Origin of the sequence: Mesorhizobium sp. M0060, assembly GCF_040323155.1 — a bacterium.
GTDB lineage: Bacteria > Pseudomonadota > Alphaproteobacteria > Rhizobiales > Rhizobiaceae > Mesorhizobium.
On sequence record NZ_JAMYUP010000022.1, the window covers coordinates 1 to 56290 of the forward strand.

General features: G+C 60.3%; 54 protein-coding genes and 8 pseudogenes (1 of these 62 cut by a window edge). 35 read left to right on the forward strand and 27 right to left on the reverse strand.

The genetic code is table 11. The features are described 5' to 3' along the window. A partial coding sequence (gene tnpB / locus NKJ94_RS20880) for an IS66 family insertion sequence element accessory protein TnpB (RefSeq protein ID WP_352527399.1) occupies positions 1-197 on the reverse strand: 197 nt, incomplete at its 3' end. Continuing rightward, positions 194-607: an IS66-like element accessory protein TnpA gene (gene tnpA, locus NKJ94_RS20885; RefSeq protein WP_352527400.1), complete on the reverse strand. Its 414-nt coding sequence runs from the start codon at positions 605-607 to the stop codon at positions 194-196. The genes tnpB and tnpA, both read right to left, overlap by 4 nt. A 319-nt stretch (positions 608-926) precedes the next feature. Between tnpA and NKJ94_RS20890 the strand changes: the two genes are divergently transcribed. The 4 genes from NKJ94_RS20890 to NKJ94_RS20905 all read left to right on the forward strand — a co-directional run bounded on the left by NKJ94_RS20890 (position 927) and on the right by NKJ94_RS20905 (position 3600). Beyond that, positions 927-1967 (forward strand): GSU2403 family nucleotidyltransferase fold protein, encoded by a 1041-nt coding sequence (locus tag NKJ94_RS20890; protein WP_352527401.1) that lies wholly within the window; start codon positions 927-929, stop codon positions 1965-1967. A gap of 360 nt (positions 1968-2327) precedes the next feature. Further along, positions 2328-2600 carry a hypothetical protein gene (locus NKJ94_RS37590; protein ID WP_502904210.1) on the forward strand — a complete coding sequence of 91 codons (273 nt, stop codon included), beginning with the start codon at positions 2328-2330 and terminating at the stop codon, positions 2598-2600. A gap of 124 nt (positions 2601-2724) precedes the next feature. Next, positions 2725-3180 (forward strand): CopG family transcriptional regulator, encoded by a 456-nt coding sequence (locus NKJ94_RS20900; RefSeq protein ID WP_502904211.1) that lies wholly within the window; start codon positions 2725-2727, stop codon positions 3178-3180. Between the two features lie 243 nt (positions 3181-3423). Further along, positions 3424-3600: a hypothetical protein gene (locus NKJ94_RS20905; RefSeq protein ID WP_156937418.1), complete on the forward strand. Its 177-nt coding sequence runs from the start codon at positions 3424-3426 to the stop codon at positions 3598-3600. Between the two features lie 377 nt (positions 3601-3977). Here NKJ94_RS20905 and NKJ94_RS20910 read toward each other — a convergent pair whose 3' ends face one another. Both NKJ94_RS20910 and NKJ94_RS20915 read right to left on the reverse strand, forming a co-directional pair. Then, positions 3978-5183, reverse strand: coding sequence for a Fic family protein (locus tag NKJ94_RS20910; RefSeq protein ID WP_352527402.1), 1206 nt, complete (start codon positions 5181-5183; stop codon positions 3978-3980). A gap of 397 nt (positions 5184-5580) precedes the next feature. After that, a complete protein-coding gene (locus tag NKJ94_RS20915; RefSeq protein ID WP_352527403.1) occupies positions 5581-7665 on the reverse strand; it encodes a N,N-dimethylformamidase beta subunit family domain-containing protein in 2085 nt (694 codons plus the stop codon). Between the two features lie 306 nt (positions 7666-7971). On the opposite strand from NKJ94_RS20915, the gene NKJ94_RS20920 reads away from it, so the two are divergent. From NKJ94_RS20920 to NKJ94_RS20955, 8 genes are all read left to right on the forward strand, one after another. Further along, the gene (locus NKJ94_RS20920; protein WP_352527404.1) at positions 7972-8745 is read left to right on the forward strand and encodes an SDR family NAD(P)-dependent oxidoreductase; all 774 of its coding nucleotides are present in this window, start codon (positions 7972-7974) and stop codon (positions 8743-8745) included. Positions 8746-8871: 126 nt separating this feature from the next. Next, a complete protein-coding gene (gene hisD, locus NKJ94_RS20925) occupies positions 8872-10194 on the forward strand; it encodes a histidinol dehydrogenase (protein ID WP_352527405.1) in 1323 nt (440 codons plus the stop codon). 15 nt (positions 10195-10209) lie between these two features. Continuing rightward, positions 10210-11235, forward strand: coding sequence for a zinc-dependent alcohol dehydrogenase (locus tag NKJ94_RS20930; RefSeq protein ID WP_352527406.1), 1026 nt, complete (start codon positions 10210-10212; stop codon positions 11233-11235). 30 nt (positions 11236-11265) lie between these two features. Continuing rightward, the gene (gene hutC / locus NKJ94_RS20935) at positions 11266-11997 is read left to right on the forward strand and encodes a histidine utilization transcriptional repressor HutC (protein ID WP_352527527.1); all 732 of its coding nucleotides are present in this window, start codon (positions 11266-11268) and stop codon (positions 11995-11997) included. A 273-nt stretch (positions 11998-12270) separates the two neighbouring features. Continuing rightward, on the forward strand, positions 12271-13281 hold the full coding sequence (locus NKJ94_RS20940; RefSeq protein WP_502896204.1) for an ABC transporter substrate-binding protein: 1011 nt from the start codon (positions 12271-12273) through the stop codon (positions 13279-13281). A 97-nt stretch (positions 13282-13378) separates the two neighbouring features. Further along, positions 13379-14176, forward strand: coding sequence for an ABC transporter permease (locus NKJ94_RS20945; RefSeq protein WP_352527407.1), 798 nt, complete (start codon positions 13379-13381; stop codon positions 14174-14176). Between the two features lie 10 nt (positions 14177-14186). Then, the gene (locus NKJ94_RS20950) at positions 14187-14969 is read left to right on the forward strand and encodes an ABC transporter ATP-binding protein (protein ID WP_352527408.1); all 783 of its coding nucleotides are present in this window, start codon (positions 14187-14189) and stop codon (positions 14967-14969) included. Between the two features lie 68 nt (positions 14970-15037). After that, positions 15038-15268, forward strand: coding sequence for a peptidoglycan-binding domain-containing protein (locus tag NKJ94_RS20955; protein WP_352527409.1), 231 nt, complete (start codon positions 15038-15040; stop codon positions 15266-15268). 540 nt (positions 15269-15808) lie between these two features. Here NKJ94_RS20955 and NKJ94_RS20960 read toward each other — a convergent pair. Then, positions 15809-16120, reverse strand: coding sequence for a hypothetical protein (locus NKJ94_RS20960; RefSeq protein ID WP_352527410.1), 312 nt, complete (start codon positions 16118-16120; stop codon positions 15809-15811). Positions 16121-16416: 296 nt separating this feature from the next. On the opposite strand from NKJ94_RS20960, the gene panB reads away from it, so the two are divergent. Together panB and panC are read left to right on the forward strand one after the other, a co-directional pair. Beyond that, on the forward strand, positions 16417-17262 hold the full coding sequence (gene panB / locus NKJ94_RS20965; RefSeq protein ID WP_352527411.1) for a 3-methyl-2-oxobutanoate hydroxymethyltransferase: 846 nt from the start codon (positions 16417-16419) through the stop codon (positions 17260-17262). Continuing rightward, positions 17259-18197, forward strand: a complete 939-nt coding sequence (gene panC / locus NKJ94_RS20970) for a pantoate--beta-alanine ligase (RefSeq protein ID WP_352527412.1) — start codon at positions 17259-17261, stop codon at positions 18195-18197. The genes panB and panC overlap by 4 nt, the downstream gene beginning before the upstream one ends. A gap of 199 nt (positions 18198-18396) precedes the next feature. On the opposite strand, the gene NKJ94_RS20975 is transcribed toward panC, so the two are convergent. Beyond that, positions 18397-19077, reverse strand: coding sequence for a GntR family transcriptional regulator (locus NKJ94_RS20975; RefSeq protein WP_352527413.1), 681 nt, complete (start codon positions 19075-19077; stop codon positions 18397-18399). Positions 19078-19306: 229 nt separating this feature from the next. On the opposite strand from NKJ94_RS20975, the gene NKJ94_RS20980 reads away from it, so the two are divergent. The 7 genes from NKJ94_RS20980 (at position 19307) to NKJ94_RS21010 (ending at position 27771) form a co-directional block, all read left to right on the forward strand. After that, positions 19307-20434 (forward strand): sugar ABC transporter substrate-binding protein, encoded by a 1128-nt coding sequence (locus NKJ94_RS20980; protein WP_352527414.1) that lies wholly within the window; start codon positions 19307-19309, stop codon positions 20432-20434. A gap of 74 nt (positions 20435-20508) precedes the next feature. Continuing rightward, the gene (locus tag NKJ94_RS20985; RefSeq protein ID WP_352527415.1) at positions 20509-22041 is read left to right on the forward strand and encodes a sugar ABC transporter ATP-binding protein; all 1533 of its coding nucleotides are present in this window, start codon (positions 20509-20511) and stop codon (positions 22039-22041) included. Next, on the forward strand, positions 22038-24119 hold the full coding sequence (locus NKJ94_RS20990) for an ABC transporter permease (protein ID WP_352527416.1): 2082 nt from the start codon (positions 22038-22040) through the stop codon (positions 24117-24119). Before NKJ94_RS20985 ends, NKJ94_RS20990 begins: the two co-directional genes overlap by 4 nt. A 13-nt stretch (positions 24120-24132) precedes the next feature. Then, on the forward strand, positions 24133-24939 hold the full coding sequence (locus NKJ94_RS20995; protein ID WP_352527417.1) for an SDR family oxidoreductase: 807 nt from the start codon (positions 24133-24135) through the stop codon (positions 24937-24939). Between the two features lie 10 nt (positions 24940-24949). Next, on the forward strand, positions 24950-25897 hold the full coding sequence (locus tag NKJ94_RS21000; protein ID WP_352527418.1) for a 3-hydroxyacyl-CoA dehydrogenase: 948 nt from the start codon (positions 24950-24952) through the stop codon (positions 25895-25897). Beyond that, positions 25894-26856, forward strand: coding sequence for a 3,5-dioxohexanoate:acetyl-CoA acetone transferase (gene kce / locus NKJ94_RS21005; protein WP_352527419.1), 963 nt, complete (start codon positions 25894-25896; stop codon positions 26854-26856). The genes NKJ94_RS21000 and kce overlap by 4 nt, the downstream gene beginning before the upstream one ends. Before the next feature lie 36 nt (positions 26857-26892). Then, on the forward strand, positions 26893-27771 hold the full coding sequence (locus NKJ94_RS21010) for an SMP-30/gluconolactonase/LRE family protein (protein ID WP_352527420.1): 879 nt from the start codon (positions 26893-26895) through the stop codon (positions 27769-27771). 431 nt (positions 27772-28202) lie between these two features. Here the strand turns inward: NKJ94_RS21010 and NKJ94_RS21015 are convergent. Both NKJ94_RS21015 and NKJ94_RS21020 read right to left on the reverse strand, forming a co-directional pair. Further along, positions 28203-28439 (reverse strand): annotated as a pseudogene (locus NKJ94_RS21015) (ATPase domain-containing protein); the annotation flags it as partial. Between the two features lie 10 nt (positions 28440-28449). Continuing rightward, a protein-coding gene (locus NKJ94_RS21020) for an IS5 family transposase (protein ID WP_352527421.1) occupies positions 28450-29216 on the reverse strand; the annotation gives its coding sequence in 2 pieces (ribosomal slippage) (positions 28450-28892 and positions 28892-29216; 768 coding nt in all). A gap of 165 nt (positions 29217-29381) precedes the next feature. On the opposite strand from NKJ94_RS21020, the gene NKJ94_RS21025 reads away from it, so the two are divergent. Continuing rightward, complete coding sequence (locus NKJ94_RS21025; RefSeq protein WP_352527531.1) at positions 29382-29807, forward strand: SUKH-3 domain-containing protein; 426 nt, start codon at positions 29382-29384, stop codon at positions 29805-29807. Between the two features lie 57 nt (positions 29808-29864). Here NKJ94_RS21025 and NKJ94_RS21030 read toward each other — a convergent pair. Further along, positions 29865-30049: pseudogene (locus NKJ94_RS21030) on the reverse strand (ATPase domain-containing protein); the annotation flags it as partial. Between the two features lie 214 nt (positions 30050-30263). Here NKJ94_RS21030 and NKJ94_RS21035 point away from each other — a divergent pair. Beyond that, positions 30264-30524, forward strand: a complete 261-nt coding sequence (locus NKJ94_RS21035) for a hypothetical protein (RefSeq protein WP_352527422.1) — start codon at positions 30264-30266, stop codon at positions 30522-30524. 160 nt (positions 30525-30684) lie between these two features. Here NKJ94_RS21035 and NKJ94_RS21040 read toward each other — a convergent pair whose 3' ends face one another. Then, positions 30685-31233 carry a hypothetical protein gene (locus NKJ94_RS21040; RefSeq protein ID WP_352527423.1) on the reverse strand — a complete coding sequence of 183 codons (549 nt, stop codon included), beginning with the start codon at positions 31231-31233 and terminating at the stop codon, positions 30685-30687. A gap of 1528 nt (positions 31234-32761) precedes the next feature. On the opposite strand from NKJ94_RS21040, the gene NKJ94_RS21045 reads away from it, so the two are divergent. From NKJ94_RS21045 to NKJ94_RS21060, 5 genes and pseudogenes are all read left to right on the forward strand, one after another. Then, positions 32762-33286 carry a YciE/YciF ferroxidase family protein gene (locus tag NKJ94_RS21045; RefSeq protein ID WP_352527424.1) on the forward strand — a complete coding sequence of 175 codons (525 nt, stop codon included), beginning with the start codon at positions 32762-32764 and terminating at the stop codon, positions 33284-33286. 131 nt (positions 33287-33417) lie between these two features. After that, positions 33418-33594, forward strand: a pseudogene (locus NKJ94_RS21050) (septum site-determining protein MinD); the annotation flags it as partial. Further along, positions 33591-33748: pseudogene (gene minE, locus NKJ94_RS37595) on the forward strand (cell division topological specificity factor MinE); the annotation flags it as partial. The pseudogenes NKJ94_RS21050 and minE, both read left to right, overlap by 4 nt. Then, entirely contained in the window at positions 33722-33862 is a 141-nt protein-coding gene (locus NKJ94_RS37600; protein WP_502896249.1) for a hypothetical protein, read from the forward strand. The pseudogene minE and the gene NKJ94_RS37600, both read left to right, overlap by 27 nt. Beyond that, on the forward strand, positions 33859-35025 hold the full coding sequence (locus tag NKJ94_RS21060) for a beta-glucosidase (protein ID WP_352527425.1): 1167 nt from the start codon (positions 33859-33861) through the stop codon (positions 35023-35025). The genes NKJ94_RS37600 and NKJ94_RS21060 overlap by 4 nt, the downstream gene beginning before the upstream one ends. 49 nt (positions 35026-35074) lie before the next feature. On the opposite strand, the gene NKJ94_RS21065 is transcribed toward NKJ94_RS21060, so the two are convergent. From NKJ94_RS21065 to NKJ94_RS21075, 3 genes are read right to left on the reverse strand one after another with little or no spacing between them, the layout of a single operon-like run. Further along, positions 35075-35236, reverse strand: a complete 162-nt coding sequence (locus NKJ94_RS21065; RefSeq protein WP_352527426.1) for a DUF982 domain-containing protein — start codon at positions 35234-35236, stop codon at positions 35075-35077. Further along, positions 35233-36375, reverse strand: coding sequence for a UDP-galactopyranose mutase (glf, locus tag NKJ94_RS21070; RefSeq protein WP_352527427.1), 1143 nt, complete (start codon positions 36373-36375; stop codon positions 35233-35235). The genes NKJ94_RS21065 and glf overlap by 4 nt, the downstream gene beginning before the upstream one ends. A 2-nt stretch (positions 36376-36377) precedes the next feature. After that, complete coding sequence (locus NKJ94_RS21075) at positions 36378-37325, reverse strand: glycosyltransferase (RefSeq protein WP_352527428.1); 948 nt, start codon at positions 37323-37325, stop codon at positions 36378-36380. A 645-nt stretch (positions 37326-37970) separates the two neighbouring features. Here NKJ94_RS21075 and NKJ94_RS21080 point away from each other — a divergent pair. Further along, positions 37971-38894 (forward strand): glycoside hydrolase family protein, encoded by a 924-nt coding sequence (locus NKJ94_RS21080; protein ID WP_352527430.1) that lies wholly within the window; start codon positions 37971-37973, stop codon positions 38892-38894. Between the two features lie 105 nt (positions 38895-38999). On the opposite strand, the gene NKJ94_RS21085 is transcribed toward NKJ94_RS21080, so the two are convergent. The 4 genes from NKJ94_RS21085 to NKJ94_RS37605 all read right to left on the reverse strand — a co-directional run bounded on the left by NKJ94_RS21085 (position 39000) and on the right by NKJ94_RS37605 (position 41124). Next, positions 39000-39299 carry a hypothetical protein gene (locus NKJ94_RS21085; RefSeq protein WP_352527432.1) on the reverse strand — a complete coding sequence of 100 codons (300 nt, stop codon included), beginning with the start codon at positions 39297-39299 and terminating at the stop codon, positions 39000-39002. Positions 39300-39325: 26 nt separating this feature from the next. After that, entirely contained in the window at positions 39326-40252 is a 927-nt protein-coding gene (locus NKJ94_RS21090) for an ArsR/SmtB family transcription factor (protein ID WP_352527434.1), read from the reverse strand. Positions 40253-40376: 124 nt separating this feature from the next. After that, the gene (locus NKJ94_RS21095; RefSeq protein WP_352527436.1) at positions 40377-40562 is read right to left on the reverse strand and encodes a DUF982 domain-containing protein; all 186 of its coding nucleotides are present in this window, start codon (positions 40560-40562) and stop codon (positions 40377-40379) included. A gap of 256 nt (positions 40563-40818) precedes the next feature. Further along, positions 40819-41124, reverse strand: coding sequence for a hypothetical protein (locus tag NKJ94_RS37605; protein WP_502896242.1), 306 nt, complete (start codon positions 41122-41124; stop codon positions 40819-40821). A 17-nt stretch (positions 41125-41141) separates the two neighbouring features. Here NKJ94_RS37605 and NKJ94_RS21105 point away from each other — a divergent pair, with 17 nt between their 5' ends. From NKJ94_RS21105 to NKJ94_RS21115, 3 genes and pseudogenes are all read left to right on the forward strand, one after another. After that, entirely contained in the window at positions 41142-41399 is a 258-nt protein-coding gene (locus tag NKJ94_RS21105) for a hypothetical protein (protein ID WP_352527438.1), read from the forward strand. A gap of 799 nt (positions 41400-42198) precedes the next feature. Next, positions 42199-42305 (forward strand): annotated as a pseudogene (locus NKJ94_RS21110) (manganese catalase family protein); the annotation flags it as partial. Positions 42306-42312: 7 nt separating this feature from the next. After that, a pseudogene (locus tag NKJ94_RS21115) lies at positions 42313-42931 on the forward strand (DUF6088 family protein). A 233-nt stretch (positions 42932-43164) separates the two neighbouring features. Here NKJ94_RS21115 and NKJ94_RS21120 read toward each other — a convergent pair. The 7 genes from NKJ94_RS21120 to NKJ94_RS21150 all read right to left on the reverse strand — a co-directional run bounded on the left by NKJ94_RS21120 (position 43165) and on the right by NKJ94_RS21150 (position 51098). Beyond that, positions 43165-43848 carry an RES family NAD+ phosphorylase gene (locus NKJ94_RS21120; RefSeq protein ID WP_352527440.1) on the reverse strand — a complete coding sequence of 228 codons (684 nt, stop codon included), beginning with the start codon at positions 43846-43848 and terminating at the stop codon, positions 43165-43167. Then, the gene (locus NKJ94_RS21125; protein WP_352527442.1) at positions 43841-44521 is read right to left on the reverse strand and encodes a hypothetical protein; all 681 of its coding nucleotides are present in this window, start codon (positions 44519-44521) and stop codon (positions 43841-43843) included. The genes NKJ94_RS21120 and NKJ94_RS21125 overlap by 8 nt, the downstream gene beginning before the upstream one ends. Positions 44522-44747: 226 nt before the next feature. After that, entirely contained in the window at positions 44748-44939 is a 192-nt protein-coding gene (locus tag NKJ94_RS21130) for a hypothetical protein (protein WP_352527444.1), read from the reverse strand. Positions 44940-45277: 338 nt separating this feature from the next. Next, the gene (locus tag NKJ94_RS21135) at positions 45278-47308 is read right to left on the reverse strand and encodes a CHASE2 domain-containing protein (RefSeq protein WP_352527446.1); all 2031 of its coding nucleotides are present in this window, start codon (positions 47306-47308) and stop codon (positions 45278-45280) included. Positions 47309-47323: 15 nt separating this feature from the next. After that, positions 47324-48136, reverse strand: coding sequence for a FecR family protein (locus tag NKJ94_RS21140; protein WP_352527448.1), 813 nt, complete (start codon positions 48134-48136; stop codon positions 47324-47326). Between the two features lie 11 nt (positions 48137-48147). Next, complete coding sequence (locus tag NKJ94_RS21145) at positions 48148-49422, reverse strand: tetratricopeptide repeat protein (protein ID WP_352527450.1); 1275 nt, start codon at positions 49420-49422, stop codon at positions 48148-48150. A gap of 488 nt (positions 49423-49910) precedes the next feature. Further along, positions 49911-51098 carry a magnesium transporter gene (locus NKJ94_RS21150; protein ID WP_352527452.1) on the reverse strand — a complete coding sequence of 396 codons (1188 nt, stop codon included), beginning with the start codon at positions 51096-51098 and terminating at the stop codon, positions 49911-49913. A gap of 250 nt (positions 51099-51348) precedes the next feature. Here NKJ94_RS21150 and NKJ94_RS21155 point away from each other — a divergent pair. Then, positions 51349-52259, forward strand: a pseudogene (locus tag NKJ94_RS21155) (TIM barrel protein). A gap of 264 nt (positions 52260-52523) precedes the next feature. Here NKJ94_RS21155 and NKJ94_RS21160 read toward each other — a convergent pair. Continuing rightward, positions 52524-52688: a hypothetical protein gene (locus NKJ94_RS21160; RefSeq protein WP_352527454.1), complete on the reverse strand. Its 165-nt coding sequence runs from the start codon at positions 52686-52688 to the stop codon at positions 52524-52526. A gap of 145 nt (positions 52689-52833) precedes the next feature. Here NKJ94_RS21160 and NKJ94_RS21165 point away from each other — a divergent pair, with 145 nt between their 5' ends. Continuing rightward, complete coding sequence (locus tag NKJ94_RS21165; RefSeq protein ID WP_352527456.1) at positions 52834-53541, forward strand: hypothetical protein; 708 nt, start codon at positions 52834-52836, stop codon at positions 53539-53541. Further along, positions 53507-53629, forward strand: a pseudogene (locus tag NKJ94_RS37610) (DUF2274 domain-containing protein); the annotation flags it as partial. The gene NKJ94_RS21165 and the pseudogene NKJ94_RS37610, both read left to right, overlap by 35 nt. A gap of 134 nt (positions 53630-53763) precedes the next feature. On the opposite strand, the gene NKJ94_RS21175 reads toward NKJ94_RS37610, so the two are convergent. Both NKJ94_RS21175 and NKJ94_RS21180 read right to left on the reverse strand, forming a co-directional pair. After that, the gene (locus tag NKJ94_RS21175) at positions 53764-54651 is read right to left on the reverse strand and encodes a LysR family transcriptional regulator (RefSeq protein ID WP_352527458.1); all 888 of its coding nucleotides are present in this window, start codon (positions 54649-54651) and stop codon (positions 53764-53766) included. A gap of 556 nt (positions 54652-55207) precedes the next feature. Continuing rightward, positions 55208-56290, reverse strand: partial view of a calcium-binding protein gene (locus tag NKJ94_RS21180; protein ID WP_352527460.1) — the 3' portion only. 906 nt of this gene lie beyond the right edge of the window; the window shows 1083 of its 1989 coding nt (coding positions 907-1989); its start codon lies beyond the right edge, outside the window — the gene reads right to left on this strand; it ends in the stop codon at positions 55208-55210.

A 56290-nucleotide genomic window follows, 5' to 3' on the forward strand; every position in this document is an offset into this window, starting at 1 on the left:
AGCACAAGGCCGGTGCGATCCCACACCAAAATCTTGATCCTGTCAGCCCTTTTGGCCCGGAACACGAAGGCTGCCCCACAGAACGGGTCGAGGCCTAGCATCTCCTGCACAGCCAATGCCAATCCGTCCATGCCGCGCCGGAAGTCAACCGGCCGGGTCGCCACGTAGATCTTCAGATCGTTGCCCGGTGCAATCATCGCGAGGCCCGAACCGCTCGGATCACCTGCGACAGCTGTTCGAGGTCAACCGCCGTTCGGATCACCATGTCGTCGATCACGATCTCCACCTTCGCCGGCGTCGATTTCGATGGCCTCATCCTCCGCTGAGGCACCGATGAGTCGTCCACCATCAACTGCGCGAACATCGGCGCCATGCTTTCCGGCAGTGCCAGTTGCCCCTGACGAAGGCGACGCCGCCAATCGTAGACCTGCCAGCGGGTCGCACCATGCTTGCGTGCGACCGCCGCCACCTGCACCCCCGGCATCAGGCTCTCGGCCGCAATCCGGGCTCTCTCGGCCTCCGAGCGAACCCGCCGTCCCGTCGGACCGTCCAGAACCTCGAGCCGGCCTGCGTAGCCAGCTGTTGGGACGTCCAAATCGACGTCCATTTTGCCGTCTGCTCCCACGTAGGCCCTCCGTCTCTCGCGATCGGGAGGATTCTTCGCACATTCACCTCATGCCCCGCACGAGGGGAGCGGCGTGGCGCTTACGCCCGGTCTGCGGATCGAAGAGAACCAGCGAAGGCCGCCTTCGAGCGGCGCTTTTGCTTCGACTGCGCTGTCGTAGAAAAGCTGTCGTCATATTTTTCAGTTGATACAGCCACTTCAACAGTCGCAATGGAATCGCGTGAGAGCTGTTGCAATCGGCCGCTCCGCCGCCTATTGTGTCATGCAACAGATCCGAGTTAAACACAGGGTAACTGTTGAATTGACTGATTTTGTTGAATTAAATAACGATCAGCGTCGGGAAAAAGTCAATTCCGACCAACGTTTCATTGCGCTCAAAGAGGCCCAAAGGAAGGCGAAGAGCTTTCGGGGATCCCTCGTCTGGCACACCGTGAACGGCATCGACCATTTGATGCGAAGCTACTACGACGCCGCTGGCGTACGACACCAAAAGGCAGAGGGTCGGCGCTCGCCGGCGAGCGAAGCTGTCAAGGCGGATTGGGAAGCCGCTCGCGCGTCCGCCCAAGAAACGCTCTCTGCGCGACAGGAGCTGATGGAGCGCCAATCTGCTGTCAATCGCGCGCTCCGGCTTGGGCGTGTTCCCCTGATCGCCGCAAGAATTGTCAGAGCAATCGATAACGCCGGTCTTCTCGGGGAAGGCATTCGTATTGCAGGCACGAATGCGATCTACGCCTATGAGGCGTCGGCGGGAGTGTTCGTGGATCCCGGAATCACATCGACGCAAGATATCGATCTCCTCATGGACTCGCGCCAGTCCCTCAGGATCATGTCTGGCGCCAACGTCGAAGATGGAGCGCTCATCAACCTTTTGCGCAAGGTCGATCGGTCTTTCGAGCGTTCATCCGCTACGTTCCGCGCGGTGAACCGCGACGGATACCTCGTCGATCTGATCAAGCCGCTCGCAAACCCGGCGTGGAAGCCGAGCCGGGAAACTATCGGGAAGGCCGACGACGAATTGGTGGCCGCCGAGATCGCCGGCCTGGCATGGTTGGAAAATGCCCCTGCTTTCGAAGCAATCGCCATCGATGAAAAAGGCGGACCGTTACGGCTCGTGGTTCCCGATCCGCGTATTTTTGCCGCTCACAAATTTTGGGTCTCAAAACGAGCTGACCGCGAGCCAATCAAGCGCCGTCGCGACCTGGCCCAAGCGCAAGTGGTTGCCCGGCTGACGACGCAGTATCTCGAGCATCTCCCCTACGAAGCAAGCGACCTTCGGGTCCTCCCAAGGGCCGTTTTCGACGAGGCCCATCATTTATTCGCGCGACCAGCGTCGCGGCCGTGAATGTGTGAGCTACATGTTGGCCGCCTGGATTGGCCCTCAACTTCCAACCGATCGAAGACGCGGCCCAGCAGCGCCAGATCGGAGGGACAATGACGCCAGCTTGCTCTGCTTTGGGGATCAAGTGGCAGCACACCTCTTGATGCAGGCCAGCGACAGAATCGAAACTAATTGGGCGCTATCAAAGGGTTCAAGCTGGAGACAAGCGCGTCTCAGACTCTCTGGGGACCGCGACCGAGTTGCGCGCCATGAAGAACTATGCGGGGCACAGACTGTCGCCCTGGCTCGGGCATCTGATGGTGTCGTGGCAGGAAACGGCGCGCGCTCTGATGACTCCGGGCGAGGCCCACCGACGCAATCGTCATGATCTCGGGCCAGTTCCCAATCCGAGCGAAGAAGGCACGCTACTTCGCCGATCAGCGGCTTACCGAGCGTGTCCTGCCGCCACCGAAAGACGGCGAGAGCTTGAAAACTGAACGCTCTGACGACTGGACCGGCACGACGGGTCTCACGAAGCAGGAGGGCATTTCTCAAGAAGCGAGGTCCGCCACCGATCAGCAGGACGACGATCCGGCCAACGGCGGCATCCGCCGTCAACCCGAGCTTCCCGAACACGAGGACATCGCAGCGGAGTGAACAACGCAGCGCGACGACGAGTTCGACCTCGACAGGGACGAGCCCGACGATGACGCCGTACGTCGTCGCAGTGTCGATCAAGCCATGAGACGCGCAGCACGTCAGGCCGCTCTTGACCCCAGTGATGGCATTGAGCTTTGAGCCCATGAAGAACGCCAAGAAAAAACATCTCTCTGCCTATCTTGATCCTGACGTGATGAACGCACAGGCTGATTACGCTGGGCTGCGCGAGGTCTCGCTGTCACTGGTCGCCGAGGCTGCACTCGCATCGTTTCTGTCGCCGGATGCCGAAGAGCGGAAGCAAGCGGCGATAACTCGCCGCCTCGACCAGATCGATCGACGCGTGCAGCGTGTCGAGCGTGACGTCGGAATTGCTATTGAGACGCTAGCATTGTTCGTCCGGTTTTGGCTCAACTCGACCCCAGACTTGCCGGAATCCGCTCAGGCCGAAGCCTGCGCGAAGGGTTTGCAGCGTTATGACAATTTCGTCGATGCGCTCGGTCGCCGGCTCAGCAAAGGACCAAGGCTCAGGCAAGAAATAGCCGACGATGTCCCGCCAGCGCCGCCAGCGACTGAATGAGCTGCCGGGCAAGACAGGCGCTTCAACAGCCCAACCCCGGTGCCCGATTTCGGAGCTATTTGCGCAGCTGATGCCCATCAGATCACCTTTCATCGGAGCGGCGGGCCTCGGCAAGATTATTGTCAGCGAAACCGACATAGGGCCACGATCGATGCCCAGGGCTTCTTCTTAGGCGCAGTAACTTTGAAACAAATCCTGCCGGCAGGCGTTCCAGCATGGCGGGCCGCGTTGCCGGAGGACCCAATGCCCGACGAATACAATGACATCGTCATCCCCCAAGACCACGATGCATCGCCACTTCGGGAGGAGGAGTATTTCGTCGTCTGCCCGGCGTGCGGTCAGGCGTTCGACATCAGGTGTATGGCAGAGGCGCTTCATCACAACGAACTGGGCCACGAGCCCTACGACCTTGACTCGTAGTAGGCAGTTACCGACGAACGTCGAGCCTGGTCGAGACCCGCACCGAGGGTAAGTTCTCGCGCGTCTGATCGGCTTACAACGAATCCCCGTCGCAAGGGTGGAGCTTCGCCGGCACGCTATGTCGTGACAGATACCTTGCGGCCTTCAGCGACGAGCCTCAGGTTGGGGGAAGCTTTGGCCCGACGAAGATGCGTCGAGCGTAAGAGGTCGTTGTAGGGGCGAAACGGTCGGTCAATCCTCATGCGATCGGCATGTCGGGCGGGATATGTCGTCGACAGCGACATGTCGTCAAATTATGTCGATAGAATCGCAATCTATTGACATAATTGGGGTGCCGCAAGCGGCCCTCCCGATGCTCCAACTTGCTACAATTCCACTCACCTGAAAGACAGTGAGGGCGGTTTGGGGACATTGACTTCGGCATCGGTGAAGAGATTCGGAAACAGCCGTTCCCTGAAATCGAGAGGAAAAGCGATCCGCACCGGTGTCTTCGGAGTGTCAGACTTCAGGAAACCGCGGTCGACGAGATCCGACAACGTGTTCCGTGCCGTGCGCTCGGATGTCTTCAGCACGAAATTGGCCTCGCCACGGGGCAGCCTACCGTGCCGCAATACTGCCGCCACCAGATCAGGTGCGCGTTTGTCGTCGACGATTTCCTTCACCAGGGCGCGGTAGCGAGCCTCGAGCCGTCCGAGGTTGAACATCGTGGTCGAGAACCGCACCTGGTCGAGCGCGACTGTCAGGAACCATTCGACGAAATCCTTGAGTGCTGATTCCGAAAGATTTCCTCGGCTGTCGGCGTGATCCATCATGCGCTTGTATTCGCCCCGATCTTTCAGCCCACGAGCGAGACCACGAGATATCGACCACAGGCCATTGCCGCCGATCCCGGCCTTGAGCGCCATGGCGTGAGACATCAGCCGACTGACGCGGCCGTTGCCGTCTGGGAACGGGTGGATGTAATTGAGGCGATGATGAGCTGACGCAATCGCAATGATCCGCAGGCTGGCCTGCCTTTCGGCCATCGCAAACCGTTTCTGGAAATACTCCATAAAGACCACCATCCTGTCAGACGATGGCGGCTGATGGCGCCCGACAACGACATCATGATCTGCGGACAACCGAAACTCGCCGGGCACGATCTCGGCCTTGGTGCCGTCAGGATTGTCGATGAACCGGAATTCCTCTGGCATCTCGTTGTAGAAGGCGCGATGAACCCACCGGATGAAATCGATCGAAGTCGGGCTCGGCAGTTCCCCACGCAAACCGAGACCATCAATCATCCTCTGAACTTCGACATGGGCCTTGGCCTCCAAGGCGAGAGGACGGCGTTCGGGATCAATCTCGGCTCCGGCCAATGCACTCTCGATATCTCGAGGTCGGGTGTTGTGGCCTTCGATCAAATTCGAATAGTAAGAATTCATGACGCGCACGAGATCGGCCAGTTCGGCGGCCGATTCCGGATGCAGGCCTCGGCCGAGTTCATCGGCGGCCTTCTGCAGCTCGATCGCGAGATCTGCCAGGACGGTCGGAACCGCGTCGTCAAAAAACAGTGGCTCGATGCGGGCAGGGGTTTCAACCATTCTTTGCCGATCTCTATAGTTTCTCAATTGCCGGCAATGTAAGGCATTCGAGACCATAAGTCAGCATAATTGCCGATATTGATTGCCGATCTCTCTTGCCGATGCCGGCCGCCGATCAGGAGGCGAACCCGAAATGCCTCAAAGGTCGGCGGGGCAGGGCGCGACTGGAATCACCGATGGCGCCATTGCCATTGGGGCTGAGTTGGTCGGGAGCAAAATGAGTTGCAAACGGTGCGGCAAGAACGAGTGAAGCAGGGCTTTATCGATCCGCTTGCGAGGTCTGGTCGAATTGCTCAGTCGTGCGGCCAGCTTGCCGCGTCGGGTGATGTCGATTGAATCGCCAACTCGGTCGATGGGCTCGCTCAGATGTGCTCCGACGTCAGCCAGATCGATCGCGTCATTGTGCGAACCTTAGCTTGGAAGAGGCAAATGTCCTTGCTTTGTCATGCGGAGCCGCGAGATAGTTTAGTAGATTGAGCGTGATCGTCCCCACATCGTTCATGGCGCCTGCAACTGGGAGCGCCCCGCACCAAGCGACCGAGCTTGCCGAAAAGATCAGCCCGCCTGTTGCCAGGTGTCGTAACGTCATTTCAGCGCACCGACGGCGGGCACGTTCCGGATCCCCGCCTTCGTACCAGCGCGTCGGATCCTGAAAAAAACTATCGGGAAAACCTGTCGCACGCGCGACTACGACAGTGTCAGGGGAGGTGCCGAGCGCAGGATCTGTCGCATCCACTTCGTAGCCCGCAGCCGCGCCCAGCACGATGCCCTCCGACCCGAAGGTCTGATTTTCAACACCCTCGAACAGCCATGCGCATTCCTCTTCGTAGCTCTCTTCTGTACGCGTGAAGGGCCGCGCGCCTTCAAAGCCCATCAGCGAGATTGCGCCACCGATCAGTGAGAATTCGCCTCGGCCGCGGGATCGGAGATAGCCTCCTGGTTCGTTGGTGATCGAAAGCGACTGTTCAGCGACTGGGCCGTCCCATGTGCGGCCGGCCTCCAGCGGCGAGCGCCGCAGCTCCATCAAATCGTCCTTGAAAGCCACAGTTCCGGCAAAGCCGTTTCCGCCGAGATAGGCGATGCTGCCGCCTTCGGACGCAAACTGCCGCAGCGCCTGCTCCATCTCGACCGACATATATTCCGGATGACTGCCCGTTATGACTGCTTGATATCCTCGCAGACCGTCTATGCCGCATTCGTGCAAATCGTGATCGGTTACGACGTCAAACGCGATTCCATGTTCGTGGCAGAATCTGAGGAAGTGCAGATCGACCGGCAAGTTGTGCGGGCAGCCGCAGAGTGGATAATTGTAATCGTCCCGGACGGTGACCTTCGGCTTTTTGTAAGAGCAGATGGACACGCCGCTGAGATCGGAGTGGTAGTCGTAAAGCGATTTTAGGTTGTTGGCGATCGCGAAGCGATGCCCCCGATCGTCGCATTTCCAAGGATAGAGATGGGTCGGAAGGTATTCGTCCGCATAGGCGAGATAGGTGGCCGTCGGCACGAGGTACAGGAGCCGTGCCAGTGCGCGTGAAGAGGTAACGAAAAACACCACCCGTTCAAAGCCACCGTCCCATTCGATTTGAAACGCATAGACGCCCGGGCGAGCGTTGTCAGGGACCGTTACCCGATGGGAGACCGGCCATCGAAGCGGACCGATGTCGTCGTCGTGGCAATGGATAGCATCGTAGTGCGACGGCACGAGCCGAGGGTCAAAGCTCGATCCATCCCAGCGCGTCGAAGTCATGCAAAAAGTTGGTTGATTGATCACGTCGAGGACCAGCGGATCAGTTCCGCCTGACGACCACATAGGCTCCGTTGACAGGAGCGGTGGGAAATTCCACGCGATGGTGCCCTGCGGCGTGTCGAGTCGGATTGCCGCAAACTTCGCGTTGAGCGTCGGCTCGTTTCGGGACGCGCATACGCCGAAATAGATTCCGTCCCCTTGCAGATCCCGCACAGGGCTGCCGAGACGTTCATGGATTTCGTACGGCGCAAGCAGATCGAGTGATCTGATGCACAAGCACAACCGCTCGTGCCGCAGGTCAAGTTCAACGGCTAGCCAAACACCGCTTGGCACTTTCTCGTCCGTAGACGAGATCTGATCGGCGATTTTCAGGACAAACACGCCGTCGCGCACGCATAGTCTGAGGATGCCCGCTTCCACGATCGTGCGTTCCCCGCAGTTGCGGGTGAGGAACAGTTCAAAATGAATGCCGTGGACCGATTGCACTTTGGCGAGTTCGCCGGCCGGCACGCGCAGGAACGAGCCATGATCGAACAGCCGATGCTGTGGTTCACCTGCCGCTTGGATCGGCCAGTCGAGGAATTCGGTGGCTGGTTTGTCAATCTGGCAGATCCGCGTGCTCTTTATCGGCCGATCGCAAGACAGGCTGAGGCTGACCTGCTGGCCCGCTTTGGCGCTCCAGGGGGTGGTATAACCAACCGCACTCATCGCGTCGTGGTTTACTGCGCGCTCCATCAACCGTTCCCGATGGCACTCTTACACTGGAGCGACCGCAGCCGGCCCGGTGGCGTCCCAATACGCCCTAGCGCTCTCCCGAACAAGGTCAGCTGGGCGCCTGCCGGGGAGGCCGTCCTATTTGAAGGACATTGGCCAAAAATGCCATGCAGGGATTGTCTCCAACGGCGAGTCAAGGCTGGGGCGCACGTCGGCTAACCCTGCTGCCGCAACGGGTTTTGAAAACAATGATGTATATGCTTGTATAGGTAAGTCTGGTTCGGATAGGCTCGGTGAAAGGCGAGCCGCAACACGACGGAGGATAGCATGCGCAACGCTTCTCTCTTCGACCTGTCGGGCAGGAAAGCGCTTGTAACCGGCGCAAGCCGCGGTATTGGGCGCAGCATCGCAGAAGCCCTGAGTGCGGCTGGCGCCGACGTCGCAGTTGCGGCCCGCAAGCTGAGCTCCCTTGAGGAGACTACCGCGGCCGTCAGCGCAGCCGGCGGCGCCGCATATGCCATCCGCTTGGACGTCACAGACGTGGAGCAGTGCGAGGCGGCAATAGCCGAGGCGAGCAGACTGCTCGGTGGCCTCGATATTCTTGTCAACAATGCCGGGACTGAAGAGGTTCGGCCTTCGCTTGATGTCGACGAGGCGCTTTGGGACAGGATCGTCGACACGAATCTCAAAGGAGCGTTCTTCTGCGCCAAGGCCGCTGCGCGACAAATGAGAGACGCCGGACGTTCCGGCGCAATCATCAATCTGTGCTCGCTGACATCTGAGGTCGGCGTTCCCACAGCGGTGCCGTATGGCTCGTCAAAGTCAGGCCTCCTCGGCATGACCCGTGCTCTCGCAGCTGAGTGGGCGGATCTTGGAATCCGGGTCAACGCCATCGCCCCCGGCTACTTCAGGACGGCAATGACAGACGTGTTCTACAGCGACCAAACATGGCAGCAATCCATGCTCGCCAAAATCCCGCAGCGCCGTTTTGGCAACCTCTCGGACCTACATGGAATCGCGGTGTTCCTCGCTTCCGATGCGTCCGCCTACATCACCGGCCAGTCCATCCCGGTCGATGGAGGCTTCCTCGCGTCGATCTGAGTCCATGGGCTGCTTCGCCTGGGAGGGTGATACAAACTTTCCGATCAAAACTGTCTGTGCCAACGCATTCCAGAGTGGTGACCGACCAGCGCTAGCAATCGTTTCGTTCTAACAGAAGGAGCAGCCATGTCCGACGTCAGCTTCCACGACCTGTCATCCATCAGTGCCGATCAGCGGGCCAGTTTGCTCAAACGCGCCGAAGCAGATCTGTCATCCTTCATCGAGAAGGCCCGTCCAATCATCCAAGCCGTCAAGGATGAAGGTGACGCAGCTTTGATCCGGTTCGCGCGGGAGTTCGACAAAGCCAATGTGGCTGACGGTGAGCTGAAGGTTACGGAGGCAGAGTTCAAGGCGGCATTTGCTAAGGTTGAAAAAGACGTCGTTGCGAGCATCGCGTTCGGCATCGAGAATATCCGGCGGTTCCATGAGGAGCAGCGGCCGGAGGCGATGTGGCTCAAGGAGGTGCGGCCGGGCGCTTATGCGGGCGACAGGTACACCCCGATCGCCTCGGTTGCGCTTTACGTTCCGCGCGGCAAGGGTGCCTTCCCCTCGGTCACGATGATGACGTCGGTGCCGGCGGTGATTGCCGGCGTGCCTCAGATCGCGATCGTGACACCTGCGACATCCGACGGTTCGGTAGACGAAGCCACCTTGGTCGCGGCTCGCCTCGCCGGCGTCGAGACCGTGTACAAATGTGGCGGCGCCCAGGCAGTCGCCGCGGTCGCCTATGGCACGGAGACGGTCAAGCCAGCCGTCAAGATCGTCGGCCCCGGCAGCCCATGGGTGGTGGCGGCAAAGAGCCTCTTGGCTCCGATCATCAACACGGGTCTTCCGGCCGGCCCATCCGAAGCGATCATCTTTGCAGATGACAGCGTGGATGGCGGCCTTGCCGCTCTTGACCTATTGATCGAAGCCGAGCACGGGCCGGATTCGTCAGCCTATCTTGTGACGCACAGCCGCAAGGTTGCCGAAGCCGCAATTGCTGCTATCCCGCAACATTGGTCCCGGATGACAGAGCAGCGCGTAGAGTTCTCGCGCGCGGTGCTGACCGGAAAACGCGGCGGCATTGTGCTCACCGCATCGTTGGAAGACAGCTACCGCTTCATCAATGACTATGCGCCCGAGCATCTCGAGATCCTGTCAAGGGAGCCATTTGCGCATCTTGGACGCATCACCGAAGCCGCCGAAATCCTCATGGGCCCGCATACCCCAGTGACGCTGGCCAATTTTGTCCTTGGACCCAATGCGGTGCTTCCGACCAGCCGGTGGGCGCGAACCTTCGGACCGCTTTCCGTGACGGATTTCGTCAAGCGATCCTCGGTGGGCTACGTCACCTCGGCCGCCTATCCGGAACTCGCCCTCCACGCGCGCAGGCTCGCCCGCTACGAAGGGTTCAGCTCCCACGAAAATGCCGTCTCGGAGATCCGCGATCGCTATCTCGCCGACTGACGGGGGACGACCACAATGAAGGCCGCACGACTTTATGGACCAGGTGACTTGCGCGTGGAAGATGTCGCCCCACCAGGAGATCCGGATCCAGGTTGGGTGAAGCTGAGCATCGATGCTGCAGGCATTTGCGGCTCTGATCTGCACAATTTCCGGACGGGCCAATGGATAAGCCGATCGCCTTCGACGGCGGGCCACGAACTGACAGGAACCGTGATCGCCATCGGGGCCGGCGTGGACTCCGTCGCCATTGGCGACAGGGTGGTCGCCGACTCGCGTTTCTGGTGCGCAGAATGCGCCCAGTGTCGTGGTGGGAGACGGCATCTTTGCGCTTCTCTGGGGTTTGTCGGCGAAATATGTGACGGCGGATTTGCCGAACAGGCCGTTTTGCCTGCACGCCTGTTGCACATCGTTGATGCCGCGCTCGACGCACGGGTCGCGGCTATGGCCGAGCCGCTGGCGGTCGCGCTGCACGCGGTGCGGCGTCTGCCGATAAAGGCCAGCTCCGTTCTAGTCGTCGGCTGCGGCACGATCGGCAGTCTTGCCGCACTGCTGCTTTCTCGAACGTTCCCGGGTACCGTGCTCGTCACGGATCGCAACCAGGGCCGATGCGCCCGGGTGGCGCAGGTAACCGGTGCCAAGATTGTCGATTTGAACCGGGCTGCCATTGCTGCGGCTACCGCCAATGCCCCCTTGCTCGCTGCCATCGAGGCGACCGGCAGCATTGCGGCATTCAGCCAGATAATTAGCGTGCTCGATCCCGGCGGTACGGTTGCGATGGTTGGCATATTCCATGGGCGCCTCGATATTGATCCCAACATTCTGGTTGAACGCGAAATCTCATTGCTGGGATGTCACGCCTTTGCAGATGAGCTTCCCGAGGCCGTCAGGATGCTCGGCGAATTGACCGGGCCCATGATCGAACTGATCGACCGCGAGATAGGCCTGGATGAAATTCCCGAAGCCTATGACCGGCTCTTGGCCGGGCAGAGCGATGGCTTGAAGACGATTGTCCGGATACGGCAACCTGCCGAGCAAGCATGATTTATGATCGTTGCGCGAGAGACTTTTGAAATGATCACTTTGCCCGATACGGCCAGCCCTCTCTACGAGAAGGTCAAGGACTACATCTTGACGAACATCGGAAACGGCCGATGGAGCAAGGACCGAAAGCTGCCGTCTGAAAACGAATTTGTGGCCACGCTGGGCGTGTCGCGGATGACCGTCCACCGTGCCTTGCGAGAGCTGACGTCAGCGGGATTTCTGATCCGGCTCCAGGGCGTTGGGACGTTCATCGCGCCACCTCGGCCACAATCGGCCCTGATCGAGATCAACAACATCGCAGCCGAGATTGTCGAGCGGGGCAATAGGCACAGGTCGGACGTTCTCGTCCTCGAAACGATGATGCCGACAAAAGACCTCGCGCTTTCGTTCGAGTTCACAAAGCGCGTGCCGATCTACCATTCCATTGTCATCAACTTCGAAAACGACCTGCCTGTGCAACTGGAAGAGCGTTTCGTCAATCCGAGCCTGATACCGGATTATGACAAGCAGGACTTCTCCAAGACGACGACCTTTGACTATCTCATGCAGAAAACGCCCGTGACCGAGGTCGAGCACATCATTTCCGCAATTCCGGCCGACTCCCAGACGGCACAGCATCTGAGGATCGATCTCGGCAGTTGTTGCCTTCTTCTGCATCGACGGACGTGGACGGGCGCGGTGGTGGCTACGGTCAGCAAGCTCACTTACGCAGGAAGCCGTTATTCGCTGGGCAGCCGGTACTCCCCTTCGAGACACATGTGACCGTCGGAGAGCCAACGGCAGCTAAAAGCGGCCTGCAAGAGAGCTCGCGCACGGCAACGCCAAGATATTTCGCAGCCATGAAATCAGGTCATGGAGCTTGTATATGCATGTATGTATTTGCACCTTGACATCCGCGGCCGCTGACGTTGAAATATCCTTGCACTTCCAACGAAGTGGCAGGCAGGGTGCAGTCCCGTAAGGGCACAAACCTGCATCTTCACAGACCGAATGCCTGGTTCAAAAAACGCGGTCTGATCATCAAGGGGAACAAAGATGATGCGTAACCTAACAGGAAAACTTCGCGCGCTGGCGATGGCTGTAGCCATCGGGTTCACCACGAGCTCGGCAGCCTTTGCAGCCGATGCAACCATTCCCACGACGCCCGAAGCAGGAACCTTCAAGATGGGCATCGAGCCCTGGCTTGGATATGGCCAGTGGCATATTGCCGAGGCCAAGGGCCTGTTTAAGACAAACGGGCTGTCGGACGTTCAGATTGTGAACTTCGCGGAAGACAAGGACATCAATGCCGCCCTGGCGAGCGGCCAGCTCGATGCCGCCAACATCGCCACCCACACGGCCATGGGCATGGTCGCGGCCGGCCTGCCTGTGAAGATTGTGCTCCTGCTCGATGTCAGCATGACCGCCGACGCTATGATCGCCGGCAAGGACATAACCTCGGTCAAGGATCTCAAGGGCAAGCAGGTCGCCTTCGAGGAAGGGACGACCAGCGATATTTTGCTCAAATATGCGCTCGCCAAGAACGGCATGTCCATCGCCGATGTTCAACCGGTTCCGATGCCGGCGGCGAATGCCGGCAGCGCATTGATTGCCGGCCAGGTTCCGGTTGCGGTGACCTACGAACCTTACCTCACCGCAGCCATGGCCCAGAACAAGGACGTTAAACTCCTTTTCACCGCAGGCGAAGATCCCGGGCTGATCAGCGACGTATTGGTGGTAAGCGATGAAGCGATCAAGTCACGGCCTGGTCAGGTGCTCGCCATGATCAAGACCTGGGATGCTGCCCTTAAGGCTTACAAGGCCGACACGCCCGACGGCCGCGCCATCATCTCCAAGGCGGTCGGCTCGAGCGTCGAAGACCTCAACACCGCCTTTGATGGCGTGCGCTACTATTCTTTAGCCGAGAACAAGGATGCGCTGACGGGCGAATTCTCCACCAAGACATTCGTCGACGTCGAAGCTGCCGCCAAGAACGCCGGCCTGCTTCAGGCCGATGTAACGCCCGAGCAGATGATCGACCCGTCATTCGTCAAGGCCGCCGAATGACGATGGCCGGGTCGCGGTGGTAACGCAAATGTCCAAGCCGCGTGCCACCAAAGCGGCCCAGTCTGGCTCAGCAGCGAAGCCGCCCGTCAGACAGCCGATGCACCGTCGCCGATCTTCCGGGATCGGCGCGCCCATCGCGCGTTCGCGTTTTCTGATCATAGCCGTGGCCGTCTTTGCCGGCCTCGGCCTGGCCTGGTGGGCGGCAACGGGCTTGGGCCTGGTGAAACCAATCTTTCTGCCGTCACCGGCTAGCGTGGTCAGTCAGCTTGGCAAGCTTTCGAGTGACGGCACGCTATGGCTGGATCTCAGGGCCTCGATCTATCGTATTTCCATTGGCTTTCTCATCGCCTCGGCACTGGCAATTCCCATTGGCGTGCTGATCGGCAGTTTCAGGACCTGGGAAGCGGCCGTCGAGCCGCTCGTGGATTTCATCCGTTACATGCCGGTGGTCGCTTTCGTGCCCCTCTCCATTCTGTGGTCGGGGACAGGCGATGCCCAGAAATTCCTGATCATCTTCATCGGCACTTTCTTCCAGCAGGTGTTGATGATCATGGACAATGTGAAACGGGTTCCCCCGGATTTCATTGGCCTTGGCAGGACGCTCGGCTTGCCGGATCGCAAGATCCTGACGCGCATCGTGGTTCCCAGCGCCTTGCCAGGCATCTGGGATACGATGCGCATCAGCCTCGGCTGGGCATGGACCTGGCTTGTGCTGGCCGAACTTGTCGCGGCGACATCCGGCCTCGGCTACCGCATCACCGTGTCCCAGCGCTATTTCCAGACAAACACCATCATCGGCTACATCCTGCTGCTGGGCGTGCTTGGTCTCATCACCGACCAGGTTATGAAGGCGCTGGGAAAAGTGCTGTTCCGGCAGGAAGGCCACGCGCAATGAGGCACCGCCGATGAGTTTGCCCAAACTGCGGATTGAAGGTCTCCACAAGAGCTTCGGCACGGGCGCACGACGCACAGAAGTGCTGCAGGATATCAATCTCGATCTTGCCGACAACGAGTTCGTCTCCCTGGTGGGTACATCGGGTTGCGGCAAGAGCACGCTGCTGTCGATCGTGGCCGGGCTGCAGGATTTCGACGCGGGCGATCTCACCATCGATGGGGCGCCGATTCTGCAGCCTGGCCTCGACCGTGGTGTCGTCTTCCAATCCTACACATTGCTTCCCTGGCTGACGGCGCAGCAGAACATCGAGTTTGCCCTCAAGGCGGCGGGTCATGATCGCGCGACCTGCCGCAGAATCGCGCGCGAGCATCTCGATCTGGTCAAGCTCCCGCACAGCGCCAATCGCTATCCGTCTGAGCTTTCGGGCGGCATGAAGCAACGGGTGGCCATAGCGCGTGCGCTTTCTTATCGACCCAAAATGCTTCTGATGGACGAGCCCTTTGGCGCGCTCGATGCCTTGACCAGGCATCAGATGCAGGAACTGCTGACTCAGATTTGGGAGGAGCACAGGCTCACAGTCCTCTTCGTCACCCATGATGTGGAGGAGGCTGTGTACCTATCGGACCGTATCATCGTGATGGGGATCGGCCCCGGACGCATCATGCAAACCTTCAATGTCGATATTCAGCGCCCGCGCCGGGAGGAGGTCATGGAGAGTGCGGCGTTCATGGACCTGCAGCGCAACGTCCATAAGGCCATACGCACGGCTTCCAAGTCCCCCGAAATGGCATAAACCAAGTCCCATGGATTGCATTGTCCCCCGGTCTGACCGGGTGCGAAAGAACCGCTAGGTGCACATCGATGCTTCTGAAGGCGCAGATCCTTCTGGATCGCGCCCGCTTCTTGCAGGGCCTGATCGACGGTCGCCATTCCCAGAACTTCGCCAAGGCCGTCGCCGCCTTTCAGCCGGCAAACGGACTCCCGGCCATGGCCGAATGGGTCAAGCCCGACCTTGTCGGTCGGGTGAAATTTTCTGCTCAATTTCCGCGACGAGACCTGACTGCCTTCAGCAGTTCGCGTTCGTCAGTGTGAGCATTTCGAAAAGTCGTCACAACCGTTTCCGCCAGGATTTCGCCCCGTTGGGTTAAAGGGTCGAGGTCTTTGTCTGCGCAAATCCGATAAAACGCGCTGGCAAATAGCCAAATCGTGAGGACTAAGGCAGGTGCGCGGTACGCTGGCGCTGCGGCATAATGCGAACCCTCAGGCCCGCTGCCCGTGCAGAGCAGCGGGCCTTTACAGCCAGACCCGAAGGAGAGAGGAGAGTTCGGTCTTCGCGCAAAAAACGTTTGATGTGGAGTGCTTGTTCCCGGCTAACGAAGTTGGTAATTTTCGTACAGTGCGTCACCTGGCGGCGATTGCCTTCCCGCAAGCAGTTAGCCGTTCAACTGTTTCAATGATAGCCTTGGCAAGCGCCTTACCCTCATGCATGGGCTCTTGGCCATAGAGAGCAAGACAGCCTCCTCGCTCGGCAGCGCGCCGGCCGGGCAGGTCCCTCGATGCCATGCGTACCAGGGCAGGGGCGGCCAGGCGTTGCGGATTTGTCCTCCGCATCCATGCTTTGATCTGCGTTCGCTAATCCGCCTCATCTCTGAGCGCCATGTTTTTGCGGCGAACAGGCGTCCAGTCAGTGATCGTATCGGCATCCACGGTGATTAGCCCGCCAGCTTTCACAGTCACCTTTCGATTTTCCTCGTCGACCCGCGTGACCGAGCCAGTGAGCTGTAGCTCGTCACCGGGTTTGGAGTTTTTAGGAGCAGGGATCGAATGCGGAAAACCATAGGAGGGGATGCTGACGCTAGCTCTTCCGTCGTCCAGCAGCTTCAGCACCGTCACGGTGATCGCCACTTCATCGCCGATATTGATGTCCGCAATTTCCCAAGCCATGCCCCATGATTCTGGAGCGGCTTTGACGGTAGTCAAGGGATCGCTAATATGCGGAAAATGCCAACACCGCTGCGATCACCCACGATGCCGCCAGGCAGTACGCCCGCAATCGATCAGCAACACGGTTCTGGCGCAGGATCACCGAAGCAGAGGAACGCTGGCCCTTTGTCTTTGCTTTGCGGAGAGCTGCTTTGCGATGCACAAACTTTTCTGATGCAGTGCGGTTTTGGCCTTCGCACCTGCACAGAACTATGCAAAACCGTCACCGCTGGAACTTGACCCAAGGGAATGTGCCGATGAGTGTGGCGGTCGAAACAAAGGCGCTGACGCCGACGGACATTGCGGCCCGAAAGCACAAGAAGCCAATTGTCTGCTTAACAGCTTATACAACGCCCGTTGCGCGCCTCGCCGATGGGCATTGCGACGTGGTCCTGGTCGGCGACAGCGTCGGCATGGTGCTTCACGGCCTGACGTCAACCCTAGGGGTTACGCTGGAGATGATGATCATGCATGGGAAGGCCGTGCGCCGCGGCCTTGAACGGGCGCTGATGGTCGTCGACATGCCGTTCGGCTCCTATGAGGAGGGCCGCGAACAGGCCTTTCGCAACGCCGCGCAGCTGATGGCGGAAACCGGATGCGCCGCCGTCAAGCTGGAGGGCGGTGAGACAATGGCCGAAACGATCCGGTTTTTGACCAGCCGTGGCATCCCCGTCATGGCCCATGTCGGGCTGACACCGCAATCGGTCAATGTGTTTGGCGGCTACAAGGTCCAGGGCAGGGGCGAAGACGGCGACAGGATTTTGCGCGACGCCGTTGCTGTTGCCGAATCCGGTTCATTCTCCGTTGTGCTGGAAAAGATGCCCGAGCCGCTCGCACGAAGAATAACCGAGGAGGTTACGATTCCCACCATCGGGATCGGCGCCTCCGCCGCCTGCGACGGCCAGGTTCTGGTAGTCGACGATATTCTGGGCATGTTCACCGGTTTTCGTCCGAAATTTGTCAAGCGCTATGCCGAACTTGGTTCGGAGGCGGATGCCGCGATTGCCGCCTATGCGGCCGACGTGCGGGAAGGGCGCTTTCCGGCGGCCGAGCATGTCTTCCACGATAGGCCAAAAGCCATTGCCGGAGGAGAAACCGCATGAGCGTGCCAATCGTGCGCACCGTTGCCGAGCTTCGCGCCGTTGTTGCACGTTGGCGCCGCGCGGGCGCGAGCATCGCTGTGGTGCCGACCATGGGCGCCCTGCATGAAGGGCACTTGAGCCTCGTCCGCTCGGCGCTCCAGACGGCGGATCGTGTGATCGTGACGCTATTCGTCAATCCGAAGCAGTTCAACCGTGCCGGCGACCTCGCCGCCTATCCCCGCACCGAAAGCGAAGATGCGGCAAAGCTCGCTCCGCTCGGCGCGCATCTGCTCTATGTTCCGGATGCGGCGGAGATGTATCCGGCAGGCTTCGCCACGACCGTGTCGGTGTCCGGCGTCAGCGAGGGCCTGTGCGGCGCGTTCCGGCCGGGGCATTTCGATGGAGTGGCGATCGTTGTCGCCAAGCTCTTCCTGCAGACCAGCGCTGATTTCGCTTTTTTCGGGGAAAAGGATTTCCAGCAGCTTCAGCTTATCTGGCGGCTGGTCCAGGATCTGGACATTCCGATCGCCATTGTCCCTTGTCCGACAGTTCGCGATGCCGATGGTCTCGCTCTATCATCGCGCAATGTCCGGCTCTCGCCAGCGGAGCGCGCGATCGCCCCGAAACTCGCATCGGTCCTGCTCAAGACGGCGGAGCGGCTTGTGAACGGCTCTCCCGTGCTGCCAACGCTTGCCGACGCACGCGCAGCAATCCTGTCTGCAGGCTATAGTGAGGTCGAATACCTGGAACTTCGCGGGGAGACAGACCTGCAACCGATAACAAGCCTGGATCGGCCGGCACGCCTGTTTGCAGCGGCTTGGCTCGGCCAAACGCGGCTCATTGACAACGTCAGAACACTGCCGTCTCCCGTTCTCGTTGACAAGCCGCCGTCATCAATCGCGCATGCCTTGACCCGTGCCGACGGTCACACCGCAATGCCAGCGATTAAAGGATGAGCTTGTAGGCTCTAGCAAGCGTTACCCTGACCAACTCCGCCTGTGAGCGCTGGACCGTCCCGCGCTAAGCAAGGTGGGTCAAAACATTATAATCTGGATGAATCACCGCAGCAGGGCCCCGGAAATGCCCGCTGATGCTCGGCGGTTCGGTTGGTGGTGAGCATCACCGTCCTGCCATGTCGGGCTTGGCGACCTGACCCTATTTCAGCAGTTTGATCAGGACAGTGAAAGCTGCGTCGATGTCAGCGCGAACCGCAGCCCGGACCGCCTCCGCGTTGCCGTCTCGCAGCGCTGCAAACATCTCCTGATGGTGCTGATTGGCGGTCGAATAGTTTCCGGAATCGTGCAGCATGTTGAAATAGGGACTGATCTGCAGCCACAGGTTCTCGATGATGTTGAGCATGTTTTCCGAGCCCGCGGCCCGATAGATGGAGAAGTGAAAGGCGTAATTGGCCCTGAGATAGGATTTGACGTCGCCGGCGGCATTGGCCTGCTCGAGTGCTTCCAGATGCTGGCGCAGCAGCATCACGCCTTGATGGTCCATGCGTTCGGCGGCCCATGCGGCGGCGATCGCCTCAATTTCGAACCTGACGTTCCTGAGATCGATAAGCCGCGCACGACTTAATGCAGGGATACCGATCGAACGGCCCGAAACCACCATCAAGGCGTTAGCGGCGCTCAGACGCCGCAGTGCCTCCCGAACCGGCATCGGGCTGACGCCGAAAGCGTCGGCGAGGCTCTGCACTGTCACCATTTCACCTGGAACGATGCTGCCGTCGAGGATCAACTCGGTAACGTGCCGGTAAACCCTGTCCTGCAGGGTTTCCCTGGACAGCGGCGTGATCTCGACGCCCGGCTTTCTGAATGCCGCCCCAGCCATCTCTGCCTAACCTTCCCCCATATGGGCGACGCTCTTGTCATACCCGGCGCCTGTGCCCGGAATGCAGGGTTCGGATTGCCGCGTCAAGCGCCGACCTATCCTGCTCTTACCTCGCCATTTCATCATTGATCTTTGATCAAAGCATGATACGGTCGCCAACATCGAATGACAAGGGTTACGTTTCGTGCCCTTGGGAGGCATTCGGTCATTCGGATTGGGAGGAGTTCACATGGGTATCGGATCGAAAGTCCGGCGGCTCGCGCTGCTGGCCGGCATGGCTGCCTGCGCCTTTGGCCCGTCCGCCGCCGAGGCGGGCGAAAAGCACAAAATCTTTCTCAGCATGAGCTTCATCGGCAACGACTGGCAAGCTGAGGCCGCCAACATGGTCAAGGCGATGGCCTCGCACAAGAGCATGGCCGACAAGGTCGATCTGCAGGTTCAGGTGGCTGGGCCGAATGCACAGCGCCAGATCCAGCAGATCAACGCGATGGTGCAGGCAGGTGCTGAAGCCATCGTGATCTTTCCGATCTCGCCGACCGCGCTCAACCAGGTGGTCAAGAATGCCTGCGACAAGGGCGTGAAGGTCTTCGCCTACGACGCCGAGATCACCGAGCCCTGCGCATACAACGTTCACATCGACCAAGAGGAGGCAGGACGGGTGACGGCCGAATGGCTGGTCAAGAGGCTCAACGGTAAGGGCAACATCATTGCGGTGACCGGCGTTCCCGGCACCTCGGTCGACGATCTGCGCACCAAGGCCGCCAAGGAGGTCTTCGCCAAATACCCTGATATCAAGATCGTCGGCGAGGCGGTCGGCATGTGGAGCCAGGCGGTGGCCCGCACCGAGCTCTCGAAGATTTTGGCGACGCGCAGCTGGGACGACATCAACGGGCTGTGGATGCAGGTCGGCTGCTTCACCGCCAATGCCATGCAGCTCGAGGCCGGCAAGAAGAGCAGCGAACTCTTGCCTTGCGCCGGCGAGGGCTCCAATGGCGGGCGCATCCAGATGCTGCCTGAGGGCACCGAGGTCGAGGGCGCGGCATCTCCCTATGCGGCGCTCGGCGCGCCGCGCATTTCCTATGCCTCGCCACCCTATTCCGGCGCGCTCGCCTTGAAGCTCGCGGTCGAGGCGATCGAAGGCAAGGACGTGCCGAAGAAGACGATATTACCGCTGCCGATCGTCACCAACGAGACGATCAAGCTTTGCGATGAAGGCACCTGGGCGGAAATGAAGGCCGGCTGCAACGCTTTCAAGCCGTCGCTGGTCTCCAATCCCGGCTGGTTCGCCTCGATCTTCTCGGATCAGACACCCGAGATCGGCCTCGCCGCTGCCCTCGTCGGCCAGCCCGAGGAATAAGTCTCCCAAGGCAATCCCGACGATGCACGGATATCTTGTCCGTGCATCGTCGATCCGCGCGACGATCAAGGACGATGACAGCACATTACGAGCTTCCCGCCGTTGAGATCGACGGCATCAGCAAGGCTTTCGGCCCGACCGTGGCGCTGGACGACGTGTCGTTCCGTATCGCGCCCGGCAGCGTCCATGCACTGCTCGGTGAAAACGGAGCCGGCAAGTCGACGCTGGTGAAACTTCTGTCCGGGCTGGTTAGGCCGAGCCAGGGGCATATCCGTGTCTTCGGCAAGGAGATCGGCTACGGCGCACCGCGCGCAGCACATGCGCTGGGCGTGCAGACAGCGTTCCAGGAGATGACGCTGGTGCGCGATCTCTCCGTTCTCGACAACATGCTGCTGCCTTACGCTCCCGTCGGCGTCTCCGGCTTGATCCGGCGCGCTGCTGCGCGCAAGGCGGTCCGCCGCCACATCGACGATCTCGGTTTTTCCGTCGATCTCGATGCCGAGGTGAGCGAGCTCGAGCTTTCGGTGCGCCAGAAGATCGAAATCGCGCGCGCCGTCTACCGCAAGCCGCGCATCCTGCTGCTCGACGAGCCGACCTCGACGCTCGCCGGCCGCGACGTCGACTGGCTGGGCGACATCATTGCCAGGCTGAAGGCGGCGGGCACGACCATCGTCTTCATCACCCACCGCATGCGCGAGGTCCGCGCCTTCTGCGAGACGCTGACGATTCTCCGGAACGGCCGCCACATCGTGACCGCGCCAGTTGCCGATGTCTCGGACGCGGACGTCATCAAGAAGATCATCGGCCGCAGCATCGAGCAGACCTTTCCGCCCAAGCCCGACAGCGCCCAGGTGTTCGGGCCGCCCGTCCTGGGCGTGCGCGACCTCAAAGTCGGGCGCAAGCTCGATGGCGCCGGTTTCGACCTGCGCCGGGGCGAGATTCTCGGCGTTGCCGGACTGCAAGGCATGGGCCAGCAGGATTTGTTCCTGGCCTGCTTCGGCATGGCCGAGATAGAGCGCGGCGATATACTGGTCGACGGCCGCAAGGTCTGGCTGGGCTCACCCGCCGATGCCTTGCTGCCCAACATGGCCATTGGCCTGGTGCCGGAGGACCGCAAATCCGAAGGCCTGTTCCTGAAGCTGTCGGGCAGCCAGAATGCCACCCTGCCTGTGGTGTCGCGGTTCACGCGCTTCGGTCTGGTCGACGCCGAGGCCGAGACGCGCTCGGTCGAGGAGGCGTTTGCCACTGTCGAGGTCGACCGCCGCGCGTTGTGGACGCGGGCAGGCGCGTTTTCCGGTGGCAATCAGCAGAAGATCGCCATCGCCAAATGGCTGGTGGCGCAGAGCCGCATCCTGCTCTTATTCGATCCGACCCGCGGCATCGACGTCGGCACCAAGCACGAGCTTTATGTGATGATGCGAAACTACGTGGCAGCCGGCGGCTCGATCCTGCTGCACTCGACCGAGATCCCCGAACTCGTCCACCAATGCGACCGGGTCCTGGTCCTTTATGACGGGCGCATTGCAGCCGAGCTCGAAGGCGACGCCATCACCGAACCCGCCATTATGCGCCCGGCGCTCGGGCATGCCGGGGAAGCCGCCGCATGAGCAGCGCAGCAGTTTCATCCGCTGTTTCCGGCGGCTTCTGGCTGCGCCGCGCGCTGATGCGAAATCGCGGCGCGCTGATCGCGGCGATCGTGCTTGCGATCCTGCTTTTCATCGTCGATTGGGTCAGCGCTGGTCCGCTCACATATTTCGACGTGTCGTTCCTGTCGAGTGGCGGCGCGACCTCGGCGCTCGCGGCGATCGGCCAGACCATCGTGATCTTGTCGGGTGGCTTCGACCTGTCCGCGGGCGCGGTGATATCGCTGGTCAATGTCGTGCTGGCATCGAGTATGGACCCGATGGCGCCAGGCGCCAGCGTCATGCTGTGGACGACAGTCGGCATCGGCGTCGGCATGGCCGTGGGTGCCTTCAACGGCTTCTTCATCGCGGTGCTGCGTATGCAGCCCATCGTGGTGACGCTGTCCACGATGTTCATCCTGCAAGGCGTGACGCTGCTGGTGATGGACAAGCCCGGTGGCTTCGTGTCGCCCGACCTCGGCACCTTTTACCTCGGCGACGCGATCACCGGCTGGCTGCCGATGCCGCTGGTGGTGATCGGTGTCGTCCTGCTCGCCTGGTTCTGGCTGAAGCGAACTCGTTTCGGCACGGCGCTCTATGCCGTTGGCAGCGACACGGATTCGGCCGCAGCAGTCGGCATCAGTGTCGTGCTGGTGCGCTTTGCCGTCTACGTGATCGCTGGCGGCTGCTATGGCCTTGCCGGCGTGTTCATCAGCGCGCAGACCGGCAGCGGCGATCCGCTGGTCGGCAATCCGCTGCTGCTGTCGATGTTCGCTGCGGTTGTCGTCGGTGGCACACGTCTCGGGGGCGGGCAGGGTGGCCCGGTGGGCACTGTCTTCGGCGCCTATATCCTGATGATCGTGGTGAATATCCTGCTGGTGCTCAATGTGTCGGCCTATTATTCGACCATCGCCGAAGGCACCATTCTGGTGCTGGCGGCTCTTGCCGGCTCCATCTCGCACGCATCGGTGCTTGCGGTGCAGCTGCGCGCCGCGCGCGCTCGGCTGGCGGCTTGGCGCGCCGGTATATTGCCCTCGCAGCTCGAGCGCGCGGACCGACGTCTCAAGATCGCCGGATCCTCACACGGCCCGCGCGGCCCGGCATCGCCGCGTCCCGCCTTCCATCTGCGCAACGCCGAGACGCTACGCTATGCGCTGCCCGCCTATGTCTGCCTGCTGGTGATCATCATCGTCACGCAGGTCTGGCTCGGCCGCGCCATCCTCAATCCGGGTTACTGGAATTCGCTGCTCGTGCTGTCGTCCTTCCTCGCCGTGCTGGCGCTTGGGCAGGGAACCGTCATCCTGACCGGCGGCCTTGACCTCTCCGTGCCGTGGACGATCGGCATTTCCGGCATCATCCTGGCCGGTATGGTCAACGGCTCCGATGCGGCTCTTGTCTACGCCTTGCCGGTCGTGTTGCTGATGGCTTGCGCCATCGGCTTCGCCAATGGTTTCGGCATCGTCTATCTCGGCATCTCGCCGATCGTCATGACGCTTGCGACCAACGGCATTCTGCAAGGTTTTGCGCTGCTCTATTCGCAGGGAACGCCGGCCGGCTTTTCCTCACCGCTGCTGCGTTGGTTCATGACCGGCAAGCTCGGTCTGCTGACGCCTGTGGTCCTGCTGATGGTCGTCTTCGTGGTGGCGGCGGTGCTGCTGCTCGGGCGCACGCCGTTCGGACGCAGGGTCTACGGCATCGGCAACGGGCTGCGCGCGGCGCGATTGTCGGGCATCGGCGTCGAGCGCACGCTGATCCTGGTCTACATGCTGTCGGCCGTCTGCGCAGCTGTTGTCGGCATCATGCTGACCGGCTTTTCCGGCCAGGCGAGCCTCGGCATGGGCGACGATTATCTCTTGCCATCAATCGCGGTGGTGGTGGTCGGCGGTGCGCTGATCACCGGCGGGCGCGGCCACTATCTCGGCATGCTGGGCGGCGTATTGTTACTCACGGCGCTGCAGATGCTGCTGGCCGGCACCACGCTTCCCTACGCCACACGGGCAATTCTTTACGGGCTGGTCGTTCTCGGCGCCGTCATGGCGCTGCGCGAACGGCGGCTGCAATGAGAAGGACAGGACGATGAGCACAAAAGCACCGGCATCGGCGGACGAATTTCTGGCCGGGTTGAAAGGACAGCGCGTGCTGGTGACAGCGGGCGCCGGCGGCATCGGCTTTGCCATTGCCGACACCCTGTCGCGGCTCGGCGCGCGTGTCGTCGTCTGCGATGTTTCCGATCAGGCGCTGGCCGCTGCTCCGGACAAGATAGCGCTTGTCGCCGCGATCAAGGCCGACGTCTCGCGGGAAGAGGACGTCGACCGGCTGTTCGAGGCTGTCGGGGAAAAACTTGGCGGACTCGACGCCCTGATCAACAATGCCGGCATCGCCGGGCCGACCGGCGGCGTCGACGAGATCGACCCGGCCGACTGGCGACGCTGCATCGACATCTGCCTGACCGGCCAGTTCCTGTGCGCCCGGCGCGCCGTGCCGCTGATCAAGGCGGCGGGCGGCGGCTCGATCGTATCGATGTCGTCGGCGGCTGGCCGCCATGGCTATGCGTTCCGCACGCCCTATTCGGCGGCCAAGTTCGGCGTCATCGGCTTCACGCAGAGCCTCGCCAAGGAGCTCGGGCCGCATGGCATAAGGGTCAACGCTATTCTGCCTGGCATCATCGAGGGACCACGCATCGAAGGTGTCATCTCGGCACGCGCCAAGCAGATTGGTATCAGCCACGAAGAGATGACGGATCGCTATCTCCAGAACATCTCGCTGCGCCGCATGACCAGCCCCTATGATGTCGCGGCGATGGTCGCCTTCTTGCTCTCCGACGCGGGCGTCAACATTTCCGGCCAGTCGCTCGGCGTCGACGGCAACGTCGAAACACTGTGAGGGACTGACAATGGCCGATGTCGCAATCATTGGAAGCGGTTTCATCGGGCGGGCATGGGCGATCAGCTTCGCCCGCGCCGGTCATGATGTGCGGATGTGGGACCAATCACCTGCCGCGACCAGCAGTGCGCGCGACTACATCGCCGGCGTACTCGGCGACCTCGCTGCCAACGATTTGCTGCGGGGACAGGCGGTGGATGCCGTGCTCGGCCGCATTGCCATTGTGGCGGAGCTTGGCGACGCCTTGGCCGATGCCGTCCACGTCCAGGAGAACACGCCCGAAAATCTCGAGGTGAAGCGTGACGTGTTTTCCCGGATCGACGCCCTTGCCGGTCCGCAGGCGGTGATCGCCAGTTCCACTTCGGCGCTGTTGCCGTCGAAATTCACCGATCATCTGCAGGGGCGGCACCGCTGCCTGGTCGTGCACCCAATCAATCCGCCCTATCTCATCCCGGCAGCCGAAGTGGTGCCGGCGCCATGGACTTCTGCCGACACGGTGGAAAGGACCCGCGCATTTCTTGTCGAAGCTGGCCATGCGCCGCTGGTAATGAAGCGCGAGCTCGACGGCTTCATCATGAACCGCCTGCAAGGGGCGCTGCTGGAGGAGGCGTTCCGGCTTGTCGCCGACGGCTATGCCAGCGTCGAGGACGTCGACACCGGCCTGCGCGACGGGCTGGCGCTGCGCTGGTCGTTCATGGGTCCGTTCGAGACGATCGATCTTAATGCGCCGGGTGGTGTGCGCGACTATGTCGAGCGCTATCAGACGATCTATTCCAACATCTTCCCGCAGATGCTGCGCCGCGTCGACTGGGCCGGCGAGGTCATGGAGACCGTCGAGGCCGAGCGCCGCAAGCGCCTGCCGCGGGAAGGACTCGGCCAACGACAGGTCTGGCGCGACCGCCGGCTGATGGCGCTGGCGGCGCACAAGAAAAAATCGGATCAGGAGTTTGGACGATGACGCAAACAAGCCGCAAGCCCGGCGCCCAGCAACCCAACGGCAAGGTCATCATCACCTGCGCGGTGACGGGGGCGATCCACACGCCGACCATGTCACCCTATCTGCCGATCACGCCGGACCAGATCGCCTCCGAGGCGATCGCGGCGGCGGAGGCGGGTGCGGCGATCCTGCATCTGCATGCCCGCGACCCCGAGACCGGCAAGCCCGACCAGACGCCTGAGGCGTTCGCGCGTTTCCTGCCGCGCGTCAAGCAAGGTACCAATGCCGCCATCAACATCACCACCGGCGGCAGTCCCTACATGAAGGTCGAGGAGCGTGTGCGTCCCGCCGCCCAATTCAAGCCGGAGGTCGCCTCGCTCAATATGGGCTCGATCAATTTCGGGCTCTATCACCTCGCCAACAAATACGAGACGTTCAAATTCGACTGGGAAAAGCCGCATCTGGAAGCCACGCGCGATCTGGTCTTCCGTAACTCGTTCAAGGACATCGAATACATACTGGCGACCTGCTACGACAATGGCACGCGCTTCGAGTTCGAGTGCTACGACATCGCCCATCTTTATAACCTCTCCCATTTCGCCGATCGCGGGCTGGTGAAGCCGCCGTTCTTCGTGCAGTCGGTGTTCGGCCTGCTCGGCGGCATCGGCACCCATCCGGAAGACGTCGCCCATATGAAGCGCACCGCCGACCGGCTGTTCGGCGACCAGTTCCGCTGGTCGGTACTGGGTGCGGGCGCCAGCCAGTTGCGCATTGCGGCGCAATCGGCAGCGCTTGGCGGCAACATCCGCGTCGGGCTTGAAGACAGTCTTTGGGCCGGCAAGGGCAAGCTTGCCAAGTCGAACGCTGAGCAGGTGGTGTTCGCCCGCAAGATCATCGAAGGCCTCGGCATGGAAGTGGCGACGCCCGACGAGGCACGCGAAATCCTGTCATTGAAAGGCGGCGACAAGGTCGCGTTCTGACCTTTGCCGCAGAGCGTCGGAACAGAGGAGGACGGCATGAAGATCGAAGTCGTGGTGGACGTGAAGACCACGCTGGGCGAGGGACCGCTGTGGGACGTCGAGCAGGAGCGCCTCTATTGGATCGATAGTTTCGACGGGCGCGTGTTTCGGGCGACCGCCGACGGCCGCGAGATCCGCTGCTGGGACGTGCCGATGAAGATCGGTTCGATGGCATTGCGCAAGGACGGTAACGGCGCGGTGGTGTCGCTGCAGCGCGGTTTCCATCTGCTCGATTTTGCCACCGGCGAGGTGACGCTGATCCACGATCCGGAGCCGGACAGGCCGATGAACCGGCTCAACGACGGCAAGGTTGACCGGCGCGGCCGCTTCTTCGCCGGCTCCATGGATACGATGGAGGAGGGGCCTTCCGGCGGCCTCTACCGGCTCGATCCCGATTTCTCCGTGACAAGGATCGATTCCGGCATCATCTGTTCCAATGGCCCGTGCTGGAGCCCCGATGACCGCACCTTCTATTTCGCCGACACCTGGACCGGTGAGATCTGGGCATACGACTACGACATCGCAACAGGTGCCGCCACCAATCGGCGTACCTTCGTGCGTGTCGACACCAGCCGCGGTGGCGCGGCCGACGGCTCGACCGTCGATGCCGAAGGATTCCTTTGGAACGCGCTGGTCTATGATGGCAGGCTGGTCCGCTACGCGCCTGACGGCAGCGTCGACCGCATCATCGACATGCCGGTCAAGAAGATCACCAGCGTCATGTTCGGCGGACCGAAGCTCGACACCCTGTACGTCACGTCGATGGCCAAACCGCCGCTGCCACGCTTTCCGGGCGACGGAGTTTTACGCGGCAGCCTCTTTGCCGTCACCGGCCTCGGCGTAGCGGGAGTTCCCGAGCCAAGATTTGCCGCGTAAATCGGTGCGCAATCGCGATCATCCTCCCCGCCTGCTTGGTGCCACCCCCAACGTCCCGCCGCAGGGCGACCGGCGCTGGAAGCTCGTGCCGTGCGGTTCTGATGGAACCCACAATGAAAGGCGTGGGGTCGCTTCGCCTGAAGTGCGCGAAACATGTCCCTGGAAACCATCAACTGAGCCTTGGAGACCTGCTCGAAACAAGAAATCCACCCATTAGCAACTCCAATGCCTCGAGTGCCTCTTCGTCCCGCAAATTGGTCAGGGGTACGCTGTCCACGAAGACAACCTTTTCATCGTCTATGTCATAGACCTCCCAAAGCCCGTCCTTGATCCTTCGGATGGCGTGCCGGCGCTCCATAAGCAAAATCTAATACTTGAGTCTCGGCCACGTTGGGTAGAAAATCGGGCACGAGCCGATCATAATAGTGGAAAACCCTGCCGGTGTAGCGTAACGAGCCTTGCGAGATGGAGCCGGATTTCGGAAAGAGAATTGAAGACGACGCGATGCGGCTTGATGCGGTCGATCTCAGCCAAAGCTGCCTGCACGGTTTCTCCGAGTTCGAAGTCGAAGAATGAACAAGCGTCTGCAACTGGGACGGATCGAGACTGAGCTCTGGAGGAACGAGCTCCAGAATTTCTATGCCTTTCAGACTCCAACCGTGCTGTTTGCCACGAACACTAGGGCGTAGACTCATTACTGCGTAGCCAGATGCGAATTGACACGAGTTTGAGGGCAGCAAGATAGTTTTCTGCCAGCTTGTCGTAGCGTGTCGCGATCCGCCGGAACTGCTTGGCTTTATTGAAGAAGCGCTCTACCAGGTTGCGCGCCTTATAGAGGAAGGGACTGAAGCAGATCGGGTCCTTGCGGTTGGCCTTGGGCGGGATGTTGGCCCAAGCCTTTCGCTCGGTGATGGCCGTGCGCAGGGCGTTCGCATCGTAGCCCTTGTCGGCGAGCAGCATGGCACCCTCGGGCAAATCCCTGATCAAGTCGACTGCGGAGGCGATGTCGCTCTTCTGGCCTGCCGTCAGCGTTAGTTTGATCGGCCTCCCTTGGGCGTCGACAAGAGCATGGATCTTGGTTGTCAGCCCGCCTCGAGAACGACCGAGACAATAATCTCGACCCCCCTTTTTGCCGTCGCGCCCTGCTGATGGACGCGAACAATGGAGGTGTCAATCATCTGCACCTCGCCGTCATGGGTTTTGGTAATGTCGGCCATGAGGCGGTCCCAAACACCTGCTTTCCGCCATCGGACAAAGCGGTTGTAGCAGGTGGTGCGTGGGCCGTATCGCTCTGGCAGATCGCGCCATGGCGCACCGGATCGCAGCACCCAGAAGATGCCGTTGAGCACCCGCCGGTCATCGACGCGCGGCACTCCTCGCGGCTTGTTGGGCAACAGCGGCTCGATCACGCGCCACTCGAAGTCGGTCAGGTCATATCGGCTCATGCGGAGCCTGAATCAGATTGCGCCGCAATATGAAAGCCGCCAGTCGGAAAACAACCCATTGCGGACCTTGAAACTACCGACGATAAATTCAGAATGACAACTCTGCCGACCGCTGTTTTGCCGATCTTTGCCGCAGCCGGATGGTTTCCTGGGCGCAAAGTGCCCATGTCTCCAGAGGTCCCGGCTAGTCATCCCGTGGCTGCCATTCTCAGCGAGTTCGGCGGCCTCAATGTCGGCGAGCTCGGCCGTGGCATGGAATGCGCCCGGAGCGATGTCGTCTTCTGTTGGTCCCCACATGAAGGCTACCGAGAGATTGCCGAGATTGGAGACTTGCTTCAGACGGAGTTGGCTTGCTTTGCCACAGCTCATAACCATCACCAAAGCCTGTATATCGATAGTGGGGGCCGGGTATTTGTGGTGTCCCCGATGATGAGCGGCATCGGCTTAATGGGGCGCACTTTTGGTGACGCCATGGAGCGCGCCCTGCTAGGCCGAAAGGCATCACCCCTGCTTCTGCCATCACATGATGGAGAGGTGCTTCTGCGTGGAAGCCCTCAAATCATGAGCATTGGGGAACTGAAGACGGGATAGGGCGGCCGACTGCTTTCCACCCCATCTCGGTCATTCCGCATTTATGAGTTCACGGCCTAGTTCGCGCTTGCTCTCGGACAGGGTGATGTACAAGCATTTTCGCGTTGCGAGCCCCCGTTGATGAGGAACTGCAGCCCAATTGTGGTTTTGCCCGATCCGGGCCTCCCCTCAACGAGGTGCGCCCGAAACCTGGCGTAACCGCCGCGCAAGACATAGTCGAGACCCTCTACGCCGGTCGCTATTGGTGACGCTCATCTTCGTTCACGTTGGCCCCCAAATGTATTGGCGAACAGCCGGCAGAGAAACAACTCCAGCCGCGGCCTGCGGGCGGCTTATTCTACGCCGACTTGCTCGCCTTCGAAACTCACGAGGATCAGGAACAATGTTGCCCAAACCAAGTTTGGAGGTCTCGGAGGTAACGGCAATGCGAATACTGAGAACAATCTTCGGTCGGTTGTGGCGATCGAAAAGGAAGTCGCCGCCGGACCTTGCGTCGCCTGTCGACGCGATCATTCGGCTGCTGAAGGAGAAACCATCACCTGCTGCAAAGAAAACGCATGGCCATCCAGATCAAACTGGCGGCTGATCGGCGCTGCGATGCAGGATCGTGGCGACGGAGCACACAGCATCAGGCCTGAACTCGCCTATCTGCGGCTTGCGATCGTCAATGTCGTCTACTTCGGTGTGCCTGGTTGCGGCGGTCACAATTGGTGTTGATCGATACCGGGTGCCAATGTCCGGAAGACTATTGTCGATATCGCCGAGAGAACTTTTGGCAGTGGCGGCCGACCGGCTGCCATCCTGTTGACCCACGGCCATTTCGGGCGGCGGCGACGGCAGAGAAGGAGGACAGGGGTGGTGCCGGTCAACCAGGACGTCAGTTCTGGCCGGCAGATGTCGACCTCTCTGTCCGCGCAAGGCCCCGCACGGCGGCCACTCCGCGTGGGAAGCCGCTGCGGTTGCTAAAATCCTGCGGTTGCGCGCGGCCGCGAGCGTGCCGGGCGCTTACCGTTTGGGCGCTCAACCAATCGATGAGCGTCACACCGGCGACGAGGACCAGAGCAAGGCCGACGTTGTCACGTTTTGCATTGTCGCGCCGGAACGCCGGCAAGAGTGTTGCTATGTCGAGCGCGTCACCGGCCACACGGCTCCAAAGCCCTGCCTGTTTGTCTACCGACAAGGAGAGAATGCCGCTGCTGACTTCCCGCGCCCCGTAGGCACGGATGATGCTCTCTTTGCCGCGCATGCCGAGTGCGCGGGCGATCCGCTCGGAGGCCACAAGCTCGCCGACGCCCAGCGCTATGCTGAACCAGCCGAGTTTGCGTGCAAGCATATTGGAGGCTGCGAGCGCAGTCGGCCCAGACTTTACGACCTTGGGGTCGCTTGGCGATCTGCTGAGATTGCCGAATTTGGTAAGCATGTTCATGGCTCTCCTAGGGGGCCGAAGGCCTTGCCCTGATGCAGCCGAATAAGGGTCAATGTTCTGCCGGGACATCAGTGATCTTCTTCCTATGTACCCACAAAACAGGCTGGCAGGCCTATCTGACCTTCACATCCAGCAATCGCAGCTAGCGCCAAGGCAGACCTGGATATTCGAGGGAAAGTTGCCCCCGACATGGACACAGGGATTTTCAAATCGGGATCGGCAGATATGGATATGGATGTCAGGCGCTGGGTCCGGATGTGTCGGTGCACAAGCCGCGAACAGGACACGAGCTTTTTTGCACCAGAGCTGGAACAACAGCGCCGGGGCAAGGTTTGATGCCTGCAGCCGTTGTCCTCCCAGCTGCATGATCGGGTTGTCCGATCGGCCCGCGCCTATTCCCGGGGCGCGGGCCATGTCAACGACATACATATCCTGAAAATCCTTTGAGGCGGCGAAAGCCGAGCCGTCCCGTTGAACCAGATCCGTGGCCGCCGAGATAATGCGGTTGCGCGCTGGGAACAGTGACAAGCCGCCTCAGTCGCCCACGCGCCAGCGTGCTGGAGCTTCTCGGCGAAGCGTCGGCGTGGACACTGAAGGAAAGAGGCGATCACCTGCGCGATGGGCAGCCGGCTGCAACGATGGGCAGCAATCCCTGATCCATTGCGCGCGAGCCGTGAGCAACCCGCGTGGGGTGACAGAGATCGGTGCAGACTGGAACAGCACAACGTCCGCCAAACTCGAAGTGCCCACGGGAACGCGCGCCTTGCTGGCGGTTGCCGGATTGCGGATAGAGTCGGCGGAACTGGGCCTGAGCCAGGTCGACGTTGGACCGAGGCGATTGGGATCGCATTCCGCATAACGCCTTTGGACTCAGAATGGCAGAACGTCATAAAGTGGGGCGGGTTCGAACGTCGGGGAGGCCGCTTTATCTGTAGACCATCCATCGAATCAGGCATGGCGCAGATCGAGGTTCTACGACCCATATTCGGTTCCATTCGTCGGTCGGTATGCTCAGAAGTCGAACTATCGCTGAACCAGGTTGCCGCTTCAAAGCACAACCATTGTCAATTAGTGTAGCCGCCCTGGGGCGAGGTCGCATCCGACATTAGCGGGTATGATCGAAGTCTACGGCGAGACCACAACTGACCGTTGGCCAGCGACCATGTTTTCGAGCTCACGGTCCGAAATCGAGGGCGTCGGAACGATTTGCCTCAGCGCTCTGAAGGCGAGCTCTGTCGATATCAGGCGGTGGCGGCGACTGCGCGTGCCGACATATTGTTCGATAAGATCTTCACGCCGTCGCACGACACACCTCCAAGCCAACTTCACCCATATTAATTGCGGAAGTTTCTCAGATGCGCATTCACATCGGTTAACCGGACCAAAATAGACGCGGCTCGACTTAAGATTGAGCAGTTCGTTCCAACATTCGCAGGACAAGCGAATTGCCGGCCATGGTGAAGGAACAACAAGGCACTGGACTTGTTAGAGCCGTACATCCATCGATAGCTTTCAACAGGAGATGAGAATGGTGACGAGGAGAAGATCACAGGGCAGTTCCAAGGGCTTGGAAGACCTTTTCTACGATGGTCTGAAGGACATCTACTACGCCGAACGGAAGATTCTGACCGCCTTAAAGAAAATGGCAAAGGGCGCAGAGTCCGAAGAGCTGAAGGCCGCGTTCGAAAAGCATCGAGCCGAGACAGAAGGTCAAATCGAGCGCCTGCAGCAGGTTTTCGACGCGTTTGGCAAGAGGGCCCAGGGCAAGACGTGCCCAGCGATCGATGGCATGATCGAGGAGGGGCAGGAGATTTTGGAGGAATTCGGAGACGCTCCAGCATTGGACGCAGGGCTCGTGGCTGCAGCCCAGGCCGTCGAGCATTATGAAATCGCGCGCTACGGCACTCTTGTGACGTGGGCGGGCTTGCTCGGCCTAAGAGACGCAGTCCCACTTCTGGAACAGACTCTCGAAGAAGAAAAAGCCACCGATGAGGCGCTCACCCAACTCGGCGAAACTGGCGTCAACGAACGGGCAATGCAGCAGGCCGCGTGAGGTCGCGTATTGCTGGGGTGGCAATCCGAAATTTGCATCTTCTTGAGCAGCGCAATGAGCGAATTCGGATTGGCCATTTCCTCTGTCGCTTGCCTGTCGAGCACACGTGTTTTGGCACTAACCGCATTGTACTGCTGCGCGCATCCAATGTGGGCGCGCCGGTTACGCTCAGCGAAAACACGAACCCCGCTGCGCGCGCCTATATCGACGCAGCAAGAAGACTTGAGGGCGAGGACCTGCCGGTCATCCTGCTGCCTTTCGAGCGGAGGGGCCTCCTCGACCGGCTGTTGGAGAGGAGGGCAGCATGAACCTGCTCGACATCTTCAAGCGCCGCGGCAGCGCGCCGGTAGCGCGCGAGCGCTTGCACTGCTGTTGGCTTACGAGCGCCGAAGCCGCAACCAGCCCGATCTCGTCTCCGTCTTGCGCGAGGAGATCATGGCCGTGATCGCCAGGCAACGCCAACACGTCGACGTGATGGCAGCCGAATCGAAATCGACGAGCCGACCGAACCTGGCAATGGGCGATCGCCGAACGCAAGTGCTTGCGCCATCCCTGGCCGTCAGGATGCCGGTATGAACGAGGAACCGGCTCGTCGGCCCGCGGCAGATCCTTCTGGCATCGACAGCTTTTTCATGGGTGGTTTCGAGTGTTCCTCGCATCGTCGTGCCGACGGGGTGCGCCTTGATCTGATCCGTGCGACCTCACATGACACCCATGCATGCGGCGACTATCGCCGCTGTGCCGAGCTTGGGCTTCGCACGATCCGCGACGGCTTGCGCTGGCACTTGATCGAAACAGCGCCGGGAGTCTTTAACTGGTCGAGCTGGATGTCGGTGATCGAAGCAGCCCAAGCGGCCGGGGTGCAGGTCATCTGGGATATCTTCCACTATGGTTCGCCAGACCACGTCGACCAAGGTGGCCCGGGCTTTGTCGAGGCCTATGTCCGTTTCGCCGCGGAAGCTGTTCGGGTTCATCGCTTAGCCACCGGAGTGGCTCCCCTGGTATGTCCGATCAACGAAATTTCGTTTTTTGCGTGGGCGGTGGAGGTCGGCTATTTCCCGCGCGTCGGGCAGGACAAGCGCGGATGGTTCAAACGCCACCTTGTCAGGGCAGCGATCGCCGGGGTCAGAGCAATGCGGGAGGCCGAACCGAGTTGCAGGTTCATCTGGGCTGAACCGCTCATCCATATTGCTCCTCGTGACCGCACTCGCGCCGAGCGGCGGCGCGCCGAAAATGCTCGTCAGGGCCAGTTCGAGGCTTACGACATGCTGGTCGGGCGCGCGGAGCCGGAGTTGGGTGGCAGCGAGGACCTTGTCGACGTCATAGGTCTCAACTTCTATCCGCACAACCAATGGTATTTGAATGGGCCAACGATACCGATGGGGCACCACGAATACCGGGCGCTTTCGGAAATGCTGGTCGAGGTCGACGAGCGCTACAAGAAGCCGATGTTTATTGCCGAGACCGGCGCCGAGGGGTCAGGACGGCCGGCTTGGCTCCATTATGTTTGCGACGAAGTGCGCGATGCGATGAGCCTCGGCGCACCTATTGAGGGCATATGCCTGTATCCGGTGACGGCCTACCCCGGTTGGGACAATTCGCGCCACGCCGAAGTCGGCTTGTTCTCCACCATTCATGCGGACGGCTCGCGCACTCTTCACAAGCCGCTTGCCGACGAGTTGGAGCGCCAGCGCCGATTGTTCGAGGCTTTCGAAAACGAGCCAGCAGGCGCGGTATAGCCCCGCCGATACTGCGCCGCGCTTTAACTGCATCGGCTACGCGGTAAGCCTAAATCTGCCCGCCGAGAAAGATCTTGGCGTCCGTGGCCGCAGCGATGAACGCCTGGCGTGCGACCCTTGGCGACTTTTCGCCGCGGATGAGGGCAAGGCACGCCTCGATTGTTGCGGGTCGGTCGCCGCGAACGCAGCTTAATCCCGGCGCATCGTTCACTCCGCCGCCTCGCGCTGCGTCGGCATCTGCCCGATGCCGTTTGCCGGCATGCTCTTTTGAATGCGTGCGAACGTCGCCAAAGCCTGCCCGACGACCTGATCCATATTGTAATAGCGATATGTCGCCAGACGTCCGACGAACCAGACCTGTGGGCACGCCGCTGCCAATGCTTCGTAGCTTTTGTACAACGCCTCGTTTTCGGGCCGCGGCACCGGGTAATAGGGATCTCCGATGTCCGAGGGGTATTCGTAGGTCAGGCTGGTCTTCGGACTCTTCTGTCCGGTCAGATGCTTGTACTCGGTGATGCGGGTGTAGTTTTCCGTCTGCGGATAGTTGACGACGGCGACCGGCTGAAACTCCTCGCAATCAAGCGTCACGTGCTCGAAGCGCAGCGAGCGGTAGGGCAAGCGACCCAGCTTCCAATCGAAAAATTCGTCGATTGGCCCGGTGTAGATCATCCGCTGGAACGGAATCTTGTCGCGAATCTCACGATAGTCGGTCTGCAGCATGATCTTGATCTTGGGATTATCCAGCATGCGCTGGAACATGCGCGTATACCCGCCTGCCGGGATTTTCTGGAAAGTGTCGCCAAAATAGCGATCATCCCGATCGATCCGCGTTGGCACCCGCGCTGTGACTGATTTGCTCAACTGGGAAGGGTCAACACCCCACTGCTTCCTAGTGTAGCCGCGGAAGAATTTCTCGTAGAGCTCCCTGCCCACGGTGCTCACGACGACGTCTTCGGCCGTGCGGACTTCTTCCACCGTCTCTCGCCGGGAAGCGAAGAACTCCTGCAGCTGCTCGGATGTCAGCTTAAGGCCGTAAAGGCGGTTTATGGTGTCGAGATTGATCGGTATCGGCAGCAGCTTTCCGTCGACCAGCGACAGCACGCGGTGTTCGTAAGACCGCCATTCGGTGAACTGCGACAGGTAGTCGGCGATCGATTGGGCGTTGGTGTGGAATATGTGCGGCCCATAGCGGTGGATCAGGATCCCCGCCTCGTCATAACAGTCATACGCGTTGCCGCCGACGTGATTTCGTCTGTCGACGATCAGGACGCTTTCTTGTCGTTGCGATGCGATGCGTTCCGCCAGCACGCTGCCGGCGAAGCCGGCGCCGACGATCAGCCAGTCGAACATGCTCACGCTCCCCTCAGCAACGGCACGACGCTCTTCATCGCGTAGGCGCGCTGGATGTGGGCCGCCATCGCATTCCAGGTCTTCTCCCAGGACATGTCGGCGAGGTAGGCGTCGACTTTCTCCACCAGAAAATCGCGGGGACGCGCCAGGATGGATCGAAGCTTGGCTTCGACATCCTCGGCGTCGACAATGTCGACTAGGCCTTCGGCGCCATAGGTGCGTACGACGTCGACGATCGCCGTGGAAACCACCGGCAGTCCTGCCGCCAGGAATTCAGGAGTCTTTGTCGGACTGATGTAGCGTGTCGCCTCATTGAGCTTGAAAGGCATCCAGCCGGCACTCCAATGCCGGAGATAGCGTGGCAGGTCGGCATAGGACTTGCCGCCCAGCCAATGCAGGTTGCTTGCCGTGGGCAGCCTCGCCGGATCGATCTTGACCACAGGGCCGAGCAGGACGAAATGCACGTCCGGCATTGCCGCAGCCGCCTGCGCTACCAATTCGACGTCGAGCCGCTCGTCAATGACCCCGAAATACCCCACTCTCGGGTGAGGTATGTTGGCCTGGTCCAGTGGGTCCTCACCCGGCTCTCTCGCCTGATGGAAATGTGCAACGTCGATGCTGCTTGGGAAAGGAAAGATCGAACGATGCAGGCTTCGCTTGGCCTCGTAAAGGCTCTGCCCGCCCGTGAAGACGATATCGGCACGTTGGAACAGCGCCTTTTCCAGCTGATTCAACTCTGCGGGTGCGTTCTTGAACGCGGAGAGTTCATCCATGCAGTCGTAGACGCAGACGTCATAGGCGAGATGGTCGCTGAAACGTAGCGCCATGGGCGTGTAATACCACGCGGTCAACCGTTCATGCGGCGTCGAGGCGACGATCTGGTCGACGAATCTGCGCTGGAGCGCATCCGCCTTGGTCGCGGACGTGCCGACTGGAATAATCGGCGTCACAATTCTGATCGTAGGTGAAACATCGTTCACCCGCATCGAAGCGTGGCGCCTTTCGTCGAAGATCGGCTCTTCGAAATAAATTAGCTGCTGCTGTTTTGAGGCGAGCGTCAGAATGTGTTGCGGTCTTTGGAATACGAAATTCCATCGGAGGTGGGAAAAGCAAAGTAAAATTGATGACTGTACAGGAATATTTGGTGTTAGGGGGGTGCCCACCGCCATTTCCATGTAGAAATCCTTGGTTGCAGTTACAAGCTGCCTCGATTAACATACGTTAATCAAGGCAGCTTCGAATGAAATTCGCAGCCATCTATATAACTTCCATCCCGATAAGTTGTTCCATAGCGCCAAACTGTCTCGGGCGACGCCAGCGGTCCGCTCCACTCCGGCGATGGCTCGACAGAGAAGGGCAAGCCGGACGACGCTGCATCCGGCTGACATGATGGCCGCTCCAGAAGCTGAAGCCCCGCGCCGTGCGTGATCTCACCCAAAATGTGGCGCATTGCCACAGAACGGTTGAAATCGTTCAATCGTTCAACAACCGTTCATGGGCGGAGTTATAAATAAGGCCTGCGAATCGATTCGGCTGAGTCACGCAGACGGTCCAAATGAAAGGGGCCCGCGAAACGGTCGCGGGAATGCTTGTGAATGAAGATCGACTTTGAAACCAACGTCTTCCCGTTGTTTCACCCGCAGGCCGTGGATGATCTGAAGGACCCTTGTCCGGTGTTCGACGGCACGCTCTGGCACGTCTTCGGCTCCAGCGGCACCGTCACAACCGAGAGCTGGAAAATCCTCCACGCCACAGCGCCGGATCTTTATGGACCCTGGACAGAGCACGAGGCGATCGTTTTGCCGGTAACCGGATCGGGCATTGCGGCGCCCGGCGTCATTCATGAGTGCGGCGTCTTCCACATGTTTATCCAGACCGAATTCATGAAGTCCGGCGGACGTTGCGAGCACGCGGTCTCCAATGACGGCTTTCATTGGGTGGTGCTCAATCCGGCGATATTGTCGCTGCCCGACACCGATGAGGACGGCATCTACGATCCCCACCCCGCAATCATCGGAGGCAAGCGCTATATCGTCTATTCAGGCATGCCCAAATTCACCAGGGTGCCTCAGCCTGATGTCTATCTGGCGCGCAGCCAATCCGATTCTTGGTTCGGGCCATGGAAACGTCTCGGCAAGATACTCGATCATCTCGACGTGCCGCATCACAATGCGCGCGAGCACCCCGATTACGAGTGGGGGATAGAAGGGGCGCAACTGGTTGAATTGCCGGATGGCCGCGTGCTTCTCAACGCTACCTGCTTCCTCCCCGACGGCCCCCGTGGAAGCCGTCAACGCGTTTTCTTTGCTATCGCCGATAGGGTAGAGGGTCCTTATGTCTCGGTCGGCCCCGTCCTTGATCCTGGCGAGCCAGGAGAGAATGGCCATTCGACCGTAATGATCGAAGGCCGGCAATTGACTTTGTTCTACCAGAGCAGACGCGAGACGACGAACCACCGCTGGCGATATGGTCTGGCCAAGTGCGACTTGGATCGGCACATACTTTCCAGAGTTGCCTAGAGAACGTGATCCAGGATCATAGCCGCTGGGCTACCCACCTCGTCCAGGTCGCGTTGCCCGACGGACGCCGGCAAAACCCAAGACGGCACAGATTAAGCTCGCTCATCACAATGGTGTTGCCAGTCGCCGTTTCTGATCGATCGTCGCCAAGTGATAACCAGTGGCTAGATGTCCTAGGCTGATGAATAGCCAGTCGGCGAAGCCTGCGACGAGGCAGCTTGGGAGTATGAAATACATCAAGGTAAGCTGGGTCGCCTCAGATAATATATATAAATTCTCTTCGAAATCCTTGGTGAGACCAGTCGTGCCAATCGATTTCTCAGCGTCGGTGGCGAGATAGCCGCAAGTCTGACAATTGGATGTCGATTTGGCTAAAATCAAAGGAAGCAGCTGAAATTGGTTCACTATTTTTCAAACCGGGGTTGATGATATCAACCGGTTTTGATCCTGAGCAGGATATCCTGATCGTAATTTCCAAAGCCCTTGCCGAAAATGTTGATCCCGCCGGGGCGTTTGGCGTCGTCCTTAACGCCGATACGAATACGGATTGAATGATGGCTCTTCAGATCGAGTGCAACGAGGCCGGTTTCGGAAATCCTGACGCCGTCGACATAGGTGCCGTCAGTAGCAATTCGCCAGTTCTTCAGCTTGCCGTATTGCGAGCCCTTGAGCTTCCACCAGGAAGGCGTGAAGACGCCGCGCTTGTCGCCGAAATCTCCCGGTGACGTCCAGGTGCCGACATCGACGCCATTGATCGTCAGGGTGATGTCAGAGGGCCAATCGGCGCTGGTGCCCGGCACTTCCGAGGACAGCTCAATCGCCACTTCGAGTTCGGTGATCTCGGTATTGGCGAGCTTGGCATTGTTAGGGAACTGGTATTCGACAAAGCCGCGCGTGAACCACAGCAGCCCGGCCTTCATGCGGTCCGGATCGAGGAAGGTGTTCGGTACATCGAGCAGGCCGATGATGCCGTCCGGCGAACAAAGGCCGCAGGGCGCGGTAACCTCGAAGCCGGTGTAAAGCCCGATCGGCATCGACACTTCGATCGCGTCGTTTTTGACCGCACGATATTCGCCCTTGAACACGACGAGCACTTCTTCGGCCGTCGGGTAACAGATTTTCTGATTGCCTTTCTTCGCTTTCCGGTTCTCGGTGCGGATCAGCCCCGCATCCTCTAGCACCTGGATGTTGGTCGAGACGGTCGATTGCGGCAGCGACAGCACGGCGGCGATTTCGTTGACATTCATCGGCCCCTTCTCATGCAGCAGTTTCAGCATCGAGATACGCGCCGAGGAGGCAAGCCCCTTGAGCACGGCAATGCCTTCCTCAGGTTCGATCACCAGAAAATTGCGACTCATGAATTTGCCAGTCTATGCTCGTGGAAGAAGTTTATCGCCTCGCTAAATTCGTGTTCTGTAAGCTTGCGTTGGTGGGCGGGACCGTTGCAACGGCGTTGAACGAAACGCCGAGCCGGCAATTTGGTTACATGAAAGGGGCTACACCTTCGGTACGCATTTGAAGCCACGCCGCAACAAGGATGTTTGGCGACAGGTCTAAAATTCCTTCGCCGCGCAGGTCGGCAAGGCACGCCTCGATTGCAGCAAGCCGCGAGTCGCACCGGGGCTTCGGCCAATCCTTCAGCAAAACTTCGGCCGCGTCGGATACCACGAAAGCGGTCCCTAGAGCTGCGGGCCTGGCGAACTGATCGCATTGCTGTTCCGTCCGTTTCCTTTAGGTTCTGGAACACGAGGTCACAATCAAGGTTCGGCGGCCGCAGCAATGTTTCCCTCCCATGCATGGCTGCAGATCGGTGCGCTCCGATCGACCCTCGCCCCCCTCGGGAAGCCGCGGGTCTTCGCGGGGAGAGCTCTTGTGGCGCAGATCACGACACGCGCGGTGCGCCCCTTTCGATGCAAAACGCAGGTCACGCGGAGACGCATCGGCCGGCAAGTCGCGCCTGTAGGAGCACAACGGCCAGCAGAAAAAAACCGCGGATGACGCTCTGCCAATAGGCTGAGAGGGAAATCCAGCCCAGGCCGTTCTCGAAGTTCAGCACATTGAACAGGATGCCGAGCAGCAGCACCCCGGCTAACGTCAGAACCGGTCGGCCGCTCTCGTCCCGGACTTCCAGAATATTTGTCCGGTCTAGACCTTTCAGTGCCTCCTTTCCCAGGCCTATCAACCCCTGGACAGCGGCTTGGCGCGCCCCGTCAATCCCTTCGTAATCCAGCCCTAGAGCAGATGCTCGTGATCGCCGCTGTCAAAGAAAAGTCGGCTTTGCATTTTCAAAGCCGAACCAGGGAGCGCTCATTGTCCCGGGAGAAGCACAGCAGCCGTGAATTACCGGCCCAGCGGCTGCCTAGACAAAGAAACGAGCTCTGCTTCATCGACGATGCCGGCCATGTAGTTGGCTATGATACGCGAGGCTCTCGCTTCCCGTCGGTCTTCCGGCTCACCATCGACCTTCAACTGTTCGAATACGCGGCTAAGCAATGCCAGCTCTAAGGGGCTGAAATTGCCTGCGCTCTTAGCCTTCCCGACAATTGGCATAATTCAATCTCACCTGCCGCGGTACAATCCGCACCAACACCCTTCAGGATTGGCCAAGTATAACCGTCGATTTCAATGTCCTGGCAAGACGGCAGCGGGTGGGCTGGGAGCGGGTGGGCAGACCGGCCGTGAGGACGCGTCACACCCGATGAGCGCCGGACGCGCTCGTCGCTAGCCGGCCTGAATTGGTTTGCCCTTGTTTCTCGGGGGCAGCTTGGTTTCCGCGTCCGCAGGAATCGGCTTCGATGGCGATGTTTCAGCACTCAGTCGCTGCTCGCGCAATCGCGCAGTTTTCGCCTGGCGTGCAAGACGCTCGGAGTCGGTCAATGTGCGAGCTGCGATTGTGGAGCGCTCATATCTTTCCTTGTCGATCCGTCGGGTGCCCACGCTTTGCCCTGCCGCTTTTGCTTACCTCGATGGCCCGCGCCTCTCGAAAACGCGGGCCGATCGGGCCTCCGATCTGCCAGCACGTGAGGGAGCACCGCTGCCGGCACCGAACCACCATTGTGGCATTGTGTTCCTCTGCCTCCAAGAAAAAACCGGTAGATGCGAAAGCTGAACGTGAGAGCCCGGTAGCGGCGTCGAGCGGGGGCCTACGCGGGCCAGTCAGGAGCTAGGGACCTGCATATCGCGCCGGCGCCATCGGTTCGGGCCGACCACAATTCGCCTGGCTCATCCACATTCCTTAACGGCGGCCGGAACAATGCGTCCGACTTAAGTTCGGCTGCAGTCACGGTATTAGACCGACAAGAAACTGCGTTCCCGGGCAGGGTGGAGACGCCGAATCCGATCCTTGCCCGCGCGCTGCAGCAGGCCATAAGTGGCGTCGAAGGCGAATGTCAGGAAAAGATGCACTATTTTCTGACACATGAAGACCATCGTTTCATCAGTCCCGGACCGGATTTTGAGGCGCGCCCGGAGCAGCGGACGCGGAGCGTTTCACGCCCAGCGATTTTCTTGACCTGGCGGGACGGTCCGCGATCGATCAGGCGCGCTCGCGCCTCGCCAAGAGCGATAGGTTGCGGCGTCTCGCGCGCGGACTTTACGATTTCCCGAAACTGCAACCAAAGCTTGGGCCCCTTTTCCCAGCGCCCGATGACGTTGCCCAGGCATTGGCCAGGGAGACGGGCTCTCATGTGCAGGTCGCCGGCCCTCGCGCGGCCAATGCGCTCGGTCTGACCAGCCAAGTTCCCGCCCGGGCCTCATATCTCACGGATGGTCCATCCCGTCGCGTGGTGCTCGGAAAACGTATCATCGACCTCCGCCATGCGTCGCCCAAACACCTCATAGCGCCGGGGAGTGCTGTGGGGACTGTCGTTCAGGCGTTGCGCCATCTCGGGCCCTCGCGGGCCGCCGATGTCGTTCAGATCGCGTCGCGCCAACTGTCGCTGAGCGACAAGAAGAGGCTCGTCTCGACCGCCGTACAGGGACCGGCCTGGATGCGTCCGATACTACGCGCAAGTGCCGACACATCATGGGGCGCGTAACGGGGCTTGTTTCAAATCAGGATAGATCGGCCTCTGTTGGACTGTTCCTGGAGGATGAGCAGGGCTGGCAGGATGACTGCCAGTGCCGGTGACGTTATCCCTTGATCGCGGGGCCGATGATCGAATGAACGAAAACGGCGGTGCAGAAAGATTAAGATCACCAGTTGCGGGAGCAGGGCAAGCGACGCGCCGGCCATCACCAGTCCGGTGTTGAGGGCACGTATGTTTCCGCATCAGAAGCCGACGCCTACGATCTTTACGCCGATACGATCGGCGAGCTCGAGCAAATCGGAATAGACCTCGGGATCCCCTGTCAAGTCGAGTGACGCGCCTGACTGTACCAACATCTTTGCCGGAATTCGATCGCCAAATAGCGTCACGGCGAGAGCCCGGTCGTCCTGCCGAGAAATCCAGCAAAGCCCTTGGATATCCGGGCACTGGGCGTGAATAGCTTCGGCCCATATGCGTGTTGCGGGATAGAGGTCCTTCTCGGTGTCTATGATCTGGCTGCGTTTGATGCCGAGTTTTCTAAGCGCCGTGACGCTCAGATCAGCCAGCACCAGATCGCGCCGTGGCGACACTTGCGAATAGACTTGACCCGCCAGTTTCACCTTGTCGTAGGTCTTCAGGCCTGCTGCGAATGGCACATCATGAAAGACAGTTTCCATCGCCGCACAGTCAAAGGTCGTGCCACCGTACAGAGTTGGGATACTTGCCCCATTTGCATTCTTGATCGGGCTGAAGCGGGCGTTGCCTTTGAAGCCTAGATTGAACTGCGCGCCGGCATAGAGATTCAAATGAATGCGATGGATGACTTGGTCCACCAGCCAGGTCGTTCGAGTAATGGTGCCCTGTAAATCGTTCGATGGAACGGGAACTTGAGTCGTCGGTTCCCGTCCTATCTTTGATTTAGCCATGGGGTGCGCCTACCAGCTCATCCTCGGCGGCTGCAAGAACACGCTCGGGGTCTGAGGCGAGCACATCTTGCGGACGTTTGCCTCCAAGAAAGCTATTGACCGATGCAAACCAATAGGCGAGCCCCCAGTCATCCTTTTTCCTGTGCAATACACTCAGAACCTTAGCGAGCGTTTTGACAGGCCGATATCCAGCGGCAGAATCCAGAGCATAGCCAGGAAAATAGTCTACGCCCCGGTGCCGAACTGCGAAGATCCGGCCTTCTTTTTTCCACTTGTTTGGCTGCGCACTTGGGTTGCTTGTGCTGAACCCTGCCATTGTCGCGATTTGGGGAGCGGTCAGCCAATCGCCGCTTTCCAGCACTGCCCCTCTCGCCTCGGCCGTCATCCGCGCTTCTATAAGCATATGCTGCGGGGGCGGTACGTGAGGGACCAGGGCCTCGATTATTGAGCTTATGGCCTCGCGTTGGTGACTCATCAGGATCGTACGAACCAGAGGCGCAATGCTGACGAGCGTGGCCGCGAGGCTGCGCACAGCGGGTTCACTCCCATGCTCGAACGTTAGTGCTATGACCTGCTCCGCACTTAGCCGATCAAGTTGGTCACCAACCTGCTTCGGCGTTCCGGTGATAGCGCCAAATCCCGACAGTTCAATGGTCTCATTGGTAGGTGCCATGATATCCCGCTCCCTGGGTGATGAGCACAGTTACATATATAGCACCATAACCAGTATCATCAAGACCCCTTCTGAGGCCCTGGCTGCAGCTAAGGCGGTGGGGGTATTCGCGTCCAGGCTCGCTGATGAACTGATAGCTTTCAGAACGCGGCTATCTGCTTAGCTCCGTTCTGCGCACCAGCGCGTCCCGATGACAGCCAGGCGAATGCCGGCCGTGCCGCCGACGCTACCCCTTGACCGCCGAGCCGACGATCGAATCCACCAAGAAGCGCTGCAGGAGGACGAAGAGCACCAATGGCGGCAGCACGGCAAGTGTGGCGCCGGCCATCACCAGTCCGGTGTTGAGAGCACCTCGGTTGTAGCTGAGCAGGCGGCTCAGGCTGATAACGATCGGATAGTCCTCTGCAGTGCCCTGCAAAACTGTCAGCGGCCACAGATAGCTGTTCCAGTGGTAGACGAAGGCAAACAGCGCATGAGCTGATTGCCCGTACAGCCGAGGCGCTCTCGAAACGCGGCATCGAGCTGCCGGTTTTCGCCTCGCCGACAATTGCCGGCGTCACACTGCACGACACCGACGTCATCTATGGCGTTTATCGCGAGAAAATGCTGGAGGCGCAGAAGAAGCATCTGCCGACCTTCCAGGCGACCATGCGCGGCGAATGACAACCCGGGGAGGCCACGCAAGTTGCGAGGCCTCCCGAAGCGGGTAGTCAGGTCGCGATGCAGGCCGGCACCCCTGCGATCCGCTGGATCCGGTCACCGTGTGCTTCGGGTGCGAGGTGAAAGATCAGGGGGAGCCATTTCCACGGACAGCGGCGAACCAGCCACAATGGCAGGGATCCGAGATTGCTCGCCATCTTGGATCCCTTCTTCGCGGCTCATACGTTGGTGAGCGGCTTGCATCTCCGGAACGGTGAAAACCGGCACCTCGCCCTTGAAACCTTGGAGCTCAAAGGCGCCCGCCTGGACGACCGGCATCGATGCTCCTGCCGCAAAACCGGGACCAAGCACCAGGGGGATGCCCAGCTTCTTGGTCGTCGACTCGAGCCGTGCCGTGCGGTTCACCGGCGAACCGATCGCGGTGTAATCGAAGCGCCGTTCGGAGCCGAAATTGCCTACCGAGCAGATGCCGGTCTCGATGGCGACGCCGATTTCGATGGAGGGGTGGCCGTCCGCGGTGAAGGCGGCGTCTTCGCGCTTCACCCGCTCGATCAGGGCAAGGCCCGCGTCGAGCGCGCGCTCGCGATGATCCGGCTGATCAAGCGGCGCGTTCCAGAAGGCTAGCACCGCATCGCCCATGAACTTGTCGATGGTGCCGTCGCGCTTGAGGATCTCATCGGTCGCAATGCCGAGGAAATGGTTGACCACCGTTGCGATCTCTTGGGTATCGAGCTGTTCGCTCATCGTCGTGAAGCCGCGTATATCGCTGAGCAGGATTGTGATCTCGCGCTTCTCACCGGACAGGATTGCTTCGGTGTCCGAGCTTGCGAGGCGCTGCACCACGGAGGGCGACAGATATTGGGAGAACTGCCGTGCCAGGGTGGACCGGCGCTGCTCGCTGCGCCTGTAGAGGACATAGCCTTCGAAGCCGGCTACCAGGATCGTCGCAAGCGCCGGCTGCAGCGGGTCATAGAGTGCGCCCTGCAGGCTGTATTCGAGAGCGCCGAACACGAAGGGCGTGACGGCCAGCAGCGCCAGAGCCAGGGCACCAAGCACGACACGCCCGGCGAGCACTCCGGAAAGCCCGATGAAAACGACGGCACCGAGGACAAACCAGAGCCGCTCAAGCGTACGTGCGTGCGTTGGCTCTGCAAGATAGCGCCCGGCAAGCATCTGGCCGATTGCATCGGCGTGGATGTCCGCCCCCGGTCGCGCTGGACGCGTCGGGGTGGGCAGGTACTGCGTCAGTCCCACGGCCGACAGATCGACGATGGCGATGGCGTCCCGCAGCCGCGGATCGCCATGGCCCGAAAGGATAGTGCTGGCAGATATACGCGGCGTATCGGTGCTGGTTTCCCAGAGGCGGATGCTCCCCTCCGGCTCGAGCGGCACAATGGCGCCGGCCATCCTGAGTGCGTCAAACCCGGCGGCATTCATCCGGGCTATGTAGCCGTCCTGTCCGGCATAAAGGCGCAGGAGCTCGAGTGCGAAGGACGGCCACAGCTGCACGCCTTGAGCGGTGTTGCGAAGCCACAGCAGCGGCACATGGCGCAGTTCGCCGTCGGGATCGGGCAAGGTGCGAATTACGCCGAGGCCTGCGGCAGCGTTCGAGAATTCCGCAAGTGAGCCGGTCAGGCCGGTGAAGCCGGGAAGTGTGTCGGGTACTTGCCCGACGATCGACCAGCCGGCTTTGGGCTCTGCTTCTGAAACCGTCGCCTCGTTGCCCAGGCTGACGGCAAGTGCCGTTCGATTTTTCGCCAGTGCCGTTGCCAGGCGCTTGTCTCCGGCGATGCCCTCAGGCGAGGTGTCGGCCTCGGGCAGCACCAGCGCAAGCCCGATCACCGCGGCACCGGATTCGGTGATACCACCGACCAGATCGGCCAGTAGGCCACGGTTCCAAGGCCATCGCCCATGTGCCTTGAGGCTGGCATCGTCTATCGAGACGATCACGACGGGATTGCTCGTGGCCTGGCGCGGGGCGAGAAACTGGTAGAAGTCGTAGGTACGCTCACGCAGGCGCGACAGCGGCCCGTCGAAAGCCAAATGGCAGGCGAGCAGCAGGAGCACGACCACAAGACCGGATATTTTGCGTCTGGCAGCTTGCCGCCAATCGAACAATGGGCTCATGCCGGTCGGGCGGGTCTACCAGTTGTCTGGATAGCAGCCACCCTCACCCTCACCCTCACACTTATCCACCCCGCCGCCGACAGGTGGCGTTGGACTGTCGGGGAACTCCATGACCACTCCTGGCAATGCGCCATCGCTGGACTCGCAGACTTTGAGCGAGCCGCCGAGTGCCGACGCACAAATCGCGCTTACGTCCAATCCCGGACCCGGTGCGCCTGGCAGGCCGGTGCCAGCTATCCGGGCGATGCTGTCCAATATCGGGAAGGTGTCGGTTCCGCCGTAGCCGGTCAGCAGCTTGCCATCTTCCGATGTGCAGGCGTAGCCCGGGTTTGTGATGACCAGCCTGTGGCCATTCATCGTGCAGGTCATGCGGCCAGCGCGCAGTATGCCGACGGTCTGGCCGGCTGCCACCAGAACTTCGATGATGCCGCCTCTGGCCCCGAGCACCATATGCGGCGTCGCAACCTGCATGACGCCGCCTTTCGAAACCTGGCCGCCATAGAAACGGGCCAGGCCGCTGTTCATCCCGATGTCGATCTTTCCCGATCCGGCGCCTGGATTATAGACGAATTCATCGATCGTCAGGCTGGTGTTCGGACCAATCTTGGCGCTCGATTCATCCCGGAACACCAGCATTCCAAGACCAGTGGGATTGCTGCGCAGCTGATCGCCGAGTTCGACGCCTGAGCCGACGTTCATTGTCGCGCCGTTGTTGCGGACGATGTTGGTCTGGTAGGCCGTCATCGACCCGACCGTTTCAGCGGCGGAAGGTGCCGCAAAGGCAAGGCAGGCGACAAAAATGGCGATCTGACGGTACGGGGTCCTCATCGCGGCCTCTTTCAATTGAGCGTCAATGTGTAGCTCATGAGCATTTCGAACGATTTTCGGTCGCGGCTGGCGATGTCGAAGTTGGTTTCGCGATAGGCGAGATCGACGCTGATCTTCTGCGCCTCGGTGAGCTGGAAATCGCTTTCAGAGGCAATGCGCCAGAAGTCGCTCTTGATGTTTGTGCCGATGCCGACGGACAGATCGGGAGTGTCGCTGTGGCCGGCCGAGAAGGCGACCTGGTGCGACCATGCGAAAAGATCCGGTACGTTCATCAACAGGCCGCCATAGCGGACCTCGCCCATGTAGCTGCGGCCGATTTCGCCAGCTCCGGAGGCGAAGTCATTCGAGCCGACAAAGCGCAGTCCGAGCGCCTGGCCATTGCGGAAGCGGTAGCTGCCGCCTGCCTTATAGAAAACTCTGCGATCGGCGAAAATGCCTTGCGAGGGGCTTAGATCGATGTAGCCGCCACCGGCGAAAAGCGTCGTCTCGACCGTCGGGCGCACGAGGAAGCGTCCACTGAGGCCGATGCCGGTTTCGTGGATATCGCTGTCGAAACGATCTGTAACGGTAAACGCGGAAAGCAGCAGGCGCAGCGAATCGATCCCACTGTTGGGTAGCCCCTTGTCCCAGGTAATCGCTGCGTCGCCGTGGATAAAAGTCTTCTCGCTACCCGGTACCGACAGGTCTTCCGTGAAAAAGCGCTGTGTCGCCGTCAATGACCCTGAAAGGACGAGAGCGTCAGCACTTGGCGTGCCGAGGTCCCACCGGACAAAGCCTTGCGCCCGCCCATAGGGCGAGACGAAGCTGTCGTCGTCCTGCGCCCCGCCCGGCTCAAAATCGGTAAATGCGCTGAACACGCCGCCGGTCAGGGCAAGTTCCCAGGTGACGCCACGCAACGCGCGCTCGATGCGGGCGAGCAGGCGAACAGCTTCCTGCTGTTCACTTGCGGTCAGGCCGCCGACTTCGATGCCGTACTGCACCTGCCGCCGGGCCAATTCATAGGAGCCGACATGATAATACAACCGGCTGGCCGCAAGCCGGGCGCGCGCATCGCGGGGATATTTGATCAGATACTGCTCGATCGAGGAGATCGCCTGATCGTATTGTCCCGCGTTCACGGCAACTGTGACGAATTGCGCGAGCGTTCCATTGTCGGTCGGATTGGCAATGCGGGCCGAAAATGCGTCGTCATAGGCCGGAAAGAGACCCTGCGCGCCGGCCGGCAATACGCCGGTACAAAGCAGCGCCGCGGCGAAGCCGAAGATCGTTGGAAACGAAGATTGCATGCCGAGAACCCACCCCAAACCCGACTAGTGCGAAGGACTTAGCACGACCACAAGAAAAAGGCGACTGAACTGTCACCAGACCATGCGAGTCTCAGCAGCTGTTGCAGCTGCGCAACAAACTATCGGGTCTATTCGTATTTCGGCTGCGCTGGTTGTCAAAACATCTTCTCAGCGTTGCTGTAATAATTGAAGTATTCGGCACCAGCGGCAACTAACTCAAATCATCACCAGTCGTGGATCGCACAGCCGACAAGATTAATATTGTTTGCGCGATTCTGCGCGTATCTGGTCACCGAATGAGGCATCAAGGTCACTCACGGCTCATCCAAAGGTTTTCCGTCGCGTTGCGCAAGCGGTCTGAGAGCTGCCGGGAGGTGCTTCTCACGACGCGTGCGCGATGCGGCACGGCTCTTGCTATTTCGTTGAACGCGACGAGGTCAGCTTGTCGCCCCCGTCTCCCCCGGGGACGCGTCGGCGGACGCGCCCTGCTACAGCACGAGCATGGTGGCCAGCCCCAGCATCAGGCCCATGCCTACAATATCGGTCACGGTGGTGAGGAAGATCGCCGAAGCGACCGCCGGATCGGCGCCGACCCGGCGCAGGCCCAACGGGATCAGCACGCCGGAGATTCCGGACATGAGGCACGATCCGGACATGGCGAGCAGGATCACAAGTGCCAGCATGGGTGCCTGGGGTGCCGACTCCGGCTGCCGCGAGGCGTAGAACCACATCGCGGCTGCCGCCACAAGACCGACGAGCACGCCGTTGGCGATCCCGAGCGCGCCCTCCCTCATCACCAGGTGCAGCTTCGGTCGTTTGTCCACATCCCCTAGGGCAAGGCCACGCAGCGTCATAGCCAGTGCCTGACAGCCGGTGTTTCCGCTCTGCCCGGCCAAGACCGGGAGGAACGCCGCCAAGGCGACGATCTTCTCGATCGTGCCTGTGAACGAACTGACCACGAAAGCGGCCATGAAGGCCGTCAGCAGGTTGAGCTGCAGCCACGGATGACGCTTCAAGAAGGCTGAAAACAGCGGCGTAAAAGCACGCTCCTCCTTCTGGACACCCACCATCTGGCCAGGCTGGGCAGAAATCTCGATGATTTGCTGCTCGAACAAGCGCCAGCCGCGAACCTGCCCGAGCAGCCGGTTCTCCGCGTCCACCACGGGATAGACAGGGTAGTGACGGCGTACCGCCGCCTTGCAGGCGTCGCTCAAAGACAGACCGACGTTAAGGGCGAATGGCTTTGGCAGCATGATCTGATCCACCGTCGCGTCCGGCTCGCTCAGCATCAGATCGCGCAGGACCACCAGGCCAACCAGTTTATCGCCCACGTCCGTGACGTAGAGGTAGGTGAGCTCGGTCGGCACCTGGGCGCGTCTGACGGCCTCCACTGCGGCGGCTACCGTGGTCCCGACAGGAACGCTGGCGGGAATCGGGTCCATCAGTTCGACGAGCGAATCGGGGATCACGAAATCCTTGCCATCGCGATGAGGCTCGACAGGTCTCATATGCGGTGGCAAATGCTCCGCCACCTTCCGGGCGTGCCCATCCGGCAACAACTTTAGTGCGTCCCGGATGAACTCGGGAGACTCTCGGCCAAGCAATTCAGCCGCGTCATCAGGTGCTCGAGCACGCAGCGTGCGCACCAACTTCTGAACGTTGTTCTCTTCCTTCATCTGCCGCCCGCCCCCAAATTGAAAGTGACATAATATGTAAAGTATCGGATCGCACCAGTGCGGAAATACAACAGCTTCCTCCGGCCCCAGCAGTCCGCTTTATGGTTCTCGAAGTTATTGCGGCCCATTATGAGTTGATGTACGCCGACTGACAGCAGCGGTGACCCCGCAGACGCCATCTCACCTGGGGTGATCCGGATCGGCCCGGAATTCCCGCCGAAACTGCTACGGGCCGTCCTCGGGGATGCATATGAGCAACATCATCGCAGCAGGCTTCAATTCAATCTCTGCCAATAGCGGGTTGGAGAGCCTTGCAGCGGACTTTCGCAGCTTTGCCGATATGGGCGTCGAAGCCGTCGAACTGGGACTGACGACCCTCGACCTCATAGCGGGTGGCCGTGTCATCCCTGAGAGGCCGACAGGCTTGTCGCACTGACCAGCCAATTCGATTTCCGCTACACGGTTCACGGCGTCGTCTCGTCGAACCTCATGGACCCGGCGGTCTGAAGCTACCAGATTGATGCCGCCAAGGCCTTGGTCGAACTCTGCGATCGGATCGATGCGCGCGTCCTTGTCCAGCATAGCGGGCATTTTCGCGCCGACCAGGTCCTCGAACGAGCCGGTGCCGAGGAACGCGAACGCGAAGCGTTGTTCGAACTTGTCGAGTTCTGCAAGGCCTATGGTGTGCGCATCGCCTTCGAGAACCTTTTCGCCATGGAACCGGGTCAGTGCCGGCAGACCCCGGCCGAGGTGGCGCAGACGGTGAAGGCGGTCGGCCATCCCAACCTGGTGGCGCTCATCGATTTCAGCCACGCCTATATTGAATCCACCCATCGCGGCCTGAACTTCCGCGAGCAACTGCGGGCAATGGCGCCGGTGGCGGGGCACCTGCATGTCCATGACTCCTTCGGGCGCCCGCAGGGCTTCCACAGAACCTACCTCCCGCAGGAGGATGCAGCGCTGGGTATAGGCGACCTGCACATGCCCCTCGGCTGGGGCGATATCGAATGGGATGACATCTTCAGTGAGCTGGCCTTCTTGCCGGGGACCGTCCTCATCATGGAAATCGGACCCCGCTATCGCAACGAGCAACCCGATTGCCTGGCCCGGGCAAAAAACCTCATCGCCTTGAACAATCGCGAGCGCAGAGCGGCGGAGTAAAGGCCGAGAATCCGCGGCTGTGGTGCTGCCAATGTCGGCCAGAGCTGCCGAACTCGTTGGCAGCGAGCCGTTCGGCATTAGCAAGATCGACCGTGACGAGTCTTGTCGATCCTATTTTCGATGTCATTGTAAGCGCCTGCCGGTCTGCGATACGACGGCTAGCATTTGGTTGGCCAGCCGGGCCGTCGGCTGATTTCTGCTCCATGTGATCGCATGCGTGCTCGCCAACTCGGTATCTTGGCGGCGTCCGCCAGCTCACTCTGACTATTCCATTTCCTTCGCACTTATCTTGATTCCGCGCCGTTCCGCGTACTCGATCAATGCGAGTTCTATCACCGAGGTGATAGAACGCCGCTCCGCTTCTGCAAGCTGTTGAGCTAGGGCCAAGACCGGCGGATCAAGGCGGGTTGTGAACGGCTTTTTGGTCATTTTCGCTCTACGGCTTGATATTCGGTTTCAAAAGGCGCATAGATATGAACGTGCATCGCACGTGCATCGCACAGGCGCGGCTGACCAGAGTGCGCCAACACTCCAGTCAGCCTGACCACAACCCAAGCTGATTGGAGCTCGGATCATGGCTGATTCCGACAATAGCATGACTCTGCCTTTCGTCACTCGCAGGCAAGTGCTCGTGAGAACAGTGATAGCAACCGCCGCAGGAAGGCTTGAAGATAGCGCGTTCACTGGCGACGCCGGAAGGACGGATGTGCTTTCTGATCCTGCGCTGGCGCTTTGGCGGAAATGGCAAACAGCCCGGAAGTTGACAGAGCGGCTTTGCCGCAGACAGCAGCGCCTGGAGACGATGCTTGCCGGAAGCGTGGGCTTTCCTCGTGTGATCGTCCGTCCGCCGAAGGGTGAGGACGTGACGATTCACTCGATCGAGGCGCTGCATGACCTGCTCGGCAAAGACGGGGATATGGCGGCTCTCCGCGTTAAGGCCGAAGCTGATTTCGCGGCGCATCAGGCACGCTGGGATGCGGCTGCGGACGAAACTGGCTACACCGCCGCCTTCAGGGCCGAGCGCGAGGCTGGCGAGAAAATGCAAGATTTGCTGCAAGCGTTCTCAGCGACTCCCGCTACCACTCTCGCCGGTGTGGCAGGCAAGCTCGATGCCGTATTGCGCGAGGGCGAGGCATGGGAGGAATGCTCCGAATTTCCTTGGCCGCAAATCCGTTCAGCGCTCAGCGATCTGTTGCGCATCGCCGAAGCCTTTGGTGCCGACCGGGTGCAACGCCGAAGGATCCGTCATGACCAAGCCGAAACTCACCGCCATTCCCGATGACCGGCCGGTCAAGATCACGGTCGAACTGCCCGGCGCCGTTCAGCGCGATCTGGTCGCCTATGCTGAATTGCTCGGCCGCGAGACCGCACAGATAGTCGCCGATCCGGCAAAGCTGATAGCGCCGATGCTGACCCGGTTCATGACAAGACAGAGCGTTTGCCAGAACCCGGCGAAGCCTGAAGCCGGGATGAGAGTTCCGGGTTTATGCCGGTCGGACGGCCGTCAGGAGGAATACCGATCACGCAGGAACTCGATGAAGATCGGCAGGGCAGGATTGGCGTTATCCGGGCGCCAACGGGCAAAATTGCAGATCTGGATTGGCTTGCCCCCGATTCGCAGCTTACGGCAGACCGCACCTTCAGGAACACTGTTGGCATCTCCGTCGTGGATCAGAGTGATTCCCAGACCGTTTCCGACAAGGCGCAGCAGGATACCCGCACTGACGTGATGTTCAACGACCGCGGGAAGCTGTACACTGTTTCCAACAGCGTCGGCGAGCAGAAATGCTTCGCCCCTGCTCACGAGCAGCGTCTCCTGGCCAAGGTCCGACCACTCGATCACGGAACTGCTTGCGAGAGGATGATTTGAAGCAAGAACGACGGCCAGAGTATCCTTCCACAATGTCAGTTCGAATGCGCCGCCAGTGGATCGGGAGGAGGAGGTGACGGTAACGTCGACCGCCGCCCCACCGAGAGCGCCTCCAGGTTCAGGGTGAGATCCCTCTATCAAGCTGGTGGTGAAGTTTGGATAGCGTTGCCCGAACTCGATGATTGCATCCAACGCACGTCCCGCCAGGATGAGTCCGTTGGAGCGGATGGAAAGCCTTTGTTGTTCATCCTGGATGCCTGTCCTGGCCAGCGTGAGAGTATTGTCCAGTTCGAGCAGCACGGAGCGCAGACGGTCCAGGAAACGCTCGCCGGCAGGCGTTGGGCCAACGCCGCGGGCATGGCGAAGAAATATCCTCGTTCCCATCGCGTATTCGAGATCGCGGATACGCCGGCTGAGCGCGGTGTGATCGATCCCAGCGCGCCGCGCCGCTCGCAGAAAGCTGCCCTCTTCGGCGACTACAAGCGCATAATTGAGAGTCGCGAGTTGAATGGAACTCCGCATCTCTGCTCAACGTCTAGGTGGCGACAAATCGCACACGTTTGAGCGCTTTTGGCCGCGGCGGGCTATCACCAAATCTCAGTATTGACACTGATGAGGCCACGGACGCCTCTTTATAAAAAATAACAACGGACGTCAAATGGCGTGCAGCAATCTCTCGCGATCACCGGAGCGACCCTCGGAATGCTCATCGGAGAAGACTACCTCGAATGTGTTTGGTTTGCGCCGCCTTCACCTGAGGGAAACCTTTAACCTTGAGTGGCACTCATGGTCGGCCACGGCGCCTCGCCGTGATTCATGCTGCGTCGGTACGGTGGGTCCGCTGGCAGGGGAGGGCTCGCACGAGCCGATCAGCGATGGCAGGGCACTCGCAGCGATGATCCCGAAGGACACTCACCGAAAGAGACCACTCCGTTTTCTCGCTCATCTAATGGAGGGGCACGCCCGCTAACCCCGGGACAACACCGGCCAAAACTGGCATCTAGCTCGGAAATCCGGTGCTTGAACAAAGATAAGGCGGCGGACCGTCTCGAATTGAAGGTCCGCCGTTCCGGGTCGTTCAGATCACAAGGAACGAACCTGCCGTAAGCGACAGACCTGGAGAGAGAGTGGCGAACTGTATTTGAGCTGCGCCGCCGATCCCGTCGCTGTCGAAAGAGAGCGCTCCCGTTGAGCTGTTGTAGATGATATGGTCGGAGCTATCATGCGCGGCCGTGCCAGCAAAGAAAGCATCGGATGAAAGGCCACCCAACTTAAGCCCGGCAAAAACGGCGTCGTCGAGCTGGATCTTGTCCTGGAGCTTGTTGAAGTCGGTGACCTTGTCGATATTGCCGGCTCCAAGAGCGCTGTTGAACACGAATGCATCATTGCCTCCGTTACCGGTCAAGATGTCGGCACCGCCGCCGCCGTTGATGATGTTCGCGCCGGCATTGCCATGGATGGTCTGGGCGAACCCGTTGCCAGTCAGGTTGATCGCCGTCGTGCCGGACGGATTGTTGGTGGTAAGAAATTCAATCTGCGAGCCGGCCGAAAGGGCATAGCTCACAGTACTGAGCACCCTGTCGGTTCCGCCGCCTACTGCCTCGTTCACCTTGTCACCGGCATTGTCGACATAATAGGTGTCATTGCCGCTTTGGCCGCCCATGGTGTCGGCACCGCTGCCGCCGTTAATGATGTCGGCACCGCCGCCGCCGTTGATAACATTGGCGCCGGCATTGCCTAGAATGGTCTGCGCGAACTCATTGCCAGTGAGATTGATTGCCGTGGTACCGGACGGATTGTTGGTGGTAAGAAACTCAATCTGCGCGCCGGCCGAAAGGGAGTGGCTGACCGAGGAGAGCACCCTGTCGGTCCCGCCGCCTACTGCCTCGTTCACCTTGTCACCGGCATTGTCGACATAGTAGGTATCATTGCCGCTTTGGCCGGCCATGATGTCGGCACCGCCGCCGCCGTTGATGATGTCGGCACCCCCGCCGCCGTTGATGACATTGGCGCCGGCATTGCCCTGGATGGTCTGGGCGAACTCGTTGCCAGTGAGGTTGATTGCCGTCGTGCCGGACGGATTGTTGGTGGTAAGAAACTCAATCTGCGAGCCGGCCGCAAGGGCATGGCTCACCGAAGTGAGCACCCTGTCGGTACCGCC

Excerpts from the sequence above, each read along its gene's own strand:
- tnpA (WP_352527400.1), bottom strand. The coding sequence starts at position 607 with ATGGACGTCGATTTGGACGTCCCAACAGCTGGCTACGCAGGCCGGCTC.
- NKJ94_RS37590 (WP_502904210.1), top strand. The coding sequence starts at position 2,328 with ATGATCTCGGGCCAGTTCCCAATCCGAGCGAAGAAGGCACGCTACTTC.
- NKJ94_RS20900 (WP_502904211.1), top strand. The coding sequence starts at position 2,725 with ATGGCATTGAGCTTTGAGCCCATGAAGAACGCCAAGAAAAAACATCTC.
- NKJ94_RS20905 (WP_156937418.1), top strand. The coding sequence starts at position 3,424 with ATGCCCGACGAATACAATGACATCGTCATCCCCCAAGACCACGATGCA.
- NKJ94_RS20910 (WP_352527402.1), bottom strand. The coding sequence starts at position 5,183 with ATGGTTGAAACCCCTGCCCGCATCGAGCCACTGTTTTTTGACGACGCG.
- NKJ94_RS20915 (WP_352527403.1), bottom strand. The coding sequence starts at position 7,665 with ATGGAGCGCGCAGTAAACCACGACGCGATGAGTGCGGTTGGTTATACC.
- NKJ94_RS20920 (WP_352527404.1), top strand. The coding sequence starts at position 7,972 with ATGCGCAACGCTTCTCTCTTCGACCTGTCGGGCAGGAAAGCGCTTGTA.
- hisD (WP_352527405.1), top strand. The coding sequence starts at position 8,872 with ATGTCCGACGTCAGCTTCCACGACCTGTCATCCATCAGTGCCGATCAG.
- NKJ94_RS20930 (WP_352527406.1), top strand. The coding sequence starts at position 10,210 with ATGAAGGCCGCACGACTTTATGGACCAGGTGACTTGCGCGTGGAAGAT.
- hutC (WP_352527527.1), top strand. The coding sequence starts at position 11,266 with ATGATCACTTTGCCCGATACGGCCAGCCCTCTCTACGAGAAGGTCAAG.
- NKJ94_RS20940 (WP_502896204.1), top strand. The coding sequence starts at position 12,271 with ATGATGCGTAACCTAACAGGAAAACTTCGCGCGCTGGCGATGGCTGTA.
- NKJ94_RS20945 (WP_352527407.1), top strand. The coding sequence starts at position 13,379 with ATGCACCGTCGCCGATCTTCCGGGATCGGCGCGCCCATCGCGCGTTCG.
- NKJ94_RS20950 (WP_352527408.1), top strand. The coding sequence starts at position 14,187 with ATGAGTTTGCCCAAACTGCGGATTGAAGGTCTCCACAAGAGCTTCGGC.
- NKJ94_RS20955 (WP_352527409.1), top strand. The coding sequence starts at position 15,038 with ATGCTTCTGAAGGCGCAGATCCTTCTGGATCGCGCCCGCTTCTTGCAG.
- NKJ94_RS20960 (WP_352527410.1), bottom strand. The coding sequence starts at position 16,120 with ATGGCTTGGGAAATTGCGGACATCAATATCGGCGATGAAGTGGCGATC.
- panB (WP_352527411.1), top strand. The coding sequence starts at position 16,417 with ATGAGTGTGGCGGTCGAAACAAAGGCGCTGACGCCGACGGACATTGCG.
- panC (WP_352527412.1), top strand. The coding sequence starts at position 17,259 with ATGAGCGTGCCAATCGTGCGCACCGTTGCCGAGCTTCGCGCCGTTGTT.
- NKJ94_RS20975 (WP_352527413.1), bottom strand. The coding sequence starts at position 19,077 with ATGGCTGGGGCGGCATTCAGAAAGCCGGGCGTCGAGATCACGCCGCTG.
- NKJ94_RS20980 (WP_352527414.1), top strand. The coding sequence starts at position 19,307 with ATGGGTATCGGATCGAAAGTCCGGCGGCTCGCGCTGCTGGCCGGCATG.
- NKJ94_RS20985 (WP_352527415.1), top strand. The coding sequence starts at position 20,509 with ATGACAGCACATTACGAGCTTCCCGCCGTTGAGATCGACGGCATCAGC.
- NKJ94_RS20990 (WP_352527416.1), top strand. The coding sequence starts at position 22,038 with ATGAGCAGCGCAGCAGTTTCATCCGCTGTTTCCGGCGGCTTCTGGCTG.
- NKJ94_RS20995 (WP_352527417.1), top strand. The coding sequence starts at position 24,133 with ATGAGCACAAAAGCACCGGCATCGGCGGACGAATTTCTGGCCGGGTTG.
- NKJ94_RS21000 (WP_352527418.1), top strand. The coding sequence starts at position 24,950 with ATGGCCGATGTCGCAATCATTGGAAGCGGTTTCATCGGGCGGGCATGG.
- kce (WP_352527419.1), top strand. The coding sequence starts at position 25,894 with ATGACGCAAACAAGCCGCAAGCCCGGCGCCCAGCAACCCAACGGCAAG.
- NKJ94_RS21010 (WP_352527420.1), top strand. The coding sequence starts at position 26,893 with ATGAAGATCGAAGTCGTGGTGGACGTGAAGACCACGCTGGGCGAGGGA.
- NKJ94_RS21025 (WP_352527531.1), top strand. The coding sequence starts at position 29,382 with ATGTCTCCAGAGGTCCCGGCTAGTCATCCCGTGGCTGCCATTCTCAGC.
- NKJ94_RS21040 (WP_352527423.1), bottom strand. The coding sequence starts at position 31,233 with ATGAACATGCTTACCAAATTCGGCAATCTCAGCAGATCGCCAAGCGAC.
- NKJ94_RS21045 (WP_352527424.1), top strand. The coding sequence starts at position 32,762 with ATGGTGACGAGGAGAAGATCACAGGGCAGTTCCAAGGGCTTGGAAGAC.
- NKJ94_RS37600 (WP_502896249.1), top strand. The coding sequence starts at position 33,722 with ATGGCCGTGATCGCCAGGCAACGCCAACACGTCGACGTGATGGCAGCC.
- NKJ94_RS21060 (WP_352527425.1), top strand. The coding sequence starts at position 33,859 with ATGAACGAGGAACCGGCTCGTCGGCCCGCGGCAGATCCTTCTGGCATC.
- glf (WP_352527427.1), bottom strand. The coding sequence starts at position 36,375 with ATGTTCGACTGGCTGATCGTCGGCGCCGGCTTCGCCGGCAGCGTGCTG.
- NKJ94_RS21080 (WP_352527430.1), top strand. The coding sequence starts at position 37,971 with ATGAAGATCGACTTTGAAACCAACGTCTTCCCGTTGTTTCACCCGCAG.
- NKJ94_RS21090 (WP_352527434.1), bottom strand. The coding sequence starts at position 40,252 with ATGAGTCGCAATTTTCTGGTGATCGAACCTGAGGAAGGCATTGCCGTG.
- NKJ94_RS21120 (WP_352527440.1), bottom strand. The coding sequence starts at position 43,848 with ATGGCTAAATCAAAGATAGGACGGGAACCGACGACTCAAGTTCCCGTT.
- NKJ94_RS21125 (WP_352527442.1), bottom strand. The coding sequence starts at position 44,521 with ATGGCACCTACCAATGAGACCATTGAACTGTCGGGATTTGGCGCTATC.
- NKJ94_RS21135 (WP_352527446.1), bottom strand. The coding sequence starts at position 47,308 with ATGAGCCCATTGTTCGATTGGCGGCAAGCTGCCAGACGCAAAATATCC.
- NKJ94_RS21140 (WP_352527448.1), bottom strand. The coding sequence starts at position 48,136 with ATGAGGACCCCGTACCGTCAGATCGCCATTTTTGTCGCCTGCCTTGCC.
- NKJ94_RS21145 (WP_352527450.1), bottom strand. The coding sequence starts at position 49,422 with ATGCAATCTTCGTTTCCAACGATCTTCGGCTTCGCCGCGGCGCTGCTT.
- NKJ94_RS21150 (WP_352527452.1), bottom strand. The coding sequence starts at position 51,098 with ATGAAGGAAGAGAACAACGTTCAGAAGTTGGTGCGCACGCTGCGTGCT.
- NKJ94_RS21160 (WP_352527454.1), bottom strand. The coding sequence starts at position 52,688 with ATGACCAAAAAGCCGTTCACAACCCGCCTTGATCCGCCGGTCTTGGCC.
- NKJ94_RS21165 (WP_352527456.1), top strand. The coding sequence starts at position 52,834 with ATGGCTGATTCCGACAATAGCATGACTCTGCCTTTCGTCACTCGCAGG.
- NKJ94_RS21175 (WP_352527458.1), bottom strand. The coding sequence starts at position 54,651 with ATGCGGAGTTCCATTCAACTCGCGACTCTCAATTATGCGCTTGTAGTC.